Annotated in this window: 63 protein-coding genes and 1 riboswitch (2 of these 64 running past the window's edge); of the genes, 17 read left to right on the top strand and 46 right to left on the bottom strand. The window is 41.2% G+C overall.

The genetic code is table 11. The features are described from left to right. Positions 1 to 766: the 3' portion of an alanine dehydrogenase gene (gene ald, locus ABEQ24_RS02640; protein ID WP_430005339.1), read on the top strand. It extends 365 nt beyond the left edge of the window; the window shows 766 of its 1,131 coding nt (coding positions 366-1,131); the start codon falls outside the window, past its left edge; its stop codon occupies positions 764 to 766. Positions 767 to 824: 58 nt separating this feature from the next. Here ald and ABEQ24_RS02645 read toward each other — a convergent pair whose 3' ends face one another. After that, positions 825 to 1,556, bottom strand: a complete 732-nt coding sequence (locus ABEQ24_RS02645; RefSeq protein ID WP_430005340.1) for a DsbA family oxidoreductase — start codon at positions 1,554 to 1,556, stop codon at positions 825 to 827. A 171-nt stretch (positions 1,557 to 1,727) separates the two neighbouring features. Here ABEQ24_RS02645 and ABEQ24_RS02650 point away from each other — a divergent pair, with 171 nt between their 5' ends. Next, complete coding sequence (locus ABEQ24_RS02650) at positions 1,728 to 2,663, top strand: DMT family transporter (protein ID WP_430005341.1); 936 nt, start codon at positions 1,728 to 1,730, stop codon at positions 2,661 to 2,663. Here ABEQ24_RS02650 and ABEQ24_RS02655 read toward each other — a convergent pair. Both ABEQ24_RS02655 and ABEQ24_RS02660 read right to left on the bottom strand, forming a co-directional pair. Continuing rightward, positions 2,660 to 4,432, bottom strand: coding sequence for an ATP-binding protein (locus ABEQ24_RS02655; RefSeq protein ID WP_430005342.1), 1,773 nt, complete (start codon positions 4,430 to 4,432; stop codon positions 2,660 to 2,662). The two genes, ABEQ24_RS02650 and ABEQ24_RS02655, sit on opposite strands and share 4 nt — an antisense overlap. Before the next feature lie 235 nt (positions 4,433 to 4,667). Beyond that, on the bottom strand, positions 4,668 to 5,264 hold the full coding sequence (locus ABEQ24_RS02660) for a sulfite oxidase-like oxidoreductase (protein ID WP_430005343.1): 597 nt from the start codon (positions 5,262 to 5,264) through the stop codon (positions 4,668 to 4,670). Positions 5,265 to 5,372: 108 nt separating this feature from the next. On the opposite strand from ABEQ24_RS02660, the gene ABEQ24_RS02665 reads away from it, so the two are divergent. Continuing rightward, on the top strand, positions 5,373 to 5,957 hold the full coding sequence (locus ABEQ24_RS02665) for a biotin transporter BioY (protein WP_430005344.1): 585 nt from the start codon (positions 5,373 to 5,375) through the stop codon (positions 5,955 to 5,957). Positions 5,958 to 6,182: 225 nt separating this feature from the next. On the opposite strand, the gene ABEQ24_RS02670 is transcribed toward ABEQ24_RS02665, so the two are convergent. Then, positions 6,183 to 6,530: a hypothetical protein gene (locus ABEQ24_RS02670; protein WP_430005345.1), complete on the bottom strand. Its 348-nt coding sequence runs from the start codon at positions 6,528 to 6,530 to the stop codon at positions 6,183 to 6,185. A 413-nt stretch (positions 6,531 to 6,943) separates the two neighbouring features. Further along, positions 6,944 to 7,477: a DUF6241 domain-containing protein gene (locus tag ABEQ24_RS02675; protein ID WP_430005346.1), complete on the bottom strand. Its 534-nt coding sequence runs from the start codon at positions 7,475 to 7,477 to the stop codon at positions 6,944 to 6,946. A 188-nt stretch (positions 7,478 to 7,665) separates the two neighbouring features. Between ABEQ24_RS02675 and ABEQ24_RS02680 the strand changes: the two genes are divergently transcribed. Next, complete coding sequence (locus ABEQ24_RS02680; protein WP_430005347.1) at positions 7,666 to 7,809, top strand: hypothetical protein; 144 nt, start codon at positions 7,666 to 7,668, stop codon at positions 7,807 to 7,809. 121 nt (positions 7,810 to 7,930) lie between these two features. Here the strand turns inward: ABEQ24_RS02680 and ABEQ24_RS02685 are convergent, their stop codons facing one another. From ABEQ24_RS02685 to ABEQ24_RS02695, 3 genes are all read right to left on the bottom strand, one after another. Then, positions 7,931 to 9,259 carry a Na+/H+ antiporter family protein gene (locus ABEQ24_RS02685; RefSeq protein ID WP_430005348.1) on the bottom strand — a complete coding sequence of 443 codons (1,329 nt, stop codon included), beginning with the start codon at positions 9,257 to 9,259 and terminating at the stop codon, positions 7,931 to 7,933. Positions 9,260 to 9,548: 289 nt separating this feature from the next. Further along, a complete protein-coding gene (locus ABEQ24_RS02690; protein ID WP_430005349.1) occupies positions 9,549 to 11,039 on the bottom strand; it encodes a leucyl aminopeptidase in 1,491 nt (496 codons plus the stop codon). Between the two features lie 15 nt (positions 11,040 to 11,054). Continuing rightward, positions 11,055 to 11,438: a DUF309 domain-containing protein gene (locus ABEQ24_RS02695; RefSeq protein ID WP_430005408.1), complete on the bottom strand. Its 384-nt coding sequence runs from the start codon at positions 11,436 to 11,438 to the stop codon at positions 11,055 to 11,057. A 173-nt stretch (positions 11,439 to 11,611) separates the two neighbouring features. Here ABEQ24_RS02695 and ABEQ24_RS02700 point away from each other — a divergent pair, with 173 nt between their 5' ends. Together ABEQ24_RS02700 and ABEQ24_RS02705 are read left to right on the top strand one after the other, a co-directional pair. Continuing rightward, on the top strand, positions 11,612 to 12,091 hold the full coding sequence (locus tag ABEQ24_RS02700; protein ID WP_430005350.1) for a divergent PAP2 family protein: 480 nt from the start codon (positions 11,612 to 11,614) through the stop codon (positions 12,089 to 12,091). Between the two features lie 13 nt (positions 12,092 to 12,104). Then, the gene (locus ABEQ24_RS02705) at positions 12,105 to 12,920 is read left to right on the top strand and encodes a cobalamin-binding protein (protein WP_430005351.1); all 816 of its coding nucleotides are present in this window, start codon (positions 12,105 to 12,107) and stop codon (positions 12,918 to 12,920) included. Positions 12,921 to 13,062: 142 nt separating this feature from the next. Here ABEQ24_RS02705 and ABEQ24_RS02710 read toward each other — a convergent pair whose 3' ends face one another. From ABEQ24_RS02710 to ABEQ24_RS02730, 5 genes are all read right to left on the bottom strand, one after another. Then, a complete protein-coding gene (locus ABEQ24_RS02710; protein WP_430005352.1) occupies positions 13,063 to 13,761 on the bottom strand; it encodes a 3D domain-containing protein in 699 nt (232 codons plus the stop codon). 140 nt (positions 13,762 to 13,901) lie between these two features. Next, positions 13,902 to 14,201: a YuiB family protein gene (locus ABEQ24_RS02715; protein WP_430005409.1), complete on the bottom strand. Its 300-nt coding sequence runs from the start codon at positions 14,199 to 14,201 to the stop codon at positions 13,902 to 13,904. A gap of 93 nt (positions 14,202 to 14,294) precedes the next feature. After that, positions 14,295 to 14,420 (bottom strand): YuiA family protein, encoded by a 126-nt coding sequence (locus ABEQ24_RS02720; protein WP_170292796.1) that lies wholly within the window; start codon positions 14,418 to 14,420, stop codon positions 14,295 to 14,297. Between the two features lie 163 nt (positions 14,421 to 14,583). Beyond that, a complete protein-coding gene (locus ABEQ24_RS02725) occupies positions 14,584 to 15,066 on the bottom strand; it encodes an NUDIX domain-containing protein (RefSeq protein ID WP_430005353.1) in 483 nt (160 codons plus the stop codon). Positions 15,067 to 15,575: 509 nt separating this feature from the next. Then, on the bottom strand, positions 15,576 to 16,799 hold the full coding sequence (locus ABEQ24_RS02730) for an NAD(P)/FAD-dependent oxidoreductase (RefSeq protein ID WP_430005354.1): 1,224 nt from the start codon (positions 16,797 to 16,799) through the stop codon (positions 15,576 to 15,578). Between the two features lie 390 nt (positions 16,800 to 17,189). Here ABEQ24_RS02730 and yumC point away from each other — a divergent pair, with 390 nt between their 5' ends. Beyond that, positions 17,190 to 18,185, top strand: a complete 996-nt coding sequence (yumC, locus tag ABEQ24_RS02735) for a ferredoxin--NADP reductase 2 (RefSeq protein WP_070876051.1) — start codon at positions 17,190 to 17,192, stop codon at positions 18,183 to 18,185. A 62-nt stretch (positions 18,186 to 18,247) separates the two neighbouring features. Here the strand turns inward: yumC and ABEQ24_RS02740 are convergent, their stop codons facing one another. Beyond that, the gene (locus tag ABEQ24_RS02740) at positions 18,248 to 18,949 is read right to left on the bottom strand and encodes a hypothetical protein (protein ID WP_430005355.1); all 702 of its coding nucleotides are present in this window, start codon (positions 18,947 to 18,949) and stop codon (positions 18,248 to 18,250) included. A gap of 121 nt (positions 18,950 to 19,070) precedes the next feature. On the opposite strand from ABEQ24_RS02740, the gene ABEQ24_RS02745 reads away from it, so the two are divergent. Then, positions 19,071 to 19,589 carry a hypothetical protein gene (locus ABEQ24_RS02745; protein ID WP_430005356.1) on the top strand — a complete coding sequence of 173 codons (519 nt, stop codon included), beginning with the start codon at positions 19,071 to 19,073 and terminating at the stop codon, positions 19,587 to 19,589. A 54-nt stretch (positions 19,590 to 19,643) separates the two neighbouring features. Here ABEQ24_RS02745 and ABEQ24_RS02750 read toward each other — a convergent pair whose 3' ends face one another. From ABEQ24_RS02750 to ABEQ24_RS02760, 3 genes are all read right to left on the bottom strand, one after another. Beyond that, positions 19,644 to 20,006: a HesB/IscA family protein gene (locus ABEQ24_RS02750; protein ID WP_430005357.1), complete on the bottom strand. Its 363-nt coding sequence runs from the start codon at positions 20,004 to 20,006 to the stop codon at positions 19,644 to 19,646. 84 nt (positions 20,007 to 20,090) lie between these two features. Continuing rightward, entirely contained in the window at positions 20,091 to 20,951 is an 861-nt protein-coding gene (gene dapF / locus ABEQ24_RS02755; RefSeq protein ID WP_430005358.1) for a diaminopimelate epimerase, read from the bottom strand. Between the two features lie 138 nt (positions 20,952 to 21,089). Further along, positions 21,090 to 22,310, bottom strand: coding sequence for a NupC/NupG family nucleoside CNT transporter (locus tag ABEQ24_RS02760; RefSeq protein ID WP_430005410.1), 1,221 nt, complete (start codon positions 22,308 to 22,310; stop codon positions 21,090 to 21,092). A gap of 247 nt (positions 22,311 to 22,557) precedes the next feature. On the opposite strand from ABEQ24_RS02760, the gene ABEQ24_RS02765 reads away from it, so the two are divergent. Beyond that, positions 22,558 to 23,256 carry a DUF2225 domain-containing protein gene (locus tag ABEQ24_RS02765; protein ID WP_430005359.1) on the top strand — a complete coding sequence of 233 codons (699 nt, stop codon included), beginning with the start codon at positions 22,558 to 22,560 and terminating at the stop codon, positions 23,254 to 23,256. Between the two features lie 30 nt (positions 23,257 to 23,286). Here the strand turns inward: ABEQ24_RS02765 and ABEQ24_RS02770 are convergent, their stop codons facing one another. Then, positions 23,287 to 23,523, bottom strand: a complete 237-nt coding sequence (locus ABEQ24_RS02770) for a YuzB family protein (protein ID WP_430005360.1) — start codon at positions 23,521 to 23,523, stop codon at positions 23,287 to 23,289. Between the two features lie 289 nt (positions 23,524 to 23,812). Between ABEQ24_RS02770 and ABEQ24_RS02775 the strand changes: the two genes are divergently transcribed. Continuing rightward, a complete protein-coding gene (locus tag ABEQ24_RS02775) occupies positions 23,813 to 24,880 on the top strand; it encodes an NAD(P)/FAD-dependent oxidoreductase (protein WP_430005361.1) in 1,068 nt (355 codons plus the stop codon). A gap of 189 nt (positions 24,881 to 25,069) precedes the next feature. After that, on the top strand, positions 25,070 to 25,816 hold the full coding sequence (locus ABEQ24_RS02780; RefSeq protein WP_430005362.1) for a lipase family protein: 747 nt from the start codon (positions 25,070 to 25,072) through the stop codon (positions 25,814 to 25,816). 49 nt (positions 25,817 to 25,865) lie between these two features. Here ABEQ24_RS02780 and ABEQ24_RS02785 read toward each other — a convergent pair whose 3' ends face one another. After that, positions 25,866 to 26,189, bottom strand: a complete 324-nt coding sequence (locus ABEQ24_RS02785) for a YuzD family protein (RefSeq protein WP_430005363.1) — start codon at positions 26,187 to 26,189, stop codon at positions 25,866 to 25,868. A 201-nt stretch (positions 26,190 to 26,390) separates the two neighbouring features. Between ABEQ24_RS02785 and ABEQ24_RS02790 the strand changes: the two genes are divergently transcribed. Next, entirely contained in the window at positions 26,391 to 26,630 is a 240-nt protein-coding gene (locus tag ABEQ24_RS02790; protein ID WP_430005364.1) for a NifU family protein, read from the top strand. 78 nt (positions 26,631 to 26,708) lie between these two features. Here ABEQ24_RS02790 and ABEQ24_RS02795 read toward each other — a convergent pair whose 3' ends face one another. The 7 genes from ABEQ24_RS02795 to yutH all read right to left on the bottom strand — a co-directional run bounded on the left by ABEQ24_RS02795 (position 26,709) and on the right by yutH (position 34,591). Continuing rightward, complete coding sequence (locus ABEQ24_RS02795; RefSeq protein WP_430005365.1) at positions 26,709 to 28,697, bottom strand: S9 family peptidase; 1,989 nt, start codon at positions 28,695 to 28,697, stop codon at positions 26,709 to 26,711. 136 nt (positions 28,698 to 28,833) lie between these two features. Further along, complete coding sequence (thrB, locus tag ABEQ24_RS02800) at positions 28,834 to 29,769, bottom strand: homoserine kinase (protein ID WP_430005411.1); 936 nt, start codon at positions 29,767 to 29,769, stop codon at positions 28,834 to 28,836. Continuing rightward, positions 29,766 to 30,824, bottom strand: a complete 1,059-nt coding sequence (gene thrC, locus ABEQ24_RS02805) for a threonine synthase (protein ID WP_430005412.1) — start codon at positions 30,822 to 30,824, stop codon at positions 29,766 to 29,768. The genes thrB and thrC overlap by 4 nt, the downstream gene beginning before the upstream one ends. Next, the gene (locus ABEQ24_RS02810; RefSeq protein WP_430005366.1) at positions 30,824 to 32,122 is read right to left on the bottom strand and encodes a homoserine dehydrogenase; all 1,299 of its coding nucleotides are present in this window, start codon (positions 32,120 to 32,122) and stop codon (positions 30,824 to 30,826) included. Before ABEQ24_RS02810 ends, thrC begins: the two co-directional genes overlap by 1 nt. A gap of 219 nt (positions 32,123 to 32,341) precedes the next feature. Beyond that, complete coding sequence (locus ABEQ24_RS02815; RefSeq protein WP_430005367.1) at positions 32,342 to 32,515, bottom strand: hypothetical protein; 174 nt, start codon at positions 32,513 to 32,515, stop codon at positions 32,342 to 32,344. A 51-nt stretch (positions 32,516 to 32,566) separates the two neighbouring features. After that, a complete protein-coding gene (locus tag ABEQ24_RS02820) occupies positions 32,567 to 33,532 on the bottom strand; it encodes a 2-hydroxyacid dehydrogenase (protein ID WP_430005368.1) in 966 nt (321 codons plus the stop codon). Between the two features lie 63 nt (positions 33,533 to 33,595). Beyond that, entirely contained in the window at positions 33,596 to 34,591 is a 996-nt protein-coding gene (gene yutH, locus ABEQ24_RS02825; protein ID WP_430005369.1) for a spore coat putative kinase YutH, read from the bottom strand. Positions 34,592 to 34,762: 171 nt separating this feature from the next. Between yutH and ABEQ24_RS02830 the strand changes: the two genes are divergently transcribed. Next, positions 34,763 to 35,263, top strand: a complete 501-nt coding sequence (locus tag ABEQ24_RS02830; RefSeq protein WP_430005370.1) for a phosphatidylglycerophosphatase A family protein — start codon at positions 34,763 to 34,765, stop codon at positions 35,261 to 35,263. A gap of 610 nt (positions 35,264 to 35,873) precedes the next feature. Here ABEQ24_RS02830 and ABEQ24_RS02835 read toward each other — a convergent pair. Together ABEQ24_RS02835 and ABEQ24_RS02840 are read right to left on the bottom strand one after the other, a co-directional pair. Then, positions 35,874 to 36,644, bottom strand: a complete 771-nt coding sequence (locus ABEQ24_RS02835) for a TIGR01457 family HAD-type hydrolase (protein ID WP_430005371.1) — start codon at positions 36,642 to 36,644, stop codon at positions 35,874 to 35,876. An 82-nt stretch (positions 36,645 to 36,726) separates the two neighbouring features. Continuing rightward, positions 36,727 to 37,164, bottom strand: a complete 438-nt coding sequence (locus ABEQ24_RS02840) for a DUF86 domain-containing protein (protein ID WP_430005372.1) — start codon at positions 37,162 to 37,164, stop codon at positions 36,727 to 36,729. 145 nt (positions 37,165 to 37,309) lie between these two features. On the opposite strand from ABEQ24_RS02840, the gene ABEQ24_RS02845 reads away from it, so the two are divergent. Both ABEQ24_RS02845 and ABEQ24_RS02850 read left to right on the top strand, forming a co-directional pair. Beyond that, positions 37,310 to 37,576 carry a DUF3055 domain-containing protein gene (locus ABEQ24_RS02845; RefSeq protein WP_070877938.1) on the top strand — a complete coding sequence of 89 codons (267 nt, stop codon included), beginning with the start codon at positions 37,310 to 37,312 and terminating at the stop codon, positions 37,574 to 37,576. A gap of 203 nt (positions 37,577 to 37,779) precedes the next feature. Further along, positions 37,780 to 38,067: a cytosolic protein gene (locus ABEQ24_RS02850; protein ID WP_430005373.1), complete on the top strand. Its 288-nt coding sequence runs from the start codon at positions 37,780 to 37,782 to the stop codon at positions 38,065 to 38,067. Between the two features lie 24 nt (positions 38,068 to 38,091). Here ABEQ24_RS02850 and ABEQ24_RS02855 read toward each other — a convergent pair whose 3' ends face one another. Then, positions 38,092 to 38,367 (bottom strand): YutD family protein, encoded by a 276-nt coding sequence (locus tag ABEQ24_RS02855; protein WP_070877943.1) that lies wholly within the window; start codon positions 38,365 to 38,367, stop codon positions 38,092 to 38,094. Between the two features lie 113 nt (positions 38,368 to 38,480). Here ABEQ24_RS02855 and ABEQ24_RS02860 point away from each other — a divergent pair, with 113 nt between their 5' ends. Further along, positions 38,481 to 39,110 carry a YhcN/YlaJ family sporulation lipoprotein gene (locus tag ABEQ24_RS02860; protein ID WP_430005374.1) on the top strand — a complete coding sequence of 210 codons (630 nt, stop codon included), beginning with the start codon at positions 38,481 to 38,483 and terminating at the stop codon, positions 39,108 to 39,110. A 136-nt stretch (positions 39,111 to 39,246) separates the two neighbouring features. Here ABEQ24_RS02860 and lipA read toward each other — a convergent pair whose 3' ends face one another. Next, complete coding sequence (gene lipA, locus ABEQ24_RS02865; protein WP_430005375.1) at positions 39,247 to 40,143, bottom strand: lipoyl synthase; 897 nt, start codon at positions 40,141 to 40,143, stop codon at positions 39,247 to 39,249. Positions 40,144 to 40,413: 270 nt separating this feature from the next. Here lipA and ABEQ24_RS02870 point away from each other — a divergent pair, with 270 nt between their 5' ends. Continuing rightward, the gene (locus tag ABEQ24_RS02870) at positions 40,414 to 41,361 is read left to right on the top strand and encodes a M23 family metallopeptidase (protein WP_430005413.1); all 948 of its coding nucleotides are present in this window, start codon (positions 40,414 to 40,416) and stop codon (positions 41,359 to 41,361) included. Positions 41,362 to 41,399: 38 nt separating this feature from the next. Here the strand turns inward: ABEQ24_RS02870 and ABEQ24_RS02875 are convergent, their stop codons facing one another. The 16 genes from ABEQ24_RS02875 to ABEQ24_RS02950 all read right to left on the bottom strand — a co-directional run. Next, positions 41,400 to 41,504, bottom strand: coding sequence for a methionine/alanine import family NSS transporter small subunit (locus tag ABEQ24_RS02875; protein ID WP_430005376.1), 105 nt, complete (start codon positions 41,502 to 41,504; stop codon positions 41,400 to 41,402). Next, positions 41,504 to 43,009, bottom strand: coding sequence for a sodium-dependent transporter (locus ABEQ24_RS02880; RefSeq protein WP_430005377.1), 1,506 nt, complete (start codon positions 43,007 to 43,009; stop codon positions 41,504 to 41,506). The genes ABEQ24_RS02875 and ABEQ24_RS02880 overlap by 1 nt, the downstream gene beginning before the upstream one ends. Before the next feature lie 209 nt (positions 43,010 to 43,218). Beyond that, a complete protein-coding gene (locus tag ABEQ24_RS02885) occupies positions 43,219 to 44,781 on the bottom strand; it encodes a Na+/H+ antiporter NhaC family protein (protein WP_430005378.1) in 1,563 nt (520 codons plus the stop codon). A 138-nt stretch (positions 44,782 to 44,919) separates the two neighbouring features. After that, positions 44,920 to 45,102, bottom strand: a riboswitch (Lysine riboswitch). Positions 45,103 to 45,176: 74 nt separating this feature from the next. Continuing rightward, a complete protein-coding gene (gene yunB, locus ABEQ24_RS02890) occupies positions 45,177 to 45,944 on the bottom strand; it encodes a sporulation protein YunB (RefSeq protein WP_430005379.1) in 768 nt (255 codons plus the stop codon). A gap of 129 nt (positions 45,945 to 46,073) precedes the next feature. Further along, complete coding sequence (locus ABEQ24_RS02895; protein WP_070874699.1) at positions 46,074 to 46,376, bottom strand: YunC family protein; 303 nt, start codon at positions 46,374 to 46,376, stop codon at positions 46,074 to 46,076. Positions 46,377 to 46,437: 61 nt separating this feature from the next. After that, entirely contained in the window at positions 46,438 to 47,841 is a 1,404-nt protein-coding gene (locus ABEQ24_RS02900; RefSeq protein ID WP_430005380.1) for a bifunctional metallophosphatase/5'-nucleotidase, read from the bottom strand. A gap of 15 nt (positions 47,842 to 47,856) precedes the next feature. Continuing rightward, positions 47,857 to 48,681 carry a sulfite exporter TauE/SafE family protein gene (locus ABEQ24_RS02905; protein ID WP_430005381.1) on the bottom strand — a complete coding sequence of 275 codons (825 nt, stop codon included), beginning with the start codon at positions 48,679 to 48,681 and terminating at the stop codon, positions 47,857 to 47,859. A gap of 20 nt (positions 48,682 to 48,701) precedes the next feature. Next, positions 48,702 to 49,559: a DUF72 domain-containing protein gene (locus ABEQ24_RS02910; protein WP_430005382.1), complete on the bottom strand. Its 858-nt coding sequence runs from the start codon at positions 49,557 to 49,559 to the stop codon at positions 48,702 to 48,704. 665 nt (positions 49,560 to 50,224) lie between these two features. Next, positions 50,225 to 51,622 carry a Fe-S cluster assembly protein SufB gene (sufB, locus tag ABEQ24_RS02915; protein WP_191557610.1) on the bottom strand — a complete coding sequence of 466 codons (1,398 nt, stop codon included), beginning with the start codon at positions 51,620 to 51,622 and terminating at the stop codon, positions 50,225 to 50,227. 201 nt (positions 51,623 to 51,823) lie between these two features. Then, positions 51,824 to 52,249, bottom strand: coding sequence for a Fe-S cluster assembly sulfur transfer protein SufU (gene sufU, locus ABEQ24_RS02920; RefSeq protein WP_430005383.1), 426 nt, complete (start codon positions 52,247 to 52,249; stop codon positions 51,824 to 51,826). Next, entirely contained in the window at positions 52,239 to 53,459 is a 1,221-nt protein-coding gene (locus ABEQ24_RS02925; RefSeq protein ID WP_430005384.1) for a cysteine desulfurase, read from the bottom strand. The genes sufU and ABEQ24_RS02925 overlap by 11 nt, the downstream gene beginning before the upstream one ends. Next, on the bottom strand, positions 53,459 to 54,763 hold the full coding sequence (sufD, locus tag ABEQ24_RS02930; protein WP_430005385.1) for a Fe-S cluster assembly protein SufD: 1,305 nt from the start codon (positions 54,761 to 54,763) through the stop codon (positions 53,459 to 53,461). The genes ABEQ24_RS02925 and sufD overlap by 1 nt, the downstream gene beginning before the upstream one ends. Before the next feature lie 17 nt (positions 54,764 to 54,780). Further along, the gene (gene sufC / locus ABEQ24_RS02935) at positions 54,781 to 55,566 is read right to left on the bottom strand and encodes a Fe-S cluster assembly ATPase SufC (protein WP_223438037.1); all 786 of its coding nucleotides are present in this window, start codon (positions 55,564 to 55,566) and stop codon (positions 54,781 to 54,783) included. A 179-nt stretch (positions 55,567 to 55,745) separates the two neighbouring features. Then, a complete protein-coding gene (locus tag ABEQ24_RS02940; RefSeq protein ID WP_430005386.1) occupies positions 55,746 to 55,913 on the bottom strand; it encodes a hypothetical protein in 168 nt (55 codons plus the stop codon). Between the two features lie 197 nt (positions 55,914 to 56,110). Then, on the bottom strand, positions 56,111 to 56,479 hold the full coding sequence (locus ABEQ24_RS02945) for a carboxymuconolactone decarboxylase family protein (protein WP_430005387.1): 369 nt from the start codon (positions 56,477 to 56,479) through the stop codon (positions 56,111 to 56,113). A 170-nt stretch (positions 56,480 to 56,649) separates the two neighbouring features. Further along, positions 56,650 to 56,679, bottom strand: partial view of a MetQ/NlpA family ABC transporter substrate-binding protein gene (locus tag ABEQ24_RS02950; RefSeq protein WP_430005388.1) — the 3' portion only. It continues 804 nt past the right edge of the window; only the last 30 of its 834 coding nucleotides appear in the window; the start codon falls outside the window, past its right edge; its stop codon occupies positions 56,650 to 56,652.

Consider the following 56,679-nt stretch of genomic DNA (forward strand, 5'->3'; position numbering starts at 1 on the left):
ACGCACACTTCCATTGCTCACTCCAATGAGTGAAGTTGCTGGCCGCATGGCTGCACAAATCGGCGCGCAATTCCTTGAAAAACCAAAGGGAGGCAAAGGCATTCTGCTTGCAGGCGTTCCTGGCGTAAGCCGCGGCAAGGTAACAATCATCGGCGGCGGTGTAGTTGGAACAAACGCTGCGAAAATGGCAATCGGCTTAGGCGCAGACGTTACAATCATTGATTTAAGCGCAGATCGTCTTCGTGAATTAGATGACATTTTCGGCAATCAAATTAAGACATTAATGTCTAACCCAATCAATATTGCAAATGCAGCTGCAGAAGCTGATCTATTGATCTGTGCTGTTCTGATACCGGGTGCAAAAGCTCCGACTCTAGTATCTGAAGCAATGGTTCAATCAATGAAACCAGGCTCAGTTATTGTTGACGTTGCGATTGACCAAGGCGGAATTGTTGAGACAGTTGACCACATTACGACTCACGATAATCCAACTTATGAAAAGCATGGCGTTGTTCACTATGCTGTTGCAAACATGCCTGGCGCTGTTCCAAGAACATCAACACTTGCCCTTACGAACGTAACAGTGCCATACGCACTTCAAATTGCAAATAAAGGCGTCAACAAGGCTATTGCTGAGAACCTTGCACTTAAAGCCGGCGTCAACGTTGCAAAAGGCGATATCACGTATGAAGCAGTAGCGCGCGATCTTGGTTATACGTTCGTTCCTGTTGATGTAGCTCTTGATAAAGAAATCGCTGTAAACTAAGTGGATCAATTATAGAAATAGCCTGGAGGCTGCCTCCAGGCTATTTTTTACATATTAACTACTCTTTGTTATTCGGTGCAGCACAGCTTCCGTCTGCACAAAAAGCGTCATCACCGAGGCCACCAGTGAGATCCTGCAATTTAGGCGCAGGATTTTCCTCTTCCCAAACCTTCTTTAGTGCACTTGTAAAAGTTTCTGCCCGCTGCGCCCCTGAAATCGCATATTTTTGATTAATGACTAAATAAGGGACCCCGCCTATGCCGTATTGCTGTGCAATTTCTTCATCATTTCGCACCTCAGAAGCGTATGCCGTTTTATCACCAAGGACTTCTAAAGCTTCTTTGCGCTCAAGCCCTGATGCCTCTGCCAAATCTGCAAGTGTATCTTGATCTCCCAAATTTTTATTATCGGTAAAGTAGGCGTAAAGTAAGTTTTCTGTTAAATCCCCTTCTTTACCCTGAGTTTTAGCGAACTTAGCAAGACGGTGAGCGTCGAACGTATTAGTTGGCTTCATTTCGTCAAAGCGGAATTTCAGACCCGCGCTTTTCGCCTGCTGGGCGATTCCGGCATTCGCTTCCTTCGCCTGTTCAATCGTCATGCCGTATTTGGATGCCAATGCCTCATCAATCGTTTTCCCGCTGTTCAAAGGAGCATTTTGGTCCAGTTCAAAGCTTTTATATTCAACTTCCACTTGATCTTTATGCAGAAAACCGGCAAGCGCTTCTTCTAGTCTGCGTTTTCCTATATAGCAAAATGGACAGACAAAGTCAGACCATACTTCAATTTTCATAAGAACACCTCATTCATTCATAGAATGCTTCTATAGTAGCATAACCTGTCAAAAAAAAAGCAAACACTGCTCATGTATCACCTTGTAATTAGAAAAAATGAACTTGAACTGATCAAAACCACTAAAAAAGTGGTAAGGTGAACATAAGAATTCAGAAACGGGGAATGAAAGATGAAGAAAGAACAGGTGCTTCCTTACCTCGGCGCTGTATTAAATGCCTCAATAGTCGGACTTACCTTCTTATTTACAAAGCTCGCCCTTGAAGATGCTTCACCGGCTGATACCCTTTCATACCGGTTTACACTTGGCTTTCTAGTTCTGATGCTTCTGCAGTTTTTTGTGCCTGTAAAAATGCCGTCATTTAGGAATAACGGAAAATCTCTTGTATTTTTGCTTCTGCTTGCTTTATTTTATCCAACGATGTTTTTCAGCTTCCAGGCTTTCGGACTCCTTCATACAACATCTGCAGAAGGCGGCATCCTGATGGCTTTTGCGCCGATCTTAACTGCAATGCTTGCTTCTGTCTTTTTAAAAGAGAGAACAAGTTTGATTCAAGTTCTGTTTATATCCATGTCCATATTCGGTGTCGTTTTTATTTTCTTGATGAAAGGGTCAAGCATCGAATTTAACAGCATGCTTGGTTTTCTTTTCTTATTTATTGCCTGTTTGTCGATCGCAGGCTACACCGTGCTTGCAAGATTTCTGTCGGTTTCTTATTCACCCCTGCAGCTCAGCTTTATAATGGTAACTTTCGGGTTTATCTTTTTTAATCTATATGCCGTTATTCAGCATTTGGCTGCAGGTGATTTTGTTCAGTATGTTTCCCTGTGGACAAATGTGCCGTTTTTATTATTCACGTTCTATTTAGGAGTTTTTGCAACTCTATTGACTTCATTTCTGTCAAACTACATTCTTTCGAAAATTCCAGCTTCTCAGATGAGTGTGTTTGCTAATTTATCAACCGTTATTTCAATTGCTGCAGGAGCCGTTATTTTAAACGAAAACATTTATTTCTATCACTGGATAGGCGCTTTTTTCATTATAGCCGGGGTTATCGGAACAAATGCATTTAAACAAAAACAAGTTAAAACAGAAGATGCAAACTAGATGGATTCTGCGGGAAGGATGAGATGAACAGTCGTTCCCCGTCCTTCCTCGCTTTCAAATAGAATCTCTCCTGAGTGCTCTTCCCGGATAATTTTATAGCAAACCGTTAATCCAAGACCCGTCCCCTTATCCTTCGTCGTATAAAAAGGTTCTCCCAGTTTCTCCATTCGTTCTTGACTTAACCCGATTCCCTCATCAGAAATTGAGATGCGGATGCCGCCATCCTCTACATGCTCAATTGAGGTATGAACGGTTCCTCCCTCAGGCATGGATTCTATTGCATTTTTTATCAAATTAATAAAAACCTGTTTTAAGTGATTTTTATTCCCTTTGACTTTAAATACTCCGTTCGCTTCTGGTGTAAGCCTAAGACTGATGTTATTTTGAAGAGCGCTGCTTTTCATCAGCGTCATGACGTCCTCAATGACTGTCTTCAAGTCCACAGATAAGCTTGTTTGCACCTGCGGTTTTGCAATCAGGAGCAGTTCGCCCACTACCTCGTTGATTCTGTCAATTTCCTCTGACATGACTCTTAAATGTTCTCTGTTCTGCTTCAAATGCTCATCTTCCTGCAGTATTTGCACAAATCCCTTGATGGATGTCAGCGGATTTCGGATCTCATGCGCAATACTCGCAGCTAATTCTCCAATGACATTCATTTTTTCTGTTATTAATATAACTTCTGCATCCCGTTTCTTTTGTGTCACATCATTTCCGATGCAAAGAATGTACGTTTCCCCTTCTAATCTTACAGGGATCTTTGTCACTTCAATCCACCTTGTATTCCCGGCTGAATCAATTGCAAGCTCCGGCTCCGCCCACTTTTCTGTTTTCCAGGCAAGAATCCGAAGCTCTTCATCACGGATTTTCTTGATTTGATCCGGCTGATCATTAAAGTCAGAATCAATCTTTCCTATTAATTCATGTACTTCTTTGCCGTATAAAGCGGACATCGCCTTATTGGCCAGCACAAACTTTAGCTCATGGTTCTTCACATAAATATAACTTGGATTTAAATCCATCACTTTATGAAGAAAATCCTTCTGATCTCTTAAATCTCTGTTCATCAATTGAATTCTTTTTGAATGCATATTGAAATAGGCCATAAAGATAATCAAAGTCGAGAGAACCGACCCAAAGCTGGATAAAAAAAGAGGAATTACTTGATAGCCAGCGAGTACACCATTAAAAAAGACGAATAAAATCGATGTGCAGAAAAAAAGACTGAAAGAACGCAAGTCTTTATTTACTAGATTCTTAGACAAAATGATAAGCAGCATGATGTTAATAAATATAAAAAAAACATTTATGTAGTACGTCCAGTTTAAAGGTCCAAAAACCGGATAGTAATGATTCGGGAAAAAGCTGTCTTCTACCACAGTTAATCCTGATATTCCATAAGAAGCTAAATTAATGAAAAAAACAGCAAGGCTCCAAATGAAGATGATGATGAATGTTTTGATGTTAACAATCCGGAGCCACTTCTTTTTCCCAGCTCCGTTTTCCTGATTAATCATTAAGTACATAAAGTAAAATAAAATCGGCATGATCATAATTGATCCGAAGCGGCATATTTTAAACAGCATTTCTGCCGTTTCCTCAGAAAATAAATCCATTCCATATAAGAGAGCAACATCTATCTGCCAAATAAAAAGCATGATTAAGAAATAAACGATTGCTCTTGAAAGAATCGTTTTCTCATTCATATATATAATCATCCCAAGCAGCAGCGGGATAAGAGAAACCAGGCCAAGCACGGTAAAATACATGATAAGTCACTCCGAACATTCGTATGAAATTGCCAGCCCTCTCATTATAGACGATGAAAGGAAATTCCGCCTAATCGTTTTTTTATCTTTAAAAGGTGTTTTCGCATAAATGGTTGTTTTGTGATGATAAATGCTGTCCGTTGCTTTTTTACTACAATCCACTAAAAACTTCAACATGCGTCAAAGTGCCTCAAAATATAATAAAAAGACACCTGAATTGAACAGGCGCCTTTCGCTAATCCCATGTAAACCGTTCTTCCTTCCAAGGATTTCCTTTCATATGATATCCGTTTCTCTCCCAGAATCCTGGGTGATTATGTTCTGTAAATTGAATCGCGCGTATCCATTTTGCACTTTTCCAGAAGTACAAATGAGGAAAAACGGCTCTAAACGGAAACCCATGCTCAGGCGTCAGCGGTTCACCATTATGAGAGTGGGCTAGCAGACTTGTTTCCATAAGAAAGTCATCAAGGGGCAAATTTGTTGTCCAGCCTTCCTCTGCATGGAGAATGCAATAGTTTGCGTTCTCATGCAGCCCCAAATCGTGCACAAGTCCCCCTGTGCTGATTCCTCTCCATACATTATCAAGCTTTGTCCAGCCTGTTACACAATGAATATCATTTCCCTGATCGATTTGCGGCATGCTCATCAGATCTTCATATGTAAATCTCTTAGGATGATCCAGCAAGCCAAATACCTGCAGATCCCATTTGCCTATGTCCTCGTAATAAGGAACATTTCCTGCATGAAGAACCGGAAATGTTGTTGTGACATGCTGATTTGGCGGGACCCGATTTGGATCTCCCTTGCTTTTGACCTTACCGAAATACATGTTGACGCCTCCTCTTTGTCAACTGCGAAAAAAATAAAGTTGACATATATAGCGGGATTCAGTACTCTTTTTATAGAAAGATACATAGCATCTATGGGGGATGAGAGAATGAAAAACAAATTAAAAGCTTATGATTTAGCACTCGTTGGGATGTTTGCTGCTTTAATGGCAATTGGAGCAAACTTAACTTCGTTTTTAACGGTTGGAACGGTTCCTTTATCCATGCAGCCCTTTTTCTGTATTTTAGCAGGTTTGCTGCTTGGAAGCAGGTTAGGCGCTTTATCCATGATTGTTTATGCGCTGGCAGGAATAGCAGGAGCACCTGTCTTCGCGCAGTTCAGCGGCGGCATCGGCGTGATTTTCGGCAGCACCGGAGGGTTTATTTTATCCTATATCGCAGCTGCATATGCAGCAGGCAAAATTGTTGAAGCAAGCAAAAAACCAACACTGCAAGTTTTCTTCCTTTCTTCTTTTGCAGGAATTGCCCTTATCTATATCATTGGAACGACTTATATGTACGCAGCTCTTAATTATTGGCTGAACGTGGATATGAGCTATACAGGCGCATGGCTTGTCATGACGTGGTTTATGGTCAAAGATGTAATCTTTACTGCCATTGGCGCCGTAATTGCTCCGCGCATATATAAAGCTGTAAACAAAGCAACAGGTCTTAGAAAGCATCGCGTTGCTTAATCCTTGATTATCAATAATAAGAATATGTGGAAAAAAATTAACGGATTCTAAACCTGTAATCACACCGTATACAGCACCGGGAATAGCATTAGAATTAGCAGGCTAATTCTAATGCTATTCCCGTTTTTTTTGCATAATAAAACTCAGTTCATTATGAAACTGAGTTAATAGACTATTCTATTATAGTCCGATTGTTGAATAAGCTTATACCTGACACCCCAAAAATCAATATCCCTGAATCTCGATCGGCAGATTGTCTTCAACTGTAATCGTAATGGCAACGTCAATCGGACCACGAAAACTGGAATGTATAAAAAACTCAACTCCCCCAGGGTCATTTGTAAACTCATTTTTATGAGGTCCAATATTTGTGATCCAGACTGCAGCTTCCTCAAGGATGAAATGAAAGTTCTGCCTTGGTTCAGTTTGTATACTCTGTGTTGTACCAAATTTAACTTCACCTGCGCTAATATGTACAACTGATTTAGCTGTTATTACACCTGGCCAATTGAAATTCTGACGCCATTTGCCTTGTGTAATGCCACGTCGTACAAAACGTACAGATCTAGCCATATAATACTCCTTCCAAAAAATGATTAAAAATTCATCATTAAGCATTCTTTTTAGATTTATATTTAAATCATTAGATTTTTATACTACGAAATAGGCGGTAAACAGAAGAACTTCAGTATCCACTAATTCCGTTAAACTCCCCTTTAATGGAATATCCATTATTTATCCTTACAAATACCATCTATTTGTTTTTCTATTTGTTGTGTTCAATAATCCTATGGCAATAAAACCTGGAGCCAATTTGCACTATAATTTTATAATGGACACTGCCTATTTCTGCTCAGAAACGGTTGTAAACCCTATAATAACAACAAAAAAAGCAGGTGAAATTCATATGCGAATCAACCTGCTAGTTAATGTGCTATTTACGGTTTTTCCACCACAAACGGAACCCCTTAAGGAAAACTCATGTGTTATTTGATCTTACTCTTATTTTCTTCAAGGTATTTCAATTCTTCTTCTTTAGACAGCAATCCCGTTGCTTTCCCTATCGTTCCGCCCTGAAGGCTCCAGATTGCATTGTGGTCCCTGTCAGCTTCTGAATAATCATTTTCAAGCCATCTGCTGAGTATATCCAAATATAAATCTGATTGATCAAACGCTTTTTTGTCACTTTCAATTTGTTTAATTAAGTACAGAATTCTCTCTTCCGTAATTTCAAAGTGGACCCACTTATCTTCAGCCTGCACTTTTTGATGAGACATCCCGTGCAGGTATTTCTGCAATTGATCTTCTGTAATCGTAGCTCCTCCTGTTGGAAATGGATTGTTGCTCAAATCAATCTCAGCAAGCTTTCCTGAACTTTCGGTAATCGTTTTATTTACTTCTTCTGAACTTTGAACAGGTGTGTGAATCATTTCAGTGAAAATATAAAAAATAATGCCCCCACAGCATAGCAATAAAAAAATGGCACCTGTAAGAAACTTATGCCGCTTCATCCATTTCATGAGCTGCACCCCTATCATTTTTATACTAATTAGTTCTATTCGTCTATTTATATCTCCTTCTCCAGCAAATATCCTTGCATAACTAGACAAAATTCGATAAAATCTTACAGTGTCATAGATTTCATGTATAAAAGATTCCTAATTTGGAAAATACTTAGTATGAAATCTTATGAAAGAGGTGAGCTTTCATGACAGTATTGCAAATGAAGCGTTATTTTTTAAATGAAAAAGAGCGCGAAACATACGAGAATACTCTTTTAAAAAAACAGCCGGAACTTCGGGAGAGAATCCTTGAAATGGATGACGAAGAGTTAATGGAGAGATTGAAATAACAAAAGCAAATGCTGTCACCATAGAAAATCTCTGCTGTCTTATTATCAAGCAGAGAAATACATCAAAAAAGGCCGCCCTGCTATTTTTGCAGGAGGCCTTTTCTGTTTTTCTATTTTTCTATTAAAGGACAATTGCCGCAATCCATCCAAAAACCAGAAGCGGCAAGTTGTAATGCAGGAAGGTCGGGACAACTGTATCCCATATATGATTATGCTCTCCATCTGCATTTAAGCCTGAAGTTGGTCCTAATGTGCTGTCAGATGCAGGTGAGCCAGCATCACCCAGAGCTCCTGCAGTACCGACAAGGGCAATGGTTGCCATTGGACTGAATCCAAGCTCCAGGCAGAGCGGTACAAAAATCGTTGCTATGATTGGAACCGTTGAGAAGGATGATCCAATCCCCATGGTGACTAATAAACCGACAAGCAGCATTAAGATTGCTGCAAGAGATTGATTTCCTCCAACTAAATCAGCCGACGTTTTGACGAGAGTTTCAATGTGGCCAGTTTCTTGCATAACAGATGCAAAGCCTGCTGCAGCAAGCATGACAAATCCGATAAATGCCATCATTCGCATTCCCGACGTTAAAAGCTGATCTGCCTCGTTCCATTTCATTGAACCTGTAGCATAAAGCACTGTAATTCCTGCCAAAGCTCCAAAAATCATGCCTTCAACCTCAAGTTTCTGAGAAAGAAACAATTGAACACTTAATGAAACGATGATGGCAAGAACAGCAAATCCGACAGTTTTTTTCGTATAAACAGCAGGAGCCTGTCCGGCAATCTCTTTTGTTTCATATGTGCGCTTTTTTCTGTAAGTAACGAATGCAATGATTAAACCGACAACCATACCTGCTGATGGTATCAGCATCGCCTGCGGAATATCCTTAAGGCTTACATTCAATCCGCCTGCTGCCATGTTCTTTTGAAGAATATCGTGGAAGATCGCTCCAAATCCGACCGGCAGCAGCATATATGGTGTGATTAATCCAAATGCAATCACCGTGGCTATTAATCGGCGATCAACCTCCAGCTGATTAAACACCTTTAAAAGAGGCGGAATTAATACTGGTATAAATGCGATATGAACAGGCACCACATTTTGCGAGAAAATCGAAATGATCAAAATAACCATTAATATAAGGACTTTAGAAAGAGATTTCTTTCTCCCTTCCCCTTCTTTGCCAACAAGCTTAACAGCCCCTTCCACCATCGCATCAGGCAGACCCGTTTTGGAAAGGGCAACTGCAAATGCGCCAAGCAGGGCATAGCTTAATGCGACTGTGGCGTTTCCGCCAAGACCGCCAGTAAATGTTTCAATTGTTGTTTTCAAATCCAGTCCGCCTGTTAAACCGCCTGCGAGCGCGCCTGCAACTAATGCAAAAACGACATTTACCCGCAGCAAACTTAAAACAAGCATGACCAAAACAGCTAAAATAACTGCATTCATCTATAAAACCTCCGGAATCTTTTTACTTTAGTATGCTAATGTATTAGAGAGATAAAATTCAATAAAATTAAAATACCATACTTTCTTTTTTAGTGTCAATGTAAAATTTTATTATATTAGCAGACTAAAGGATAGTGAGAGAAATCAGGAGAATGATGAATAGAAACGAACCTCTACTGGGCTGAATTTGAATGGAAGACCAAATTCATTTTCCGGAGCTGAGACTACGACCGCGGTCAACAAAAAGAACAGCAAAAAAGACACTGATTGATCAGTGTCTTTCCCGTCATTAAACCTCAAATCGTTCCACGAAAGCTGCAAGCGTTCTGGCCATGACGCCAGTGCCTCCTGAAGGTCCAAGATCATCAGCATGATTAGATGTAGCTGTTCCTGCGATGTCTAAATGGACCCAAGGCGTTCCTTCTGTGAATTCACCAATAAACGTTCCTGCCATAATGGCATGACCTTCACGCCCCGGGGAATTATTCAGATCCGCCATTTTACTGCCGCGCACTTTTTCAATGTCTTTTTTAGTAATCGGCAGCCGCCAGATTGGCTCGCCGCATTCAAAGGATGCTTCCAGCACTTGCTCAAATAATGCTTCATCGTTCGTCATTGCACCTGTTGTATGTGTTCCGAGTGCAATGATGACTCCGCCTGTCAATGTCGCAACATCCACTAAGTAATTTGCGCCATGATGCTTGGCATATGTAATCCCGTCTGCAAGAACTAAACGGCCCTCTGCATCTGTATTCAGTACTTCAATTGTTTTTCCGCTAAGCGAGACAATGACATCATCCGGCTTGAAAGCATTGCCGCTGATCATGTTGTCAGTTGAAGGAATGACAGCCAGTACGTTTTGTTCAGGCTTCAGTTTTCCGATGATCTCCATTGCACCTAAAACAGCCGCGGCTCCGCCCATATCTGATTTCATGCCGACAATGCCGTCTTTAGGCTTAATTGAGTAGCCTCCAGTATCAAAGGTAATTCCTTTTCCAACGAGTCCAATGACATCTGTCCATTCCTCTTTGCCCTGGTATTTAAGGACGATCATTTTCGGCGGTTCATCAGAACCCTTATTAACGGCAAGAAGAGCTCCCATTCCAAGCTTCTCCATCTCTTCTTTCTCTAGCACTTCATATTCAAAGCCGTATTTTTGGGCAATATCCACCGAATATTTAGCAAGTTCGGTCGCCGTCAATATGTTGCCCGGCATGTTGACAAGGGTTCTTGCTGAATTTGTCCCTTCACCGAATGCTGAACCTACAGTCAGACTTGAACGTATTTCAGCTTCGTCCTCGCTTGAGATGATTGTCACTTGGTTGAGGTTTCGTTCAGGCTCATTTGATTTTTGCTTATAGTCTTGTATTTTATATGTAGAAAGCGGAAGAACTTCTGCTAATGCATGTGCAGCTTCGATTCCTTGAACATGTTCACTTGTGAATGAATCAAGAACGATTGAAAACGACTGAATTTTTGCCTTTTGAAGCGTTTTGAAAAGCTTCGCAAAAGTTTCTTTGGCAGCATCAAAATCGTATTCCTTTTCCTTGCCGAGGCCAGCAAAATAAATTCGTTTTGTTGCGATTTTGCCTAGAGTATGTACTTTTGATATTTCTTTCTTTCTGGACGAAATATCGCCGTCTTTTACAAGCGATGAAAGCTGTCCCTCTAGCTTCTGATCAAGTTCTGCTAAAGGACCTTCAAATGCGCTGTTTTTTTGAAACAATCCAAAGATGATTGTTTCTTCGTTCCATTTAATTGTTGACTGAATATGAAACATGAAAACACACCTCCATTAATAATTAGGTTTCCCCGGGTCTTCTTCAAGGTATAGAAATAAAGCAGGCAATTTAGGCAGCAGCGCAGCTTCCTTAAAAGAAACAGACTGAATGCCTGCAGGAATAATCTTTAGGCATTCCTCAATGAATGCATTTACGTTTTCAAGGTCCACTCCCCAATGGAATGGGCGGTAAGACTGTATGTATGAGTGTCCGGCTTGCATCATGAGCCTTGCACCTTTAATGTTGCCATATTCATAATGATAAATAGCAACGGTCATTTGCAGCAGGCCTTTTAAAAATAAATTATCCTTCTCCGTCAGCCAGATTAATTCAAGCAAATCATGGCAAGTATAATAATCGCCTTCATTAAAATGGATAAAAAACTGATAATATTCCATTGGGTAAAGAGTCACGTGGCATGCACTCCTCTCTGACCTTATTGTATCAAAGGATAAAAAGTTTTTATACTATTTGAACAAATGACAGAGGATAAGGGCATGAATGCATGGAACTATACCATACAGTCAATAACAGCACATTAATTTTTCGAACCGAAAGGATGTCCGACTTCATGGAGATACTGCTGAATTTCCCGCTATTAGCTTCTCTTGCAGCCATTTTCTTTGCGCAATTTGTAAAAGTCCCGATTACATATATTGCGACCCGTAAAATAGACTGGTCTCTTATTTTAAGCACAGGGGGGATGCCAAGCTCCCATTCTGCTGCTGTAACGGCACTTGCAACAGGAGTCGCTCTTGATAATGGGCTCGCTTCATCCCTCTTTGCGGTTTCAGCCGTTTTTGCCATCATCACAATGTTTGATGCTACAGGAGTAAGAAGACATGCCGGAGAGCAGGCAACAGTTCTTAATAAACTCGTAACTGACTTTAATACATTTGTAGGCGAGGCAAAATCATGGCCGCAGCAGGAAGAAGCAGAAAAGCAGAAGAAATTGAAAGAACTTCTCGGGCATCAGCCTATTGAGGTATTTTTCGGAGGCTTGACAGGAATCTTATTAGCACTGTTTCTGCACTACCTATTCATTTTGTAAAGGAGGAATTGCATTGCGGCTCATATCTATTTGTCCAAGCAACACAGAGCTTGCCGCCTATTTAAATCTCACTGGCGATCTAATTGCAGTTGACGATTACTCTGACTGGCCCGAGCAAGTGAATGAACTGCCGCGGCTTGGACCTGACCTGTCCATTAATATGGATCTGGTTGAACAATTGAAGCCTGACCTTGTACTCGCTTCATTGAGTGTGCCTGGTATGGAAAAAAACGTGGATGAACTTATAAAAAGAAAGATTCCTCACCTTGTTTTAAACCCTCAGTCTTTTGAGGATATAGGAAATGATTTAATGGCTGTAGGCATTGCTGCAGGCAAGGAAAAAGAAGCTGCCGCAGTTGTTTCTCGTTATCATCACATTTTAAATGACTATAAAGAAAAAGCCTCAAAGCTCGATCATTATCCTGATGTTTATTTTGAATGGTGGCCTAATCCCATTTTCACGCCTGGTCAAGTAAACTGGCTGACTGAAATGTGTGAACTGGCAGGCGGGCGCAACAGTTTCCGTGATGTGGAGCTTGCAAGTGTCCAAACCAGCTGGGATGACATTATCCGCCGAAATCCTGATCATATTTGTCTCGCTTGGGTCGGCGTTAAGCAAAGCAGGATGAAAGTCCAGCATGTTTTAAAGCGTGAATCAGCAGAAAAGCTTGCTGCTGTCAGAGAGAATCGCATTCACCTGCTTGAGGAACAGCTTTATTGCAGACCCTCGCCAAGGCTTTTAAATGGACTTGCGAAACTTGCATCCATCCTTCATCCTGATCATTTTCCGCAGCCTGAAGAAAAAGATTCTCTAACTTCTATTACATAGAAAAAGCTCAGGGTTAAAACCTGGGCTTTTTCCGTGACTGAAAATAACGCATTCCGGGAAAGTGGCTAATCCTGAAAATACACTCTAGTTATCCAGCAAGTATGTACCAGAGCAAAATTTACATGAAACCCTCCATCCATCATTAACTTTTTGTTTTGGGTTTCATGTATTTTTGGCGAAATGCCTGCATCGACTTATTTTCATTCAATTTCGTCAGTTCATTTTCGGTTAATCGTCCGTTGCCTTTTTGGACGATATAGATGTCTAGCGTTTTTTTGCCCCAAAACTGAAACACTTCTTCAACAGTATCGTAATAAAGATCCAGTTCATTCCCCTTTATCGCACCGCCCTTGTCGGCCACTACACCAAATCCGTAACCTGGAATAAACAGAATGGTCCCTACCGGAAACACACTTAAATCAGCTGCTATGGTTGAATACAAATCTCTTTTCACTTTCACTCCGGAATACGTAATGCCATATTCGGGATGTTCAGGTTTTTTGCCTGTTGATTCATAGCCTGCTGTATATCCTGTTGCTGTTACTTCCTGCTTAGGGTATTGAGACCAGTCAATTTCATTTTCAAGCGATAGTTGATCTATCGAGCTTCCGCTTGAAGAAATCGCGGCTGCGACCGTCTTTTCACTGTGCAGAGATTTAGGGATGAGTCCGGTCAGTTTATAAGGATGCCCTTCACTTTCCAATATGCCCTTGCTCCACCCATTAAAAACAGGCAGATCCTTTGCCTCTGCACCTGAAAAAGCTTTTAAAGTGGTACCGAGCGCCACTAGCAATAATAGTGTCATTAGTAGACGCCTTGACCAGGTTTTCGTCCTATCCATTTACGATGTGTTCACTCCTCTCACATCCATAATCGTCTCCAAATGAGAAACGAAATATTCAAGATAGGAACGAATCCATATATTACAAGTTTTCTTTTATCAAAAATAAAAAGACCTGCACACGATGTACAGATCACATTTTAAAACATTTGATATCCTCTTTTGCGGAGCATGTTAATCACAATTCCAGATACAACTGCTCCGATAAAACCGCACACAAGAATTAGAATATCTGCTAAAGCCAAAGACAGAATACGCTCTCCAAGGGATGAAAAAGAGGATCCAGGTGAGATGAAATACTCTGTGAATCTCACATTATCTACAATCAATATACAGACAATCGGATAGATAATAGCCATGATCCAAGACATGCGAAGCAGCATATTAAGCAAGAAACCGATTCCAAAAAATAAAACAAAGAATAAAAGCATCGAAATCATCAATACAGGTAAAAACAAGTTATCGCCTCCAGTACACCTATTTAAGTGTACTGAACAAGCGATATTCAGTCAATCGGAAAAACATTGAACGTTTTATGAAGACTTCTTTCCAGTTCCGTTGCAGCAATCGCACGTCTCTGAACCGCCAAGAAGCAATTGAAAATAACCTTTACCTGAACAATATGGACATTCTTTCTTATCGATAGCAGATGTATTCATCATCTATTCTCCCCTTTGTCAAGTATCTCTTTTTAGATATTGAAAATACTATAACAGGTTCTTTGTAAAGGATAAAGGGAGAAAATCTCACGGGATTCCTGATGTAAGCGAATACATCAAGCTCATCCTTCTTTTCTCTCAATTTTTCTTATTATTTTGAAAATTATAAAAATATACGATATGACGTGTATCCAAACTGATTTCCAGGGTTCAGACCTTCAATTTTATAAAGCATTTTCTCAAATGCTTCTTCTGCAAATGACTGAAGCAGAAGCGATGCATTCTCGTCCTCCTTAAGTATTTGCGGCGGAAAAAATGCTGCTTCAAACAGTTCATCTTCCTGTACAATAACGGCAGAAGAATTCGCCTTCAATTTAAAAATAACCATATTATCACTGATCGTATTTTGAATGACACCTGACCGAATGGCGATCACGCCCTGTACTTCTGCAGCAATTCCCGTTTCCTCAAGGATCTCCCTCACAATTGCTTCATCAAGCGTTTCCCCCTCATTCACAAAACCTGCAGGAAAAGACCACTTCCCTTTCAATCCGCCGTATTTCTTTTTTACGACAAGCCAGTCCCCGTTTTCGTTCTCTACTACACCTGAAACAGCAATCCATACATTCCCCCGTTTATTTGCCATACAAATCTCCCCCTTTTAACTTTTTATATCTTACTCCATTTTTTAACAATAAAAGCGCAACCTCCCTTTTAGCGCAGGCATGACAGGTAAAGATCCGACGGGAAAGTCCTGATCCCGCTTTTTTATGTGAAAAACAGGTGTTTAGGAATCTGGATGGTGAAAGATGATCGCTGCTCTGAAGCGGGAAAAGGGAGATATTTTCATTTTTGAGAGGCATCCTTGCATTCTTTCCCTCCAATACTATGTTTCGGTTTTGCGGGGTACGAATCCTGCACTTCCTTACCCTCCCAAACTGTTAGTCAGTTTTGCAGGGGACGATTCGAGCGCTTGATTACCCTCATATTGTAATTCGGTTTTGCAAGGTACGATTTACTCAATTCCCCACCCTCTAATACCTATACTTGGTTTTGCAGGGCGTTCCAAAATGCCATAAAGCATAACGCATATAAATTCTGACACTAAAAAAAGACAAAAGCACAAGGCTTCTGTCTTTTATTTTACTCTACTTCTTAGAAAAATTTGAATTTACCTTTTTTAACGACTAATCCAGCTCCGCCAACCATTAGAAGAGCACGATTATCAATCATTTTCTTCATGAATGAAGCTTTTGTTCCCATTACTTTCTTGCCAAATACCATACCTACAGCATCATCTTCGCCAAGTGAAGCAACTGTACCTTTGATGTCTGGCTTGAATTCTTCCATTTCACCTTGGTCGCGAACGGCAACTGCAATGTTTTTAGCAGCTGTAATACCTTGCTGCATCGCAATTTGAGCCGTTGGAGGATATGGACGGTTGATTTCTTCGTTGATTACTAGAGAACAGTCGCCAATGATGAAAACATCTTCATGGTGAGGAGCTCTTAGGTACGAATCAACTTTTACACGTCCGCGCATATTTTCAAAGCCAGCTTCTTCAACGATGCTGTTTCCGCGCACACCTGCTGCCCATACAACAGTATCAGCTTTGATTTCTTCCATTACGTCGTCTTTTGCAACAATAATGCCATCTTCTACACATTCTTTAATCGCCGTTCCGATCTTGAATTCTACACCTTTACGCTCTAAATGGTTAACAGCGTATTCTACAAGCTCTGGATCAAATCCAGGAAGAGCTGTTGGAGCAGCTTCTACACAGATAATGCGTACTTTCTTATGATCAATATCGTACTCGCGGCAAAGCTCAGGAACGCGGTTAGCAAGTTCTCCAAGGAACTCGATTCCAGTGAAGCCAGCCCCGCCCACAACGATAGCAAGACGCTGGTCGCGTTTTACTTCTTCTGTGTTGTAAGTAGCAAATTGATATTCGATATGCTCGCGCAATTGACGCGCAGCATTGATGTTCGTAATACCGAAAGCGTACTCTTTCAAGCCTTTGATTCCAAATGTTTCTGGATGAGATCCAAGAGAAATCACAAGGTAGTCATACTCAAGCTCGCCATTTGCAAGAACGATTTTCTTTTCATCTTTGTTAATCGAAACAACTGTTTCTTTCACAAATTTCACACGGCTGTTGTCAATAACATCTTTTACTTGGTATCTTGCTTTATCATGATGCAAAGTACCAGCTGATGCCTCATGCAGCCATGTTGTTTCATAGTGATAATCATTTTTGTTAACCAATGTAAGATCTGCTTCGTTCACACCGATCATTTTTTGAAGACGTGTAACTGCCATTAATCCGCCGTAACCTGCACCTAAAACTACTATTTTGGGCTTTCTCAACCGAATCACATCCACCTTTTTTTCTGAATTTGTTGTAAAGAATGAAATAAATTCTATACTGATTATCTTCCGCTGCTTCACAACATTTTATTTTGTTTTGCCTAAAAAAGTATGTGAAAATGTTCACTTAACTTTTCAAAATAATACCTTAAACTTCGTAAGTAGTAACATAGAATATAAATAATGCCTATATTACATAATAGCATCTGCGATTTATTTTTCAAGACCAAAATGAAGGATTACAAACGTTAAGAATTTTACAAAAATAAAAACATTCTCTATAATAATCATATTCTTATACAAGGCACATCTCTTTAATCAATCACCAGGTGAAATTGTTAAAGAGGTATGATATGTTATAATTAAGAATTATTATCAATTACAAGCGAGGGGATATTTGTGAAGGAAGACACAAAAGTATACGACATAACAATTATTGGCGGCGGACCTGTTGGTTTGTTCACAGCTTTTTACGGCGGCATGCGTCAGGCTTCAGTTAAAATTATCGAAAGCTTGCCTCAGCTGGGCGGACAGCTTTCTGCCTTATATCCTGAAAAATACATATATGATGTTGCAGGATTTCCTAAAGTGCGCGCACAGGAACTAGTTAACAATCTAAAAGAACAAATGGCTAAATTCGAGCCGACTGTCTGCTTAGAGCAAGCGGTAGATACAGTTGAAAAACAAGCTGACGGCGTCTTCAAATTAACAACAGATCAGGAAATCCATTATTCTAAAACGATTATTATCACTGCAGGAAATGGAGCGTTCCAGCCCCGTAAAATTGAACTTGAAGAAGCTGCTTCATTTGAAAAAGCAAACCTTCATTACTTCATTGATGATTTAAATCAGTTTGCCGGTCAGAGAGTTCTTATTTGCGGCGGGGGAGATTCTGCCGTTGACTGGGCGCTTATGCTTGAACCTATTGCCGAAAAAGTAACACTTGTGCACAGACGAGATAAGTTCCGTGCTCATGAGCATAGTGTTGAAAACTTAAATAACTCAAAAGTTCAAGTTCTTACACCATTTGTACCGAAAGAATTAACAGGAACAGAAAATATTGAGCAAGTTGTATTAGAAGAAGTGAAAGGCGATCGCAAAGAAGTCATTGATGTGGATTCTGTCATCGTGAACTTTGGATTCGTCTCATCTCTTGGCCCAATCAAGAACTGGGGTCTTGAAATTGAGAAAAATTCGATTGTCGTTAACAGCAAAATGGAAACAAACGTTGAAGGCATATATGCTGCAGGAGACATTTGTACGTATGAAGGAAAAGTAAAACTGATCGCAAGCGGATTTGGAGAAGCTCCAACAGCGGTTAACAACGCTAAAGCTTATATGGATCCAAAAGCAAGAGTTCAGCCGCTTCACAGCACAAGTTTGTTTGAAAAATAAAGAGATGATTCTCCTGAACAAAAGAGGAAAAGCGGTCTGCTTTTCCTCTTTTTGATGCCCTTTTAACTCTGCCAGTAATTACTGTAAGGGTTATAATACACCGGCTGATTCCATTGCTGATATCTCTGTCCGCCAAACGGCATGCCGCTTTGATCAATGCTTCCCGGCATTTGGCCAAACGGACTTCCCTGGCCGGACTGCATGCCTCCTCCTTGATCCATTCCAGGCATTTGGCCAAATGGATTTCCCTGGCCGGACTGCATGCCTCCTCCTTGATCCACTCCAGGCATTTGGCCAAACGGACTTCCCTGGCCGGACTGCATGCTTCCTCCTTGATCCATTCCAGGCATTTGGCCAAATGGACTTTCCTGGCCGGACTGCATGCCTCCTTCTTGATCCATTCCAGGCATTTGCGGAGTTTCCGGCTGCTCCTGCTCCTCTTCTTGCGGCTGCTCCTGCTCCTCTTCTTCAGTTTGTCCTTCCTCTTCTTGAGGAGCCTCTTCTTCTTCCATTTTTGGGGGTTTAGGCAGCACTTCTACGGATTTGATATTATTCACATTCACCTGACTTGTGGTAAGTGCGGGAAAAGACAAGATAAATACCGCTCCTGAAGGTTTATCTAAGTAGAATACAAATGCCTCTTTTTCCGTACCGTTTGTAAAGGTCAATTTCACCCATTTATACAAGCCCTCATTTAATTCATCTGTTGATGACAGACGAAATTGATTATACATCTGATATGGATATGGATAGTAATTCATCATTCAAGCTCCCTTCTCTATTCACACATCAATACTATATGCCCGGTATTTGTCCTTTGTTTTGATGGAAAATGTAACCTTTTATTCTTTCTTAACGACTATGCTCTTCAAAGGGGGAAAAGAGATGAAATGGAAAATCATTCTTTGCATGTTGATGATTTCAGGCATTTTTTTGGTAAATGAAGAAAAAGGGTATGCTTGCTCTTGTGCACAGCCGCCGTCTGTTCAATCTGAATTAGAAAACAAAACGGCTGTTTTTTCAGGAAAAGTATTAAAAACAACTGAAAACAGCAAGAAAAAAGCGTTAATAGAAGTCGATCAAATTTGGAAAGGCCCTTCTCAATCACAGCTAATAATAGAAACAGAAAGAGATTCAGCAGGCTGCGGTTTTGATTTTATTGAAGGCCAGTCTTACCTTATTTATGCATACGGAGAAAAGAATACCCTTGAGACAGGATTATGTGAGCGAACAGCTTTAGCTGCAGACGCTTTGGATGACATAAGGGTTCTCGGTGCAGGAAAAGAACCTGAAAAGCAAGTAAATTTAGAGCATCAGCTTGATTTCACTAATTTAGTGCGGGTTTTCGTTTTTGCTGTGTCTTTCTTCCTTATTTTCATAATAATTTATAAAAGAAAAAAATAAAAAAAGACACTTCACTAGCCTTTCAGGCTAATGAAATGTCTTTTTCAGTTATAATCAGCACTCTTCAGGAGTACCCGTATTCGTAGCCGTTCTAAAAGATGAACCGCATCCGCATGACGCAATGGCATTCGGATTATCAATCGTGAAGCCTCCGCCCATAAGGGACTCTTTAAAATCAATTTTTGTCCCTTTTAAGATAAGGGAGCTTTCCTTATCAACAAGCACTTTGATGCCATGCACTTCAAATTGAGTGTCGTCATCATTAGGTTCTTGTTCAAAACCCATGCCGTACGATAAACCGCTGCAGCCGCCGCCTTTTACGCCAACACGAAGAAAAGACTGCTCTTCTTCGTTTTCTTTCATCATATCTTTTATCTGATAAGCTGCCGCTTCAGTAATTATTACAAATTCATTCATTTCTTGTTCCTCCTTTGCCAATCGTCCAAAGGCTATACAGTAAGTATACCCCTTCTAATTGGAACTCTCAAATGAAACACATTTCTATTTGTCATAGAAGTAAACACCTGAACAAATAACCTCTGCTGGACCTGTCATTAAAACATTCCCCTCTTCTGTCCAGTTGATCAGAAGATCTCCTCCAGCAAGGTGGACAGTTGTATCCAGCCCTCTTTTCGTATGCCCATTTAGAACAGAAGAGACAACGGCTGCACAAGCACCTGTCCCGCATGCTTGAGTAACTCCGGAACCTCTTTCCCACACTCTGAAATGAAGTTCATTTTCCGCTGCGACTTCCACAAACTCAACATTGATGCCTTCAGGAAAAAGGGGATCCTTCTCAACTCTTGGTCCAAGTGTTAACACTGGTGCTGATTCAATGCTGTCCACATAAAAAATGAGATGCGGATTGCCCATTGAAACAGCTGTAGCTTGATAGACACTGCCGTCAAATTCAAGCCGTTCGTTTATGACTTTTTCATCTGAAGTGCCAGCCATAGGAATATCAGCCCGATGAAGCATAGGCTGCCCCATATTGATTGTTACTCTGCTGACTTCGCCATCTTCCACTTCAAGCTTTGCATGGACCAGCCCTGAGAGTGTTTCGATTGAAAACTCTTTCTTTTCTATCAGTTTATTCTCAAATGCATATTTCGCAACGCAGCGAAGACCATTTCCGCAATTTTTCCCTTCTGATCCATCACTGTTGAAAATTCTCATCTTTACTGGCGCTTTCTCAGATGGACAAATCAAGATCATTCCGTCTGAACCGATGCCGGTAAATACATTTGATACTTCCTTTGCAAGCTGAGGAAGCATTGATTCTTCCAATTGTTCTTTAAACATATTTACATATATATAATTGTTTCCGAGTGCATGCATTTTCGTAAATTGGAATTGTTTCATACTGTTCTCCCTCTTTTTTCTTTTTATAAGTATAAAATGCTGGAAACAGGATAACAATAGAAATATCCCCCGTTTGTTATAGATAATAAAAGCTCCCTGCTTTGGTGCAGGGAGCTTTTATTTGTGATCCTATTATTATTAAAACATAAACATCCCTGCAATTGCCGCACTTAAAAGGTTGGCAAGTGTTCCTGCAGCTATTGCTTTAAATCCAAGCCGTGCAATATCCTGACGGCGGTTTGGTGCCATACCGCCAAGTCCTCCAAGCAAAATGGCAATAGATGACAGGTTGGCAAATCCGCAGAGTGCAAAGCTTATGATAGCTACTGTTTTATCTGACAGTGCATCAAGCTGAGGTGCAAAATTTGAATAGGCAACAAACTCATTCAACACCAGCTTTTGACCGATAAAGCTTCCTGCTTTCACAGCTTCTTCCCATGGAACTCCGATGATAAAGGCAAGAGGTGCAAAAACAAACCCAAGAATGTATTCAAGTGTTAAGTTAGAAGCTCCAAAAATCCCTCCGATAAAACCAAGGATTCCGTTTAATAGTGCGATCAGCGCGATAAAAGCTAAAAGCATCGCACCCACATTCAAGGCAAGCTGAAGTCCTACAGATGCTCCCTTTGCCGCAGCATCAATGACATTTGCCGTATCCTCATCGCTTTCCATCTTAACGCCTTCCATCGTTTCAGGCATTTCCGTTTCAGGAATAAGCATTTTTGCCATAATAAGCCCTGCAGGCGCAGCCATGAAACTTGCAGCAAGCAAGTATTCAAGAGGAACTCCAAGGGCAGCATAGCCGAACAGGACAGAGCCCGCAACAGAAGCAAGCCCCCCTGTCATGACAGCGAACAATTCTGATTTTGTCATTTTTGCTATGTAAGGTTTAATGACCAAAGGAGCTTCTGTTTGCCCTACAAAGATATTAGCAGCAGCAGAGAGCGATTCTGCTTTACTTGTCCCTAATAATTTCGATAAACCGCCGCCTAAAATTCTGATAATCCACTGCATAACCCCAATATGATATAAAACAGAAATTAACGAAGAAAAGAAAATAATGATTGTCAGAACATTAAATGCAAAGATGAAGCCTGTTGGCTGTGATGGATCTCCAAGTGAACCAAATAGAAATCCAATCCCTTCACTGGCATAACCTACCAGGTTCTGTACGGATTCAGTCAGCCCTTTAAAAGCTCTTGTTCCAGGCTCCCATTTTAATACCAGAAAAGCAAATAAAAGCTGAATGGCAAGGCCGCCGAGAATCGTGCGGACTTTAATATGGCTTTTTCGTTCTGATAGGAGAAAAGCGATGGCAAAAAGGACGGCAATTCCCATTAGTCCCCATAAAAAATTGATCATTTCTTCACCTCGGGCAATCGTTTTTGATGTGTCTAAAATAACAGGCGATAGCGGGTATGTCTATATCATTGAGACAAATAATGATATTTTCCGACAAATTAACTAGTTGCACAAACTTAGGTTGCATCTGAATGGATTCTGTTATTCAAAAAAGGCTATTTACCAATTTATAATACTTTGTACCTATATATGTGGTATGATTTCATTACAATTTACCCTGTTTTACTGATGGGAGGAGCACTATATGAATAAGCTTGATTTCCTATACGATAAAAATATAGATTGTCCGATTTGCAAACATACATATGCAACAAAAAAAGTAAAAAGAGGTTTCATCCGGGCCGTCAGTCATGACACTGACTTTTGTTCTTACTATAGTAAAAAGGAATTCAGCCCTCTTCTTTACTATGTAAATGTGTGTCCTGTCTGCGGTTTTTCAATGTCAGAAGAATTCTCTCCTGATTTTCCTTTTAGAACAGAGGAAATCATTAACGAGAAGATACGGTCAAACTGGGGGAGCATGAATTTCTGCAAAAAAAGAAGTATTAATGAGGCCATTCATACATATAAACTTGCTATTTATTCAGGAGTATTGAAAAAAGAGAAACACGTCTCAATGGGCGGACTTTATTTAAGGCTTGCCTGGATCTACCGCACAGAGCAGATGGAGCTTCAAGAGAATCGTTTTCTTAAATTAGCCCTTGAAGAATATATCGCTTCTTATATCAATGATGATTTCTATGGCACACACTTAACAGAAATGAAAGTACTCTATTTAATAGGTGAACTGAGCAGAAGATCAAATGATAAAGCGCAGGCCGCACTCTACTTTTCAAAAGTGATTGAAAAACAAAAAAACACAAAGGAAAAAGTGATTGTTGAAATGGCAAAAGACAGATGGCGCGAAATGAGGGAAATGAAGCAAAAGTGGACGATACAGTAAAAAAACGCGTACTTGAGTGTACGCGTTTTTTTAGAACATAGGATTCTCATCCAAGTAATCATATATGTTTTTAACTAACTCTTCAGATGATTCCCCAGTTACAACCTCACCGTTTACAAGGGCATAAAGAGAAGCATAGCATTTTCCGCAATATCCAAGACATCCGTATTCAATAATGTCCAGATTTGGATCCTTTTCTAACTTTTCCAAAGCAGCTTGTGAACCGTTCGCTAAATTGCTTATACAAAATTCTATTATTGGTTTCAACTTCATCACCTCATACCTGCAATCCTATGCTACCTCTTTCTATGTACTATCGTCAATAATTAACGTTTTATGTTATACTTTTTTCATAAATACCAACACATTTTTACGAAAGTGATTTACTAATGAGCGGGTTAACAGATTAATAGATGACTTTTTCATAATATATTGTGGTTTATCATCAAATTCGTTATACTTTTAGATGGCATATTGCAAAGGTTTTCTTAATTACTGAATTAACCTATAGATACGAATATTACTCACCTTAAGAGGAGAAAAAGGGGAATCTGCAATGAAGAACTTAGTTATTCTTGGCGGTGGATACGGCGGCATGCGCGTCCTTCACCGGCTTCTTCCAGGTCAGCTGCCTGAAGATGTGCAAATTACACTCATAGATAAAAATCCCTATCATTGTTTAAAAACGGAATATTACGCACTTGCTGCGGGAACGATTTCAGACCATCATATCCGCGTAGATTTTCCTGAGCATGAGCGTCTGCACTTAATATTCGGGGAAATCACTTCGGTCGATCTTGAAGAAAAAAAGGTTCATCTGAAGAATCAGGAACCGATTTCATATGATGATCTTATTATCGGGTTAGGCTGCGAGGACAAGTATCATAATGTTCCAGGTGCAAAAGAGTTTACCCACAGCATCCAGACAATCGATCAATCAAGAGAAACGTATCAGCTCCTTAATAACTTAAGCGGCGGTGCTTCTGTTGCAATCGTTGGCGCAGGACTCAGCGGAGTTGAGCTTGCGAGTGAACTCAGAGAAAGCCGCAAAGATCTTAAAATTACACTTTATGACCGGGGCAAAAACATTCTTTCCAGTTTTCCAGAACGTTTGAGCAAATATGTTCAAGGCTGGTTTGAAGATCATGGCGTAACCATTATCAACAGTGCCAACGTAACTAAAGTAGAACAAAACGTTCTATATAATCATGATGAGCCTGTTTCTTATGATGCCATCGTATGGACTGCAGGCATTCAGCCGAATAAAGTTGTCAGAGAACTTCCCGCTGACAAAGATCCACAGGGACGTGTCGTTCTGACAAAACAGCATCACCTTCCGCATCATGAAGATGCATTCGTTGTTGGAGACTGCGCAAGCCTTCCCCATGCACCAAGTGCCCAGCTTGCCGAAGCTCAAGCTGAACAAATTGTTCAAGTTCTGCTTAAAAAGTGGAATGGCGAAGAACTGCCTCAGGATTTCCCTGCCTTTAAGCTTAAAGGTGTACTTGGGTCACTTGGAAAGAAACATGGTTTCGGCCTTGTGAATGACCGGCCGCTAATTGGACGAGTTCCGCGTTTGCTTAAGTCAGGAATTCTATGGATGTATAAGTATCATAATGGATAAATCAAAAGGGACTCTCCAATAAGTTCCTAAAAAAAAGCAGGAAGGAAAAATAACCATTTTTCCTTCCTGCTTTTTTTATTGTTCTTTTTTGACTGAAAGCCGTCAGCGATTTGCCATACAGGCACTTCTTTCCGTTCCATGCGTAGGATAATGCATAAGCCTATTGCTGCGAGGTGCGGAAGGATGTATATGCCAAAACGGAAACCTTTTTACGATAAAGATCTTGCGGAATTTCTCCTCCATATGTGTGTATATTCATACCGCCAGTATTTAAACAACGGTCCGGTGGAACCCGTTCCTGGATTCAAGCTGGTAAAAGCTTTCAAATCCAGCGCGAACGGCGTCATGGAATGGTTCGGATTTATCCTCGAATCAGACGATGCGGTTGTGATTGCGTTCCGGGGTACGCAATCGGATGCAGACTGGGTCGCCGATGCCACCATCCGCCAGACTTCCTATCCCTATATCCAAAACGGCGGCCTCGTGCATCAGGGATTTCAGTCGATCTATTCCAAGTGCCGGGACGAAATCTTCCAAACGTATTCAGCCCTCTCAAAAAAGAAAAATCTCTTTATTACCGGGCATAGTCTTGGAGGAGCACTAGCTGTTCTTCACGCTGCCGATGCAGCGGTTAACGCCCGATTCCGGTCTATCGTCATGTATAACTATGGGGCTCCAAGAGTAGGAGACGGGCAGTTTGCGGAAATCTATGACCGGCTTGTTCCGAACAGCATCCGCTTCGTCAACACCACCGATCTGGTGCCGAAACTGCCTCCTGTATTTGTTTATAATCCTATGACGAAGCTGAAATACTTATACAAGCATGTTCAAACTCCGTATTCTTTTACAATTGAAGCAGGCTCCATAGCGGGCAATCATATGCCGGACACCTATTTTCTTGGAATCGAAGGATTATCCAGACTGGTCTACGTGTAAAGCAGGTTTAAAACATGACGAGTCATTAAAATGAACAATTATAGAAATATTACGCAGAAACATACCCATGCTTCTCCATTTCAGCATAAATGGTTTTCAGTTTCGGATTGCCTTCCCCTACTACTACTCCATCGATGACAACTAACGGATAAAAATACTCGTCATTTGCGATTTTCTCTGCAAAACCCTTTTTCTCTGGATTGTCTTGCGGCGCAAACACATCGACATATTCTATTTTGAACTGCTGCTGCGGGAATTTTCTTGAAATTGCTGCTTCGAGCCATTCATATGTTTCTATTGATGAGGGGAGATTCACACAGCTTGGACAAAGTACTTCAGCTCCATATACGCACACTTCCACTTGTTTTTTCATCGTATTCCCCCTTTTCTTATGTTTCATTGTAAGGGAGTAAGCGTTTTTTTTCCATGAAAACTTATCTGTTGAAAGTATCCGTTTTTATTCGGCGCGGAATATGTTAAAATAATGGCATTAACAGATATTACATCAATCATATGAATAGATTTTCAGCGGTTTTTTGAATATAATAGCAGGATAAGGAAGGAGTCGATTATAATGACCACAGAAACACAAATGGTAGAACAAGTACAGGAAGTATTAGATAAATTACGTCCATTCTTGCTTCGTGACGGCGGAGATTGTGAGCTTGTTGATATAGAAGACGGCATAGTAAAATTACGCCTTTTAGGAGCTTGCGGCAGCTGCCCAAGTTCAACTATTACACTTAAAGCTGGAATCGAACGCGCACTTCTTGAAGAAGTTCCGGGAGTTGTGGAAGTAGAACAAGTTTTCTGATAAGAAAAGCGCAAAACTTTATACGTTCTTATCTTAAAATGAAAAGATGGTGAGCCCGCTCACCATCTTTTTTTGTGCTTATAGATACTCGTCGAACCATCCTTTGATATGATTCAGCCTGTCAATCCGAAGCTTAGGATGCCCGCTTCTGGATAATTCATGGTTTGCTTCTGGAAAGCGCACAAATTTTGTTTCTTTTTTCAGGCGCTTTAATGCGATATAAAGCTGCTCAGCCTGCTCCACAGGACAGCGATAGTCTTTTTCACTATGAAGGATCAAAAGAGGCGTTTCTACGTTTGTGACATATTTTAACGGCGAATGGTGCCAGAGTTTATCAAAATCATTGATCAGATCTCCGCCGATTTCCCACTCTGTAAAGTAGTAGCCGATATCACTCACTCCGTAGAAGCTGATCCAGTTGCTGATTGAACGCTGCGTGACAGCAGCTTTAAACCTGTTTGTATGACCTACAATCCAGTTCGTCATAAAACCGCCATAGCTGCCTCCTGTTACACCTAGCCGATCTTTATCAATATAATCATAGGTTTCAAGTGCATAATCGACTGCACTCATTAAATCGGTATAGTCGCTTCCGCCATAATCACCGCGAACCTGATCTACAAAATGCTGTCCATATCCATGGCTTCCGCGGGGATTTGTATAAAGGACGGCTTTCCCGCTTGAAGCAAGCATTTGAAACTCATGGAAATAGGTATTGGCATACATGGCGTGGGGTCCGCCGTGAATTTCAAGAACGAGGGGGTATTTCTCGCCATCCTTAAATCCAGCCGGCTTCATGATCCAGCCATGCAGCTCAAGTCCGTCTTCCGCCTTCCACTTTATTGCCTCAGGAACAGCAAGTTCGATTTTTTGCAAGAATTCTTCATTCACATTTGTAAGCTGGCGATTTTCTCCTGTACTAAAATCAAAGAAATACAAATCACTTGGATGATCGGGACGGCTGATGCCAAGAACTGCGGTATGACTGCCAGTATGAACCGATAATCCGTAGACATGCTCCTGTTCAAACCTTACCGGAAGGGTTTGTCCTTCAAGTGAGCCATAATAGACACCCGTATTGCCCTGATCGGTTAAAATAAAATAAAATCCCTGGCTGTCCTCTGTCCAAATAAGGCCAGGATACACACTGCCTGAGATAAAATCGGCTACAACGGCATCACTGATGTGAACGTCCCAATCAGCTGAATAGCAAGTCAACTCTTCCGATTTCATGCCGTACAGCCAAATTTTCGAGAAAGTTGCACTTTGGAATTCTTTTTCATGACCCAGAAAAGATAAATAGCTTCCATCCGGCGACCATGATAGATTGCCAAAGTATCCGCTGCTGTTTGTCAGCTGCTGCTGCTCGTTCGTTTCTAAAGATAGAATAAAAACGTCTGATATTAACGTTTGATCGGGATCATCCGTCATATTCGAAGTAAACCCAATCGATTTCCCGTCCGGGGACCAGGCTCCGTCATTATAATCAAACTCCCTTGAGCCGATCAGCTCAAGCTCCCCTGTATTTACATCTATAATGGCAAGCTGCCTTTTACGGTTCTTTACAAAACCTGCTGCATCAGACTTATACCTCATATCTTCCACGACAAGCGGCTCCGGCTGCTTTTTCTCATCCTTATCCTCTTTGTCTAATTTGTCTGATGGCGCTAAAGAAATGGCTGCAAGGATTTTCGTCCCATCCGGACTCCAGGCAGGCTGAGAGACAGATAAATGTTCTTTTGTGAGGGCTTTAGCCTCGCCGCCTGCTGCGGACATGAGGAAAAGCTGATTTTTCCCATTGCGGTCTGATAGAAATGCCAGACTGCTTCCATCAGGAGACCATCTAGGGGAGGTGTTTTTACCTTCACCGTATGTCCATTGACTGGAAGTATTCTTTTCCAAATTGATTAAAAATAGATTCGATATGTATTGATGTTTTTCTTCATGAATGGATGTTTGAACGTAAACGGCTTTTGTGCCGCACGGTGAAACATGAGGATCATTGACGGATTTCAGCTTGTATAAGTCTTCGGCTGTCATCCCTCTTTTTTGCTTAATACTTTCCATTTTGATCAACACCAAACTTTCCCTGTGATTTTTTCCAGCATTCTATTTATTTCGACAAGCTAAATAAATTTCCTCCTAAAGCAGATGAAAATAGATCATGATCCCAAAACAAAAAGCATCCTCAAATGAGAATGCTCTATCCAATCGAATCCCGAACTTGTCCAGTGCTGGCTTCATAATAAACATTTGATCCCTCTAAGACTGGTGAAAGCTCATCAACTTCACATTTAGGAAATTGAGCTTTTAGCAGTTTAGCGAGTGTTTTCCCTTTCCCTTTAGCCGTAAATGCCAGGACAGTCGGCCCCGCACCGCTGAGTGCTGCGCCGTATGCACCTGCATCCACAGCCGCTTCCTGTACTTTTAAAAGCTCCTTAATCAAAGTTCCGCGGTAAGGCTGGTGAAATAAATCCTTTTTCATCATTTTTCCTGCAAGACGCCAGTTATTTGAAAGAACAGCTGCTACTAAAACATTGCTGACTGCACTTGCTTCTACTGCCCCGGTGTATTCCAAGTATCCGGGAAGCACGTCCCGGGCATCTTTAGTATACAGCTTGTATGGCGGGACAACCGCCACTAGATCAATGTCTACCTCATGAGCAGCCACCAATTCTGTTTCTTGCTCCTGATGGAGTCCCACAACTAATCCTCCGTATAAGGATGCTCCTGCATTATCCGGATGACCTTCAATAATACTGGCCAAATGCAGCTTTTCTTTCATGCTTAACTGCAAGCCGCATAATTCATTTGCAAGCTCCACACCGGCCACGATAGCAGCAGCACTGCTTCCAAGCCCCCTTGCCATCGGAATACCGCTCCAAACTTCAACTGAACAGGCGGGCAGTGCAGATTCATAAGAAGATGCCACTCTTTTCGCCACTTGATAAATGAGGTTTTCTTCATCTCTTGGAATATCGAGCATTTCCTCATTTAACGGAATAAATGACCATTTTGCAGCAGGAATGACGCTCAGTTCCAGATAACGATTAACAGCAAGACCGACGGAATCAAAGCCAGGTCCCAGGTTTGCCGTACTTCCGGGAACTTTTATCTTTAACATGTCGCCTTCTTTCACCATGCACCAACTCCTTTAAGCTGCTCCATAACGGCAAGTTCATCGTTTGGAAGCACGATTGGTTTAATTTCTGAGAGATCAACAGCCACGTTTGGATCTTTTAATCCATTTCCTGTTAAGACAGCAACTGCTTTAGCTCCCTTTTTATAAACGCCTTTCTTCGCACTCTTTATTAACCCTGCAATGGAAGCGCATGAAGCAGGTTCTGCAAAAATGCCTTCAGTCTTAGCCAAAAGCTGATAAGCCTCAATAATTTCCGCGTCTGTTACTTCATCAATAAATCCGCCTGATTGCTCAGCTGCATTGACCGCTTTGTCCCAGCTTGCCGGGTTGCCGATCCGAATGGCAGTCGCAATTGTTTCAGGGTTTTCAATCACTTGATTGCGCACAATCGCAGCAGCTCCTTCTGCTTCAAAGCCTTGCATTTGCGGGAGGCCGGTCTGATGAATGCTGTCATATTCCAAAAAGCCCTTCCAATAAGCAGAAATGTTGCCAGCATTGCCTACAGGGATTGCCAGAATATCAGGAGCTGCACCCAATGCGTCGCACAGCTCAAATGCAGCTGTTTTCTGCCCTTCAAGGCGGTAAGGGTTCACAGAGTTTACAAGAGTAATAGGAAGCTTCTCAGACATACTGCGGACCATTGTCAGCGCCTGATCAAAATTTCCCTTGATCGCAATGATTTCTGCTCCGTACATCACTGCCTGGGCAAGTTTTCCAAACGCAATTTTCCCGTCAGGAATGACAATAATGCATCGCATTTTCGCTCTGGCTGCATATGCGGCTGCTGCAGCGGATGTATTTCCAGTTGATGCACAGATTACTGTATCACTGCCTTCTTCTTTCGCTTTTGCAACAGCCATCACCATGCCCCTGTCTTTAAAAGAACCCGTTGGATTGGCGCCTTCTGTTTTCGCATATAGCTCAAGTCCAAGCTTCTCTGACAGTGTCGGAAGAAAAACGAGAGGGGTATTCCCCTCGTTCAGCGTAAGTAAAGGTGTTTGATCATTTACTGGCAAGTAATTCCGGTATTTATTTAAGAGACCTTTCCACATCATGAGTAACCGTTCCCTTCTACGCGATATGAGCTTTTTATGCCATGAACGACTTCGAAATCAAGCAGGTTTGCCAAAATCTCATCAAAGTCTTTGTTTGATGCCTGATGGGTAACAATCACAATTTCTGCCAGATTGCTGTTTTTAAGCGGAAGCTGCAGAATTTTCTCAAAGCTGACACCGCGTTCTGAGAATAAAGATGTGATTGTTGAAAACGCTCCGACTTGGTCTTTTACATGAATGCGGAGGAAATGCTGAGCATAGATTTCATCGCTCTGCTTCAATGCTTTTTCAAATTGAGGAAGTACAGCACTTCGTCCATTTACCCCAAGTCTCATATTTTTCATGACGCCTACTAAATCAGATACGACAGCTGTAGCAGTCGGCAAGCTTCCCGCGCCGGGACCGTAGAACATCGTCTCTCCTACAGCCTCCCCGTACACATAAACAGCGTTATATTCGTTATTAACCGATGCCAATGGATGATAATCAGGCAGCAGGGTCGGCTGTACACTTACTTCGACTTTATTGTGGTTGCGGTTGGCGATGCCGATCAGCTTCATTGTATATCCAAGTCTTTTGCTGTAGCTGATGTCCTCATCTGTTACTTCACTGATGCCTTTCACACTTACATCCTCTAAATCTACGTGCATTGAAAAGCCAAGACGGGCGAGAATTGCCATTTTACGGGCAGCATCCAGTCCTTCTACGTCAGCAGTAGGGTCTGATTCTGCGTACCCAAGATCCTGGGCCTCTTTCAGAACTTCTTCATATGGACTTCCATGTTTGCTCATTTTTGTTAAGATGAAATTTGTTGTCCCGTTCACAATTCCCATCATTTTGTTAATCCGGTCTGAAGCAAGTCCATCTACTAAACTTCTTAAAATCGGAATTCCCCCGGCAACACTTGCTTCATAGAATAAGTCACACCCATTTTCTGTTGCCGCATCTAATAGCTCTGTGCCATATACGGCCATTAGATCTTTATTTGCAGTGACTACATGTTTTTTCGCCTTAAGAGCCTGAAGAATATATTCCTTTGTATGCAGAACACCGCCCATTACTTCAATAATGACATCTATTTCAGGATCATGAATCACTTCATCAGCATTTCTTGTAAGAAGCTCTTTACCGAATTCAACCTGTCTTTTTTTATCAACATCCTGTACGAGGACCTTTTTCACTTTAACGGGACAGCCTACCTGGTGCATCAATTTATCCTGGTGATCGTTAATAATTTTCACTACACCGCTTCCGACTGTTCCCAGTCCCAATAAACCAACTTGAATTGCTTTCATGAATTTATCCACTCCCTTGATGTCCTTCTAAGAAATACATTTGTTTATGTATGATAGACATTTTCTATTATTGTCATTATAAACAGTGTGCTATTGCTAATCAATAGAGAATTTTCAGTATTTTGCATGTAATCGCTTTCTTTGGTGATTATACTAGGTTTATATTTTTTGGAAAATATAAAATAAAAAGGCGCGCGGGGCAATCGCACGCCTTTTTATTTATTCCCGGTCAAGCTGTATATCATTTTCGCTTTCAACGGTTACATCAAAATGACCTTTTCGTTCAAGCTTTTCTTTCTCAAGCATGGCTTCTTCCTCGGTTGGAAAGATAGGTCCGTCAAAGACCCTCTCCATCGTTTCTCTGTCCGTATATTGCACTAAAAAACTGTTCATCATCAAACCTCCCGTTTTAGATGACTATACCCTGATCTTTGCAGAAGTAATCTAAGTTAAGGGGGTGACTGGAGGTTTCCCTGATAAAACCGACAGGATGTTCTGAACACAGCAATCGATCATGCCGTATCGTGTTTCAGCCGTTGCACTGCCTATATGAGGGAGAGCTACTGCATTTGGCAGCTTTAACAGCGGGTGATCGGCGCTGATTGGTTCTTTCTCAAACACATCAAGCCCCGCTCCAGCAATTTCACCTGTTTCAAGTGCTTTTATCAAATCATTCTCCACAACTGTGCCGCCCCGTGAAGAATTAATAAAAAGAGCTGTAGATTTCATTTTTCTGAAGCTTTCAGCATTGAACATATGCTTCGTTTCATTCGTAAGCGGCGTCATGCAGACGACAAAATCCGACTGGGAGAGCAGTTCATCAAAACTTGTATAAGCCGCATCCAGGTTATTTTCAGCATCGTGATCTCTTGACCGATTATGGTAGAGGATTTTCATATCGAACCCTTTGGCGCGTTTTGCAACAGCCTGCCCTATTTTCCCCATGCCAACGATGCCGATTGTTTTATGATGAACATCTGCACCCGCAAGCAAAAGCGGGCTCCAGCTTGTCCATTTACCGTCCTTTACATAGTCTGCTGCTTCAATGACCCGCCTGGCTGCAGCAAGGATAAGGGCAAATGTGAGGTCTGCCGTTGTATCCGTTAAGACATCAGGCGTATTCGTAATGATGACCTTTTTTTCCTTGGCATATGGAAGATTAATATTGTCGTATCCAACGGCAAGGTTTGCAATCACTTTTACGTTCTCTGCTTTATTAAGAAGCTCCTCATCAACTTGATCAGAGAGCATCGTTAAAAGCGCATCTGCTTCTTTAGCTTTTTCAAGCAGCAGACCGCGGGGACATGGAACATCTTCCTTATCCCACATTTCCACTTCACCCAGTTCCTTAAGCGCTTTCAATCTTTCTTCAGGACATTTTCTTGTTATGAATATTTTTGGCGTTTTCATCCTCTCACCCTTTTTCATTTTCTTTTATCTTATCACATAAGGTGTGAGAGGAATGAACCGGACTCAAAGCCAATGTATAGCAGGCAAATAGATTTTTTTCGTCCGCATGGACAGTAATTGCGCATAGGATTTCAGGAATCCCTCATACTTGGAGGAATTCTTCAGCATTTCTGTAAGCTTCGCTTCATAATAGGGTTTATCCGTTTCAGATGATAAATAATAATCTTCAATGCATTCAAAATAATGAATCGGCAGCAGCAGTCGGCTGTAAATTAGTCTCCATGAAAAAGAAGAGAGCGGTGTTGTCCTGTCATAATCCTCTAAAAGTAAAAATCCGTCCTGACGCAGCGTATCAGGCTGATCAAAAAATTGGTTTCTTAAATATTCGGCAATATCCCTGCTGCAATGATCAAACACCCAATCTGTGGGGATTTTTACAAGTCCCGATGATCTCCAAGTATCCGAATAGAATCTGTGATGGCAGACTGTTGCTGAATCAATAGGCTGAGGCTCATCATCAAGTTCTGTGTCCACTAAGTATTGAATGGCATTTTCGGCAAGGCCCATATAATATGGAAAAGATTCAGCGAACATTTTTTCAAACGAATCAAGCGGCTGTGAACTGACTTTTCCGCGCCAAAACCCTTCAAGCTGATCTGTCCGCTTTTCCCACAGCACCTTCCATTGGCCGATTCTGCTTATTTTTGTAATCTGATAAGGATAGCTTCTTGCTTTTTGGTGAAACCGTGCAAGCTCTCTCCCTACCTGATACACACGCTCGCTTTGAACATATGAGGTTTTCAATATTCCATATTTCCTTTTTTCCCATTCTATATATAAATTCCCTTGCTTTGTTAACAAAAAAACCGCCACAAACGGGTCTCCGCGTTCAAGCAGAAATTGGCTCATATTATACAGTTCATAAAGCTCTTCATCGTCTATATGTGACAGCGGGACAATCAAGTAGACGTGCTGATGATATGAGAAAGCATCATAATTTCCTACTCTGAATGTCTCTGCCACTCTAAGTCCATATTGTTCCCGTATCAATTTTTCCACGAGTTTTTCCCCCATATATAGAAAAAAGTCCTTACCCTATCCTAATCGGAAGTTAACTCATTTATGTATATTTTGAATCGTAAGTTAAACACTTTTTAATGATTGACATTTTCATTACACATTCAGAAGACCGTTTGCGTAAAATAGTAAAAAGAAGATTGGGTGAAATGGATGAAAGAAAAAGAGAAGATGGACATTGTTGAAAAAACCGCAAGACAATGGATACAGGACCGCGGAGTAAAATTAGAAGATATCGCAGAACTCGTATACTTTCTGCAAGTCAAATATCATCCTTCATTAACGATCGATCAATGTTTGGAGAATATAGACCGGGTACTATCAAAAAGAGAAGTGCAAAACGCCGTATTAACCGGCATACAATTAGATATTCTGGCAGAGAAAAAAATGCTTGAGGAACCCCTTCAAGCCATCATTGAAAGTGATGAAAGCCTGTATGGGGTAGATGAAATCATCGCACTGTCCATCGTCAACATCTATGGATCAATCGGTTTTACCAACTACGGCTACATCGACAAAGAAAAACCCGGAATACTTAAATTCCTGAACGACAAATCAACCGGAATGGTCCACACCTATCTCGATGATATCATCGGAGCCATTGCTGCTGCAGCATCAAGCAGGCTGGCGCATCGCGCTAAAAATACGGAATAACACAGAAAAGCGGAATCGCCCGTTTAGCGCAGGCAGACAGATAAGGTTCCGGCTGAAAAGGCGCTTTTTGCCTTTACAGACGGAGCCGTTCTGGCCGAGGAGCTGGGCGATGGAGCTGGACAACACGAAATCGGAGCCGACTGGTCAAGCCGAGGAGTCATTACCGAATTGATGGGGTTTTCAATTTAATTGATGGGGTTTTCAATATAATTGGAGGGGTTTCCGATTTAATTCATGGGGTTTCACAATTAATTGGCGGAGCCATTCTCGCTGAGGGGCTGGGCGATGGAGCTGGACAACACGAAATCGGAGCCGACTGGTCAAGCCGAGGAGTCATTACCGAATTGATGGGGTTTTCAATTTAATTGATGGGGTATTCAATTTAATTGGAGGGGTTTCCGATTTAATTCATGGGGTTTCACAATTAATTGGCGGAGCCATTCTCGCTGAGGGGCTGGGCGATGGAGGTGGACAACACAAAATCGAGCCGACTAGTCAGACTTAGGCAGACAAAAAAAAATCCGAACTGAAACGAAATTCAAGCTGGAATTTCACATAACAGTTCGGATTTTACTTTGGCTGAAAACCTTTTGTCCCAGCCTCCGCTTCTTTATATCTTGTCAAACCACTCTTCTAATGAATCAACCGTATATGTCGGCTTTTCATCATAATTAAGCAAATGCTCGCGAAGAGTAACTCCAGTATGGACAAGCAAAGTATCCAAACCTGTATTCATGCCGGCTTTAATATCGGTGTCATAGTTATCCCCGACCATTAATGTATCCTCTGGATCTGTACCCAATACTTTTAAAGCCTGTTCCATAATGATGCTTTCCGGCTTGCCGATAAAAATTGGCTGGACCGCAGTTGATACGGCAATCACCGCTGTTAATGAACCGTTTCCCGGCAGCAACCCCCGTTCAGTAGGGATGGCAATATCCCCATTCGTTGAAATAAATGTTGCCCCATTGCGGACAGCGATACAGCCCAAAGCTAACTTTTCATAGTTAATGTCTCTGTCTATTCCCGTTACGACAAAATCAGGATTTTCATCAACAAGCTTAAATCCCCGTTCAATCAATGCCTGCTGGATGCCTTCTTCACCAATCACATAAACAGCTGCATCAGATTTTTTTTCATAAATGAAGTTTGCCGTTGCCTGGCTTGTAGTAAATACTTTATCCTCGTTCGCTGGGATGTCAAATAAATTCAATTTTTCCGCTACTTGCTCAGGAGTTCTTGATGAATTATTTGTCACAAATAAATACGGTATTTCTTTTTTTATTAATAATTTAACGAAATCGCTTGCTTCTTCAATACGTTCTTTGCCGCGATACATCGTTCCATCAAGGTCAATTAAATAGCCTTTGTACTTTTTCATCTATCTCACTCCTTGCTTTATGTAAAAAAATGAGACGCCTTCTTAAAAAGAAAGCGTCCATTCATTATAATACGTTTATTCTTTAATGTCTAAAAGCGGAAACCGGCCCAAGTTCATTTTCCAGATAAGCCCTTACGCGGGAAGGAAAACCGCGAAGCACGTCTGACTGTTTTTGCAGGCTTGCTGTAAGAGCAGTGTGATCAATGGACAGATACTCCTGAACGAGCTGTTTGCGGTAACCGATTACCTCTTTCAGTCCGTCTGCTTCATCCTGATCAACCACTTTTTCATCAAGCATAATATCGATAATATCCTCATAGCTCCCAGGGTCTCTCATAATAAATCCGTCAATAATGGCATTTCCGGTATCCAATATCGCTTCAATCATCATTTGCGCCAGACGTTCAAGCGCTTTCACTTCTATGTCTGTTTTCCATTCAGTGTGCTCACCAAATAAAGTTAAGTTCTTTTCAAAATAAACCAAGGTTTCTTCAATTTTCTCACGATCTACAAAATACATCTTTTGACAACTCCCAACATTCATACTCAATACTTGTATTTTATCACAATTTCAATGATATCAATATTTCCCTGCAGCTGGTTTCGGTAAAGAGGAACGTTTGCTATGATAGAGGAAAATGATATGGAATAAAGGGGAAATGATGATGTCTGAACGATTTTATTTATATGATGATACTGTCGAAACAAAAACACGCTTTGTCAGCTTTATGGGAGAAAACAGCCGCTTTGATCTAGCGATTGTTAAATCTGACCGCTATTATGGCAAACACCTTGTTTTGAATTTATTGAGCAGCCGTTTTGCCATTATCGGGGAAGATGACCTGAATGAACCGGGATATATTGAGCATGCCTTCAGTCTTGAGGAAGATGAAGCAAATGAGCTGAGAGAATTTTTGTATGAAATGGTGTAAGGATAATAAATAGTCATCGGTCGTACACTAAAAAAAAAAGCGGAATCGCCCGTTTAGCTCCGACAGACGGATCCGTTCTGGCCGAGGAGCCTGAGCGATGGAGCTGGACACCAAGAAAAGTGCCAAGGAGTGGGGCGATTCCGCTTGCCATCAATTCACTAAACTTTATACTTTCTTATCTCTCGAAAAAAGCAGGTGTGACAATGGATGATAAAGAAAAACGGGAGTACACGGATTTTTCAAATGTTGAAGATATGAGAAATCTGGTGCTGCCTGAAATTTTCCCTGAGGGGCCATACGGTGCGCCTCGCGGCAAGGATGAGCCTGTGGAAAACAAGAGTTCAGATTGGAAAGAAGGCATGCGTTATTACAGTGCTTTTAACTATGAATTCAAATCTCTGCATCAGAATTTGCCAAGGCAGTACCCAGGAGCACATCCTCCCCACGACGATCCTGAGAAAAACGAAGAATCTCCTTATACGTCAAAATAATAAGCCGCGGATCTCTTCCGCGGCTTATTTCTTTATTCTTTTTAAAACAAAATGGGCACAGCCGAAGTTGCAGTACTCAAATATGTACTCATCAAGTGTGCTGATTTTTGTGTCATAGGAAGCTTTTTGATTTTGATCGTCAAAAAAGCCCTTAAGTCTAAGCTGATTATAACCCCAGTCACCGACAATGTAATCATATTTATTCAGTATTTCTGAGTAACGCGCTTTAAAGGCCTCTTCATTAAAGCCATTTTTTTCGTCCTTAATGAGCTCAAAGCTATGATTTTGGACTGTTATCACTACTATCACCTCGCATGAAAGCTGTCTAAATACTATCATAATCGATTTCCCCATCAATTGCTAAGAAAGATTGTGTTTGTTTTGGTCAACCTAAGGTTACGGAGGTGTTTGCGATGAAGAAAATCGCGTTAACGGCATCCTTAATAGGTATGATCATCATGACCGGATGCCAGAATACTGCAAGTGAAAATGAATTATTTGAGGAAAACGGCAATACCGTAAATGTAAAAAACGAAAATGGCATTAAAAACGGAAAAGACACTAACTCCGGTTTTGGCTATGTTCGTCATGTAAAAAACAATTTAGCTCAGGAAAATGATTACGACAAGGTGCCTCAAGTTGATTACGAAAAGACGGCTAATGCCATTTCCAGCTTAATCGTTCAGCTCCCGAATATACAGGATGTGGCTACACTTGTTACCGATGAAGAAGTTCTGATCGCTTATCAGTCGGATACGAAAAATCGAAATGAAACAGCGGATCAAGTGAAAAAAACGGCGATTTCCGTCGTTCCCAGATACTACCACGTTTACCTGTCCGATGATCCCCAGATGATTAAACAAGTTGAAGGATACTCCGGCCTTGATCCAGAAAGCAGAGATATTGATCAAATTATCAATAACACAATAAAAGAAATGCTGAAATCACCTCAAGGCCGCAAACTGAACAAAGGTGAAAACGCAAATGGAGAAGGATACGGCGAAACAAACGAAAACCTTGACGAGGACATGAAGGATAAATAAAAAGCTTCTTCAGACACTGAAGGAGAAACGGGAGGTATTTTCATTTTTTGGAGAGGTTATCCGCGGCATTCCTGCTTCATTACCCTCCAATACCACTATAAAAAAGTACCCGCATCAAAGATGCGGGTACTTTTCATTATGCCTGTGCCTGTCTTGCTTTAGTTGCTGCATTAACCTGCTCATCTGCATGATAGGACGAACGAACGAGCGGGCCAGCTTCACAGTGGCTGAAGCCTTTGCTCATCGCAATTTCCCGAAGTTCTGCAAATTCTTCCGGTGTGTAATATTTCATAACTTTAAGATGCTTTTTCGAAGGCTGCAAATATTGGCCGATGGTCATAATGTCGACATTGTTTGAACGCAGATCATCCATTGTTTCGATGATTTCTTCTTTTGTTTCGCCAAGACCAATCATTAAGCTTGATTTGGTCGGAATTTCAGGCTGCATTTCTTTTGCGCGGCGCAGGAATTCAAGGGAACGGTCATATTTTGCACGTGCGCGAACTCTTGGAGTCAAACGTTTTACGGTTTCAATATTGTGGTTTAATATATCCGGTTTTGCATCCATCAGTGTCTTTAAGTTTTCTTCCACTCCGCCCATATCAGATGGCAGAACCTCAATTGAAGTAAATGGACTCTTGCGGCGTACGGCACGGACTGTCTCGGCAAATACGTTTGCTCCCCCGTCACGCAAATCATCCCTTGCAACCGCTGTAATAACAGCATGTTTTAAGTTCATCAATGCTACTGAATCTGCAACGCGTTCCGGCTCTTGTAAATCAAGTTCAGTCGGCAAACCTGTTTTCACCGCACAGAAACGGCATGCACGAGTGCACACTGCGCCAAGTATCATAAATGTTGCAGTACGTCTTACTGCCCAGCATTCATGAATATTGGGACATTTCGCTTCTTCACAAACGGTGTGAAGATTTTTTTCGCGCATCATTTTTTTTAACCCTGTGTAATTTTCATTGGTGTTTAATTTTATTTTTAGCCAATCCGGCTTTCTCAGGTATTCTTCTTTCTTAGCCATCTGAATCATCTCCAGTATGTATTGTAAGTATCCCTCTGATTATGCGAAGTTCAGCATAAAAGGAAATTGTAAAATGAAATAGGTACATTAGTCACTTTAACATAACAGAGCGAGATAGGACAAGGGAAAGAGAACGATGCAATTTCTAACATTTTCTACATATGAATTTTCTTTATTACACCAAACTAAGGTTATGAAATTGGTTTAAAGGAGACCGGTAATGTGAGAAAAATATGGATCCTGTTTATTCTTTGTTTTATCTGCACGTCCGTGCCTAATCAGGTGCTCGGTGCAGATAAAAGCATTGAACAAATTAATCAAGAACGAATGAATTTATTTAAAAAAGCTGAAACCATTACTCAAATTCCCTGGTACGTACTGGCCTCTGTTGATCAATATGAGCGTAATGTAAGAAGAACCAGGAATGATATTCCTAAAGCAAAAGGCGTTATTGGCATTTATATTAAACCGGAAATATGGACCGGGCTGCAAAACCCAGACCGGTCTGACACCAACCCGGCAAGCATCTCTTTATTTGGCGGGATTGGCATTGATGGAAATGGCGACGGCAAAGCGGAGCCTGACAATGACGAAGATGTGCTGTTTACGTTTGCAGCCTATTTGCTGTCTTATGGCATTGATTTTGAAAACATTAAAATTGGACTTTGGGATTACTATCAGCGTGATAAAACAATTGGATTGATTTCAGGACACATGAAGCTTTTTCAAAAATATGGAAGACTTGATCTTGATCAGCATTCTTTCCCAGTCCCTATCCGCTTCAATTACAGCTATAAAAATACTTGGGGAGATGCACGCGGCTGGGGAGGCCGAAGAATACATGAAGGCACAGACATCTTTGCCAATTACGGTGTTCCCGTTAGTTCTACTTGCTATGGAATTATTGAAATGAAAGGCTGGAACAGGTTTGGCGGGTGGAGGCTTGGAATTCGGGACAGTTCCAATACGTACCATTACTTTGCCCACCTAAATGGATTTGCAGATGGTCTTCAGGTAGGACAGATTGTAGAGCCTGGGCAGTTAATCGGCTCAGTCGGAAGCTCAGGATATGGACCTCCTGGAACCTCTGGAAAATTTCCTCCGCATCTTCATTATGGCATGTACAAAGATAATGGCAGAACAGAATGGTCATATGACCCTTATCCCCAGTTAAAAGTATGGGAACGTGCAGAATACAGGAAGAGAAAAAGAAAATAAATAAACGGGTCAGCAATATATGCTGACCCGCATTTTCATTATGATCTTTTAGCTTTAATAACTGCATTAGCTATACTTGCAGCCAAACCGCCCCAAATAACAACTATGCCGACAATCATCATTGTAATTGCTCCGCCGCTCATTAGCGTGATACCTCCTTATCAGCTGGAAGCTCAATTGTATCCTTTTTCCATGAAATGAATGAGAATAGAATACCTACAATTAGTGCTCCTGCTGCAACCAGCCAACCTGAATATAAAAGGAACTCACTTGAATAGGATCCTCCGCCATACGGCTCAGCTCTAAGCTTATCAATCATCATGTAGCCAAGAACGATTGGAGTAATGACTCCTAAGCATACTTTCCACCATGCTCCTAATTGAATATCTGAAATCTGGTTGGCATGTTTTTGAAGATCTGCTGCCTTTCTAAGAATCCAGATAACAACAATTACTTCAACAAAACCGGCAAGTGTAACACCAAAGCTGTTGATAAACTCATCTGCTACGTCCAAGAAGTTAATTCCGCCTCTTGTAGCAAATAAAAGAGAAATGATTGCTGATATTCCTCCGCCGATAAATACGGCTTTTGTTCTGGAAACTTTAAATTTATCTTGTACACCTGCTACAAACGTTTCAACAATTGAAATGAGGGATGTTAATCCTGCAAGTGTCAGCGATGCGAAGAACAAGAAACCAAAAAGACCATTAAATGCCGGGAATTCATTAATAATTTGCGGGAATACGATAAATGCTAAACCGATTCCTTTTGAAACAACTTCGTTAACAGGAACACCCTGCTGCATTGCCATAAAACCAAGTGCACTGAATACCCCAATCCCTGCAAGGAGTTCAAATGCCGAGTTGCCGAATCCTGTAATAAATGCATTATTCGTGATATCTGATTTTTTTGGAAGATAGCTTGAATAAGTAACCATAATGGCAAATGCAATGGATAAACTGAAGAAAATCTGTCCATATGCAGCGATCCATACTTTTCCGTTAAAAATCATATCCCAATTCGGTTTGAAAAATGCTTCAAGACCCTGTGCTGCACCTTCTAAAGTTAATGCACGGATAACAATAATTAAGAATAAGACCACTAAAGTAGGAATAAAAATTTTATTTGCAAGTTCGATTCCTTTTTTAACACCTGCAAATAACACACCTAGTGTAACGACCCAAACAATTAATAACGGCAAAAGCACGCCTGGTGCAAATCCGCCAAATTCTCCTGGTGCTGCAGCCTGAAGATAATCGCTGAAAAGGAATGTCTGTGTATCTTTCCCCCAGCTTAAATTTAATGAAAATCCGCTGTATGAAATTGCCCAAGCGATGATGACCGAGTAATACGTTGAAATGACAAATGCGATGCCGACCTGCCACCAGCCGAGCCACTCAAATTTTTTGCTTAGTCTTGCATACGTTAATGGTGCGGAACCGCGGTATTTATGACCCAGTGTAAATTCCATTACAAGCAGCGGAATCCCGGCAGTCAATAGTGCGAATAGATAAGGAATAAAGAAAGATCCCCCTCCATTTTCATAAGCAACTCCAGGAAAGCGCCAGATGTTTCCTAAACCGATTGCCGATCCAACAGCTGCTAAAATAAAGCCTGCCCTTGTTCCCCACTGTGGACGATTATCCATGTGTAAAGCCCCCTTTTGCTGTTTCTTCCCGAATTTGGAAGAATTATAATTTTTACTATTTTCTGATATTTCAGTATAACTATACATAGTATAATCGGACATTATGCCTAAGTCAAAATGATTTTTAAAAATAATTATTTTAAGATGATTTACCTGTCATATTTTCTTACAATAAAAGGCAGAGTCCCGGAGAACTCTGCCTTTTTAACCTATATCGAAGGAATCTCTTCCTTTTTTTTGAAGATAAGGATGAAAACAACTAAGAGGACAACTACTGCCAAAAGTCCCAGAAGCATACTTCCTGAAAATCCCAATACTAGATATCCGGCCGTCGCTATAATTCCTCCGGTAATAGCATAAGGCATCTGTGTGATAACATGATCGATATGATGGCTTCCTGCCCCTGTTGAGGATAAAATTGTTGTATCGGATATAGGAGAGCAGTGATCCCCAAGCACAGCCCCTGCAAGAACAGCTGCCATCGCAGGCAGAAGCATGGAAATATCTGTCGCTGCTGTAATTTCACCTGCGATCGGAAGCATTATTCCGAAAGTGCCCCATGAAGTTCCGGTTGCAAATGCCATAAAACCTGCAAGAAGAAAGAGAATTACAGGAAGGAGTGCTGTGTTCATATTCGATTGCTCCACAAGCCCTGCCAGATATTCACCGGTTTTCAGCTGACCGATTAAGTCTACAATCATCCATGCCAAGCTTAAGATATAGATTGCAGGCAGCATGGATTTGATGCCTTCAAGAAACCCCTTCGGCAAGTAAGAAGCACTGATTCCTTTACTGAAATAAAGAACAAGAGTTACGAGCAGACCGAATAATCCGCCTAAGACTAGTGATTTGGCTACATCGGTATATTCAAACATTGTCAAAAGGGTAAGAGAAACTCCTTCTTCCCCCTGTACACCCTGATATCCTGTCCACATCATGGCACTTACCGTTCCGATAATTAAGGCGATAATCGGCCATACAAGATTTGCAATCGTCCCTTTATCGCTTGCAGGCAAGTCTTCTTTAATATCTCCAAGCGGTTCTTTTTCCGGGTCAAAGACAACACCTGTTTCAATCGCACGTTCTTCGTGCTGCTTCATGCTTCCTAAATTAATATTAAAGTAAGCTGTTGCAAAAACTAAAGCCAAAGCTGCAAATACATAGTAATTCATCGGAACCATCGTCATGAATGCTGAAAGTGGTGTATATTCGCTGACGCCATGCGTCGCAAGAATCGTTCCGATCATAGCAATAATATAGGCTCCCCAGCTTGAGACCGGTGAAACGACACATACAGGGGCAGATGTTGAATCAATAATGTAAGCAAGCTTGGCGCGGGATACTCTTTGACGGTCGGTAATTGGACGGCTTACCTGGCCGACTGCAAGTGCGTTAAAATAATCATCAATAAAAATTAAGACACCTAAAAGGGCAGCTGTAAATTGAGCGCCTGCTCTTGTTTTGACACGTTTTTGAGCCCATTCTCCAAAGGCTCTGCTGCCTCCGGAAATCGAAATAAGCGCTGTTACAACACCTAAAATTAAAAGAAAAAGCAGAATAAAGACATTCCAGGTGTTTAATGCTCCATCTGAAATAAAGATAGCTTTAAATGCTTCATACACTTTCGCAAGTGTTTCTAAAACAGAGAAATTTGTAAGAATAAGTGCAGCGGAAAGAATTCCAACACCGAGTGAAAGCAGAACTCTCCTTGTTAAAATAACCATCAGAATCGCGATGATTGGGGGTAGAATCGAATAAATAGTGCCTGACATGGTATATTGCCTCCTAAACATATTTTTTAGGCTACCGGCACGAGGAAGGAATAAAAAAGTGCAAATAAAAAAGAGTAGCGATAGAAAATAACTATCATTACTCTTCCCGCATTACGGTGTAATGTTATGTTATCCTCCACGATAAGTAGCCCTCCATTATAGATATCATCCATAATGACAGTGTTACCCTTATTCAAGGTAACCCCAGCTATGCAACTGCTGACACGTTTGCATAACTTCGGCAAAAAAGCCTTTTGTATAGTGGTCTCAGTTGTCATCCTCACACTACCTACTCTTCTTTTTCGCGCCTCTACCTCATCATGAGACAAGGTGAAGTATTCAGTTTACAATTATGGATTATAACAATAAACTATGAAACTTTCAAGCTGCTGTTGTTATCTTCCAGACGATTCCGCCGGCACATCGATTGCGGGAGGAGAACCCGCCCCGCCGCCATTATAATAACTTGGAACCTGCCCCTGTACAGCTTTAATTGCAATTGGTATGGTGTTTCTGACTGTAGCTGTTTGAGTGGAAAAGGGAATGACCACTTCTACATTCACTTCAATTTCAACAGCAATCTCTATTAGAGCATTATTAATTCCATACTGCTGAATCGTTTCTTTTACGTCAGTCTGTACTTCGCCCACTACATAGAAGCGAACCGGCACTCTCGGTCCCAAGTTCCCGATGAGGGCATTATTTGTAGCTTGCCCCAATGGGATGGAATAAATAATTCCCTCTCCCTGTTCATCTTTTGATATGTGTTCTCCTTCAGGAAGCTCGAGTTCATCAATATTTCCTTTCGAAGCCTCTCTCAAGTTCGTTTGAATTTTATCTGTCGTTTTAGCAAGCACGGTTCTGACAAACTTCGCGTTGAAATCGATCGTCGTCACATTCCCCTTTTCATCTGTATCAACAACAAACATTTCTTCCACATCAACGTCTTCTTTTATATCTTTATTAATTGCATTTTGAATAACGAGTGTTGCAATCCGTTTTGTTTCCGTTTCTGCGACGGTCATTAATGTCGGTTCAATTCCTTTATTGACGATCCATAGTCCAGCGGATGTAGAAAAAATAAAAAAGACAAGCGACAGCAGGAATACATATCTGAAAGGAAGCGGTCCCTTTTTATGAGGGCGTTTGCGGAATTTGGCCAAAATAAATCCCCCCTTTACATGATATGTTTATGCAGGCAAGGGGGGATGTACGCATTCTTTTTCATCTATGATTTTGAAAAGATATTTAAATAGCGTTAACAATAATATGGCGCTTTTGTTTGTCTGACATTACAGCATTCTTAATAGTGCATCTCTGCCGCTCATACCGACGTGTATGCCGCGATTTTCAGCTTCAAATGTAATGGATTCAAGAGGTGCATCAAGCAGCTGTTCAATGGTACGGACGCCGACTGCACGCCCAGCAATAATTCCGCGGTCTTTTAATTTTTCATTGAGCAAAGCTACATCAAGCGCGCCGCACATAATGTATCCCTTCTCACTTGTAACAGCCATAAAATTGGTTTTGGGCAATGCTACCGTAATAGCTGTAAACTGATTGTTTTCAATAATAATTGGTGTCATTGATACCATCGTCATTTCACACTCCCTTCCTTCTACAATTTATGAAGAAAGCAGACATGAAGTGTGAAAATTAGGCATACTTGGACGTATGTCCCTGTTTGAGTTTCCAGGCCAGCAGATCCCTCAGCATTTCAGGCATATAATACGTTTTCTTTTCAGCGTGGCCAATAGATGGATACAGGACACCAAGTGTAAACATATCCACTGTAGCTACAGCATAAATTCGCTCTGGCTCTATAGGCGCCCCTAATACCAGAATTTCTTTTACATGGTGCAGACCGTCTTCTAATGGCTCTGTAAAAACCTCAATTCCGTCAAAAACCATTCGGCCCATAACATGGCCTCGGAAACCAAGACCCTTTAATTTCAGCTGCTCCATCCTTTCTGAGCGCGCTTCTAAAATAACTTCTTTTAGGACGTCTCCTTTTAAATAAACAGTGCATGGATTAATAGGATGCGGACAAATACGGTGTAAATCCTTTTTGGTGACAGGGCCTTTATTAAGAGGTTCAAGCAGTATTCCTGCATTCACCATGCTCACTTCTCCCTTGCACCATTCTTTAATTGCAGCTGCTAATAGATCAGGGAATTCTGATGGACCAAACCAGTCCAGCGATAAATCCTCTTCTAAAACGGTGACCGTTTCTGAGAGAATCTCATCACTTTTTTTCGCTTCATTTAGTAGAAACTGCTTTGTTTCTTCACAATCAGGCTCTGAAAGAATGTTAATAACTTCAGCTTCCTTTGCGATTAAGGTGCGGGAATTATCCACAGTGAGAGAAATATGTCCGACCAATCCACAGTTTTTACCTGCACCTGTTAATAAAGCTCCATGCAGCAGTTTCCCGTTTTCAAAGATATGATGCGTATGCGCTCCGAGTATGACATCAATTTCCGGAAACTCTTTTGCCACGATTTCATCATCATTTATTCCTAAATGTGAAAGCAAAATGATGATATCTGCTTCATCTTTTACCATCTCAATTGTTTCTGTCAGACTTTGAAACGGATCTTTTATTTTCCAGCCAAGCAAGTGATAAAATTTTTCGTAAAAAACACTTACTCCCAGTAATACTGCCTTAGTGCCATCAGAGAGAGTCATGATTTCATAAGGCTTCACCCAGCTAGGGCGTTCTCCGAGTTCTGTGTATAAGTTTGAAAGAATAACTGGAAAACGAGCTTGTGTGTATAAAGTGTCAAGTGCCTCATGGGGAAGAGTGATCCCCTCATTGTTGCCGATTGTAACAGCATCATAATCAAGAGCATTAAGAAGTTCGACATTTGCCTTCCCCTGTGTTGCTTCTGTTATGGGATGAACACGGTCGATATGATCGCCCACATCTACTAAAATCATTTCTTCCCCGTTTGCAGCATGCTCTTTTTTCTTTCTTTTTAAATAATGAGCAACTTTTGGCCAGTTTTCAAAATAACTGTGTAAATCGTTTGTGTGATATAGATGAATGGTCTCTGCCATTTACATTCTCCTCAATTAAAAAATACCTTCATAAATCAGTTTTAATCCGGCAGCGATCAGAACGAACCGCAGCAGGTTAATTACAGCTTTGCCAGAAAGCTTTGTCGCAATCATGGCACCTGCCTTTCCGCCAGCCCAGGCACCGGGTATTAAAGCTAAAGCAAAAAGCCAGTTCACATTTCCAAGAGCAATATGCATAACAGAGCTTGATATACCTGATAAAAAAATGATGAACATCGACGTAGCAACTGCAATATGCGGAGGAAATAAGAAAAGCAGCACCATTGCAGGCACCATTAAAGCTCCGCCGCCAATTCCGAGCAACCCTGAGATAAATCCAACTCCAAATGAAATGAAGACCGCAGGGACCGGCTTGTAAAAATAAGCAGTTTCTTTGCCGTTTTCAGAAGGATAATAGCGAATCACATCCCCCTGTCCCGGTTCTCTGTATTTAGGCTTCCATTTATCCCTCATCATAAGCAGCAATGAGACAAATATCATGAATAGCCCAAAATAAAGGGAGAAGGAATCCAAATTTAAATATTTATTAAGATAAGCGCCAATTATACCTCCAGGCCCGCTTCCGATAAAAAAAATCAAGCCGCTTTTATAATCCACTTTTTTAACCTTCATATAAGCAAGTGTTGAGGATAAACCAGTAAAAATGACGACAAGCAAAGAAGTTCCGACTGCCGTCTGAGGGGTTACATTTTCAAAAATCGTAAAATAGGCAGAGGAAAAAAGCATTGCAGGCACAACAATAATTCCTCCGCCAAGACCAACAAGGCTCCCGATCGTGCCGGCAATCAAACCGATCAGGACAAGAAAAGCCCATTCCATCTGCTCCAACTCATTTCCGTTTATTCTCCGCTGAATAAATCCAGCTGTCTGGGTGCTAAGTCTTCAAACTCTATATTTAAAAGCTTTTGCATCTGTTTTGCATTGTCTGCTGCATCTCCGCCTGAATTATTATTAAAGAGAAGATAAACATCTTTAGTTGAATCTTTCAATTGATCAATATTCTCACGCCAAGCCTGCAATTCCTGCTGATTGTACCGGTATAGATACCTGACCTCACGCCAGTCTTCACCATTTGCAGGCCTTGTCCAGCCATGCACATTTCTGCCGTGCATCCGGATTAACGTTTTATTTTCATCTGTCGCCCTCACTACAGCAGGAATGGACCCGCCACCAGCCTGAGGCTCGTCACAAATGCTGTGAATCCATTTTTCCTGTTCCATAAAAGCGAGGGTCTTTTCATATGTATCAGGTACAAACCATGATTGATGCCTGAATTCTAAGGCAGCAGGAACAGAGCCCATTTGCTCTTTGCACCACCTCAAATAACTGACATTCTCTTTTTTGCATTCAAACCATGGCGGGAATTGAAATAAAACCATCGCAAGTTTGCCTGCAGCCTGATATGGTTCGATAGAATGATGGAAAGCCCGGAACATCTCTTCTTTAGAATCAAAAGGAATATCTCCCCGCTGATGTCCTGTCATACCCTGATACGCTTTTACAATAAATTGAAAGCTGTCTGGCGTATCCTTCACCCATTTTTCTGCGTTGCGCTGAGGCTGAACAGCATAGAAGCTTGCATCCACTTCAACGATCGGAAAATGTCCAGAGTATTCCTTCAGTTTGTCTCCAGACGAAATCCCATTAGGATAAAGCGAATCATGATCTCCCCAGCCTGTAAGTCCAATGTATATCAATCTGCGTTCAGCCTCCTTACTCGAATTTGTCGGTTCTTTTATGATACTACATGGATGAGATATTTTCATTCTGCATGGCCTGTGCAGATAAGAAAAGCACAAACGTTTTGGGCAGGGGATCCCTCGGCTTACTGAGATTACCTGTAGTGTGTATTCAATCTTTTATTAGAGCACTTCACATATTTGGGTGCTGCTATAAAGTGGTGCAAACCGGGTTTTGGAGCACTTCACATTTGCGAGCGTTGCTACAAAGTGGTGCAAACCGGGTTTTGGAGCACTTCACATTTGCGAGCGTTGCTATAAAGTGCTCCATTCCGCTTTTTGGAGCACTTCACTGATTCGGATTTTGCTATTAAGTGCTCCATTCCGCTTTTTGGAGCACTTCACTGATTTGGATTTTGCTATTAAGTGCTCCAATCCGCTTTTTGGAGCACTTCACTGATTCGGATTTTGCTATTAAGTGCTCCATTCCGCTTTTTGGAGCACTTCACTGATTTGGACACTGCAATAAAGTGCTGCAACCCTCGGTTTAAAGCACTTCATATCTAAAGAAGGTCTCTAAAGTGTTCTTATCTGCTTTTTAAAAAACATCAAATGTGTTCCAACCCACATATTATCCCCTATACAAAAAAGCTCACCACGATGGTGAGCTTCTCCTCATTCTATTAACCGATAGAGCCTTCCATTTCGAACTTGATTAAACGGTTCATTTCAACCGCATATTCCATTGGAAGTTCTTTTGTAAATGGCTCAATGAATCCCATTACGATCATTTCAGTTGCTTCTTCTTCTGAAATACCGCGGCTCATGAGATAGAATAATTGTTCTTCAGATACTTTTGAAACCTTAGCTTCATGCTCTAAAGAGATGTTATCATTGAAGATTTCGTTATATGGAATTGTATCAGATGTAGACTGATTATCCATGATTAACGTATCGCACTCTATGTTTGAACGTGCTCCTTCAGCTTTGCGGCCAAAGTGAACGATTCCGCGGTATGTTACTTTACCGCCTTGTTTAGAGATTGATTTTGAAACGATTGTTGAAGACGTATTTGGTGCTAAGTGAATCATTTTCGCACCTGCGTCCTGATGCTGGCCTTTGCCTGCTAATGCAATGGATAATGTCATACCGCGAGCGCCTTCACCCTTAAGGATGACAGCAGGGTATTTCATTGTTAATTTAGATCCAATGTTTCCATCGATCCATTCCATTGTTGCGTTCTTTTCACAAACTGCACGTTTTGTAACAAGGTTGAATACGTTGTTCGCCCAGTTTTGAATAGTTGTGTAACGGCAGTAGCCGCCATCTTTAACGATAATTTCAACTACAGCACTGTGAAGTGAATTTGTCGTGTAAACCGGAGCTGTACAGCCTTCTACATAGTGCACATGTGCGCCTTCATCGACAATAATCAGCGTACGTTCGAACTGACCCATGTTCTCAGAGTTAATGCGGAAGTATGCCTGAAGCGGTGTATCCACTTTGATGCCTTTTGGCACATAGATGAATGATCCGCCAGACCATACAGCTGAGTTTAATGCTGAGAACTTGTTGTCTGTCGGAGGAATCACTTTACCGAAATGCTCTCTGAAAATATCTTCGTTTTCTTTAAGAGCTGTATCTGTATCTTTAAAGACGATGCCAAGATCTTCAAGATCTTCTTTCATATTGTGGTATACAACCTCAGATTCGTACTGAGCTGATACACCGGCCAAATACTTTTGTTCTGCTTCAGGAATTCCAAGTTTGTCAAACGTGCGTTTGATTTCCTCAGGTACTTCATCCCAAGAGCGCTCTGATTTTTCAGATGGTTTTACGTAGTACGTAATTTCATCAAAGTTAAGTGCAGCCATATCGCCGCCCCATTGAGGCATTGGCATGTTATAGAAATGCTCCAGTGATTTCAGACGGAAATCAAGCATCCATTGCGGCTCGCTTTTCATGCGAGAAATTTCTTCAACAATTTCTTTAGTTAATCCGCGCTTTGAACGGAAAATCGAAACGTCTTTATCAGCAAAACCATACTTGTAATCGCCGATTTCTGGCATTTTTTTAGCCATCCGTTTTCACTCCAATCATAGTGGAATGAGGTATGCCCTCATTCTTTTTCTTGAGAAGGTACGAAGGATAGAGATTCCGCATCTGTATCCAGCTGCAGCGCCTAACTCCTCGGTCAGTACAGATCTGCCAATGAAGTCAAAACCGGACTTCACTGTCAGATCCTTCACTGCCTGTCGGAGCTGAACAAGTCGCTTTCGCTTTTAGTTTTGGACCCCTTTTTCCATCGCCTTCCAAGCAAGTGTTGCACATTTGATTCGTGCAGGGAATTTAGCAACACCCTGCAATGCTTCAATATCCTCAAGCTCAACGTCATCATCGTAATCTTTTCCTTGCATCATGTCTGAAAAGATTTTAGAAAGCTTTAAAGCTGTTTCGACCGATTGACCTTTAATCGCCTGAGTCATCATTGATGCCGATGACATTGAAATCGAACAGCCTTCACCGTCAAACTTAGCATCTTTAATGCTGCCGTCTTCAATCTGCAGCGTTAAACGAATGCGGTCGCCGCATGTAGGGTTATTCATATCTATAGTTAAACTATCTTCGAGAACACCTTTGTTCCGCGGGTTTTTATAGTGATCCATGATGACCTGGCGGTACAGAGTGTCCAGATTATTAAAAGACATTCGTGAAGTACTCCTTTGTTTTTATGATTCCTGCAACAAGTTTATCAACTTCTTCTTCTGTGTTGTACAGGTAAAAACTTGCACGAGCTGTTGAGGAAACATTCAGCCATTTCATTAAAGGCTGTGCGCAGTGATGGCCGGCACGGACTGCTATGCCTTCAGCATCCAGTACTGTTGCAACATCATGCGGATGCACATCTTCAATATTGAATGTCACAAGACCTGCACGCTTTTTAGGACCGTAAATTGTGATGCCTTCAACTTCTGACAGTCTCTCAAGTGCGTAATCAGCAAGCTTATGCTCATATGCTTCAATATTATCAAGACCGATTTCGGAAAGAAAATCAATAGCAGCTCCAAGCCCGATTGCACCTGCAATAATAGGCGTTCCGGCTTCAAACTTCCATGGAAGCTCTTTCCATGTGGATTCGTATAATCCGACGAAGTCAATCATTTCGCCGCCAAACTCAACAGGCTCCATGTTTTCAAGAAGCGCTTTTTTGCCATAAAGTACACCGACACCGGTCGGACCGCACATTTTATGGGCTGAAAAAGCAAAGAAATCACAATTTAAATCTTGAACATCAATTTTCATATGCGGAGCACTTTGCGCACCGTCAACAACCATGATCGCACCTTTGCTGTGGGCTAACTCAGCAATTTCTTTTATAGGATTTATTGTTCCCAATACATTTGAAACTTGCATGACAGAAACAATTTTAGCCGAATCTGTAATCGTTTCACGGGCATCTTCAAGGGAAATCGTTCCATCCTCCTGCAAAGGAATATATTTAAGTGTCGCACCAGTCGCTTTGGCAAGCTGCTGCCAAGGTATGACGTTTGCATGGTGTTCCATATGTGTAATGACTATCTCATCACCAGCTTGAAGATTTGCACGTCCATAGCTTGCTGCTACTGTATTCAATGCAGTAGTAGCACCGCGTGTGAAAATGATTTCTTCTGCAGAATGAGCATTAATGAATTTTCTAACCTTTTCGCGTGCTCCTTCGTAGCCATCAGTAGCCTTTGTGCCCAATGTGTGAACACCGCGATGTACGTTGGAATTGTATTCTCTATAGTAGCGGTCAAGCGCTTCAATAACTGGCAGCGGCTTCTGAGAAGTCGCTGCACTGTCAAGATAAACAAGATTCTGTCCATTTACTTGCTGATCCAATATCGGGAAGAGTGAACGGATATCTTGGATATTCATTACTTAACTTTCCTTTCAATGACCTCAACAAGCTGTTTCTTTACGCCTTCAATTGGCAGAACCTTAACGACAGGCGCAAGGAAACCGTGAATGACAAGACGCTCAGCTTCAACTTTAGGAATTCCGCGGCTCATCAAGTAATACAATTGAAGCGGATCAACACGTCCAACAGAAGCAGCATGTCCGGCAGTTACATCGTCCTCATCAATTAATAGAATCGGATTTGCATCTCCGCGCGCTTTTTCACTGAGCATAAGAACTCTTGATTCCTGCTCTGCATTTGATTTAGAAGCACCATGTTCGATTTTGCCGATACCGTTGAAGACAGATGAAGCACTGTCTTTCATTACGCCGTGCTTTAAGATGTAGCCTTCGGAATTTTTGCCGAAGTGAATGACTTTTGTTGTGAAGTTTTGAATTTGACTTCCGCGTCCGACAACAACAGATTTAGTGTCTCCATAAGAGCCGTCACCCATCAGGTTTGTTGTGTTTTCAGAAATCGTGTTGCCGTCATTCATCAAACCAAGTGCCCATTCAATGCGTGCATCGCGTGCAGCAGTTCCGCGGCGGTTTACATACGAGGTAACACCTTTATTCAAATGATCAACAGCCCCGTATGTAACTTTTGCATTATTGTTTGCAAATACTTCCGTTACAATATTGAAAATCGATCCTTCCGTCTCAGTCGTTGAAATATAGTTTTCAACATACGTGACCGAACTGTTGTCGTCTGCTACAACAATAACATGGTTGAAAAGAGTTGTTTCCGGGTTTTCATGAACATACACAGCCTGAAGTGGTGCTGCTACCTCAACGTTTTTAGGAACATATACAAATACTCCGCCGTTCATAAGAGCTGCATGTAGTGCTGTTAAACGATGCTCATCTACTTTTACACCGTCAGTCATGAAATACTTTTGCACAAGCTCAGAATGCTCGCGTGCAGCGGTATGAATATCCGTGAAGATAACACCTTTGTCTTTCAATTCCTGAGACAGAGAAGTATAAGCAGGTGTTGTATCCAATTGGATATATAGATTTTTGTTCTCATCTTCAAGATCAATTAAAGCTTTTACTTCATCGCTTAAATCATTAAGGGACGCTAAAGGATTGCTTTTAACTGAATGTGTCTGAAATTGTGTGAAATTCCATTTATCAATTTTCGTTTTATCCGGTCTAGGCATCGAAAGGTCTTCAGCTTTTGCAAGAGCTTGTAAGCGCAGTTCTTTAAGCCATTCCGGTTCACCGAGTTCATTTGAGAAACCCGTGACATAGTCGTGGTTGAATTTCGTCTCTACTGTCATCTTAATCCCCCTAACGCTTACGCTTCTTGACCAACAGTTTCGTCTTCGATGCCAAGCTCTTGTTTAATCCAGTCATAGCCTTCTGATTCTAAACGCTGTGAAAGCTCAGGACCTCCTGATTTCACGATGCGGCCCTGCATCATTACGTGTACATGATCAGGTGTGATGTAGTTTAACAGGCGCTGATAGTGAGTGATGATCAGGCAGCCGAAATCTTCATTTCGCATTTGGTTAATGCCTTTTGAAACAACTTTTAATGCATCGATATCAAGACCTGAATCGATTTCATCCAGAATTGCAATTTTAGGTTCGATCATCATTAATTGAAGAATTTCATTGCGTTTTTTCTCTCCGCCTGAGAACCCTTCATTCAGGTAACGCTGTGCCATATCTGGATCCATTTCAAGGAATTCCATGTTAGAGTCCATTTTGCGGATGAATTTCATTAAAGAAATTTCCTGTCCTTCTTCTTTGCGTGCATTAATAGAAGAACGAAGGAAGTCAGCATTTGTTACTCCGCTGATTTCGCTTGGGTATTGCATCGCTAAAAACAGACCTGCACGTGCGCGCTCATCTACTTCCATCTCAAGAACATCTTCACCGTCAAGAGTGATGCTTCCTTTTGTCACTTCATATTTAGGATGCCCCATGATCGCAGATGATAGTGTAGATTTACCAGTACCATTTGGTCCCATGATTGCATGGAATTCTCCGCCTTTTATTTCAAGGTTAACACCTTTTAAAATTTCTTTTCCGTCGATTTCAACGTGTAAATCTTTAATAACTAAAGTAGAACCTGCCATAAATAACTATACCTCCAATAATCTATAAGATCTCAATTTAATCATTCTCATTTTATTCTCATTCTAATTTTATAACAAATGAAATGTGAATACAACTTTTTCGGACGCTTCTTAATAGGACCGGTTTATTTATAACTCAAAAGGAATCAGCCAGTGACTGATTCCTTAGGATTGGTATATTAATTCATTTTACGATCTAATTCTGCAAATAGCTGTTTGCTCTGCTGATAATCTTTTTCACGATTCTTTTCTACTTCCATACGCTTTTCATGGTTTCTGCTGTACACTGCATATCCCATTTTATGAGACTGCATTAAGGCTTTTTCCATTTCAGTTGTGTAATTCAAATCAAGCTTTTGCTGACTTGCGTAGATAATGAATCATCCTTTCAAGGTTTATCAATTAATACTATTACATGATAACACCTGAGCAAAACAGCCTCAAACATCATAAAGATGGATATGAAAGGATCATGGTCCCTCATAAAGGATTTCAGCATTCAAGAATCAGATCTTATAAAAATGCTCCGATATACTCGAGTATGCTATTGCTTAAGCTGATTTAATTCTGTGATGCATTCCTGGACCAAAGTGACCGATTGGCTCATGGCCGCACCGCCGCCAAAAGCTGCAGACACTCCGACCGTTTCTAAGATTTCCTGTTCGCTTGCTCCCTGATCTAAGCACCCTTTTGTATGATAAATAATGCAATATTCATCTTGTGAATAGATGCTGATGCCCAGCGCAATTAACTGCTTTTCTTTTTGAGAAAGTGTTCCTTCTTTAAAACATTCTTGAGTGAATTCATTATAGAGATGTGCAAGCTCAGGCATCTTCTCTGTAAATACACCGAGACCTTCTTTGTAATTATGCAAAGCGGCTTCACTGCTGTTTCTCGCTTCAAAATGCTGCATCTTTTTTCAGCTCCATTCCTGATAGTAATCATCGTTAGTATGTAAAAAATGATGGAGATGTATGCGTTAAAAGAGTTTTTCGGGAAGCTTTTATTCCTAATTTCTACTATATTATAATAACTTTTACAGACAAAAAAAGAGAGCACCATGTTCCGATGCTCTCTTGCCATTTATTTTCCGTCTACAGGTACAACTGCACC

The organism is Metabacillus idriensis, assembly GCF_050483325.1.
Classification (GTDB): Bacteria; Bacillota; Bacilli; order Bacillales; family Bacillaceae; genus Bacillus_P; species Bacillus_P idriensis_A.

Coding starts and splice junctions, on each gene's coding strand:
- ABEQ24_RS02670 (WP_430005345.1), bottom strand. CDS start 6,530: ATGGCTAGATCTGTACGTTTTGTACGACGTGGCATTACACAAGGCAAA.
- sufB (WP_191557610.1), bottom strand. CDS start 51,622: ATGGCTAAAAAAATGCCAGAAATCGGCGATTACAAGTATGGTTTTGCT.
- ABEQ24_RS02925 (WP_430005384.1), bottom strand. CDS start 53,459: ATGAATATCCAAGATATCCGTTCACTCTTCCCGATATTGGATCAGCAA.
- sufD (WP_430005385.1), bottom strand. CDS start 54,763: ATGACAGTAGAGACGAAATTCAACCACGACTATGTCACGGGTTTCTCA.
- ABEQ24_RS02775 (WP_430005361.1), top strand. CDS start 23,813: ATGAAGAACTTAGTTATTCTTGGCGGTGGATACGGCGGCATGCGCGTC.
- ABEQ24_RS02645 (WP_430005340.1), bottom strand. CDS start 1,556: ATGAAAATTGAAGTATGGTCTGACTTTGTCTGTCCATTTTGCTATATA.
- ABEQ24_RS02745 (WP_430005356.1), top strand. CDS start 19,071: ATGAAATGGAAAATCATTCTTTGCATGTTGATGATTTCAGGCATTTTT.
- ABEQ24_RS02685 (WP_430005348.1), bottom strand. CDS start 9,259: ATGAATGCAGTTATTTTAGCTGTTTTGGTCATGCTTGTTTTAAGTTTG.
- ABEQ24_RS02835 (WP_430005371.1), bottom strand. CDS start 36,644: ATGAAAAAGTACAAAGGCTATTTAATTGACCTTGATGGAACGATGTAT.
- ABEQ24_RS02905 (WP_430005381.1), bottom strand. CDS start 48,681: ATGGAATGGGCTTTTCTTGTCCTGATCGGTTTGATTGCCGGCACGATC.
- ABEQ24_RS02850 (WP_430005373.1), top strand. CDS start 37,780: ATGGATGATAAAGAAAAACGGGAGTACACGGATTTTTCAAATGTTGAA.
- ABEQ24_RS02715 (WP_430005409.1), bottom strand. CDS start 14,201: ATGATTTCGATGCTTTTATTCTTTGTTTTATTTTTTGGAATCGGTTTC.
- ABEQ24_RS02725 (WP_430005353.1), bottom strand. CDS start 15,066: ATGGCAAATAAACGGGGGAATGTATGGATTGCTGTTTCAGGTGTAGTA.
- ABEQ24_RS02945 (WP_430005387.1), bottom strand. CDS start 56,479: ATGCAGCATTTTGAAGCGAGAAACAGCAGTGAAGCCGCTTTGCATAAT.
- sufU (WP_430005383.1), bottom strand. CDS start 52,249: ATGTCTTTTAATAATCTGGACACTCTGTACCGCCAGGTCATCATGGAT.
- ABEQ24_RS02790 (WP_430005364.1), top strand. CDS start 26,391: ATGACCACAGAAACACAAATGGTAGAACAAGTACAGGAAGTATTAGAT.
- dapF (WP_430005358.1), bottom strand. CDS start 20,951: ATGAAACAATTCCAATTTACGAAAATGCATGCACTCGGAAACAATTAT.
- ABEQ24_RS02665 (WP_430005344.1), top strand. CDS start 5,373: ATGAAAAACAAATTAAAAGCTTATGATTTAGCACTCGTTGGGATGTTT.
- ABEQ24_RS02845 (WP_070877938.1), top strand. CDS start 37,310: ATGTCTGAACGATTTTATTTATATGATGATACTGTCGAAACAAAAACA.
- ABEQ24_RS02875 (WP_430005376.1), bottom strand. CDS start 41,504: ATGAGCGGCGGAGCAATTACAATGATGATTGTCGGCATAGTTGTTATT.
- ABEQ24_RS02740 (WP_430005355.1), bottom strand. CDS start 18,949: ATGATGAATTACTATCCATATCCATATCAGATGTATAATCAATTTCGT.
- ABEQ24_RS02680 (WP_430005347.1), top strand. CDS start 7,666: ATGACAGTATTGCAAATGAAGCGTTATTTTTTAAATGAAAAAGAGCGC.
- ABEQ24_RS02785 (WP_430005363.1), bottom strand. CDS start 26,189: ATGAAAAAACAAGTGGAAGTGTGCGTATATGGAGCTGAAGTACTTTGT.
- ABEQ24_RS02820 (WP_430005368.1), bottom strand. CDS start 33,532: ATGAAAACGCCAAAAATATTCATAACAAGAAAATGTCCTGAAGAAAGA.
- lipA (WP_430005375.1), bottom strand. CDS start 40,143: ATGGCTAAGAAAGAAGAATACCTGAGAAAGCCGGATTGGCTAAAAATA.
- ABEQ24_RS02830 (WP_430005370.1), top strand. CDS start 34,763: ATGAAAGAAAAAGAGAAGATGGACATTGTTGAAAAAACCGCAAGACAA.
- ABEQ24_RS02840 (WP_430005372.1), bottom strand. CDS start 37,164: ATGTATTTTGTAGATCGTGAGAAAATTGAAGAAACCTTGGTTTATTTT.
- ABEQ24_RS02690 (WP_430005349.1), bottom strand. CDS start 11,039: ATGTTTCATATTCAGTCAACAATTAAATGGAACGAAGAAACAATCATC.
- ABEQ24_RS02810 (WP_430005366.1), bottom strand. CDS start 32,122: ATGAAAGCAATTCAAGTTGGTTTATTGGGACTGGGAACAGTCGGAAGC.
- ABEQ24_RS02795 (WP_430005365.1), bottom strand. CDS start 28,697: ATGGAAAGTATTAAGCAAAAAAGAGGGATGACAGCCGAAGACTTATAC.
- ABEQ24_RS02750 (WP_430005357.1), bottom strand. CDS start 20,006: ATGAATGAATTTGTAATAATTACTGAAGCGGCAGCTTATCAGATAAAA.
- ABEQ24_RS02900 (WP_430005380.1), bottom strand. CDS start 47,841: ATGGCAGAGACCATTCATCTATATCACACAAACGATTTACACAGTTAT.
- ABEQ24_RS02710 (WP_430005352.1), bottom strand. CDS start 13,761: ATGGATAGGACGAAAACCTGGTCAAGGCGTCTACTAATGACACTATTA.
- ABEQ24_RS02650 (WP_430005341.1), top strand. CDS start 1,728: ATGAAGAAAGAACAGGTGCTTCCTTACCTCGGCGCTGTATTAAATGCC.
- ABEQ24_RS02700 (WP_430005350.1), top strand. CDS start 11,612: ATGGAGATACTGCTGAATTTCCCGCTATTAGCTTCTCTTGCAGCCATT.
- ABEQ24_RS02880 (WP_430005377.1), bottom strand. CDS start 43,009: ATGGATAATCGTCCACAGTGGGGAACAAGGGCAGGCTTTATTTTAGCA.
- ABEQ24_RS02655 (WP_430005342.1), bottom strand. CDS start 4,432: ATGTATTTTACCGTGCTTGGCCTGGTTTCTCTTATCCCGCTGCTGCTT.
- ABEQ24_RS02660 (WP_430005343.1), bottom strand. CDS start 5,264: ATGTATTTCGGTAAGGTCAAAAGCAAGGGAGATCCAAATCGGGTCCCG.
- ABEQ24_RS02765 (WP_430005359.1), top strand. CDS start 22,558: ATGAATAAGCTTGATTTCCTATACGATAAAAATATAGATTGTCCGATT.
- ABEQ24_RS02885 (WP_430005378.1), bottom strand. CDS start 44,781: ATGTCAGGCACTATTTATTCGATTCTACCCCCAATCATCGCGATTCTG.
- ABEQ24_RS02675 (WP_430005346.1), bottom strand. CDS start 7,477: ATGAAATGGATGAAGCGGCATAAGTTTCTTACAGGTGCCATTTTTTTA.
- ABEQ24_RS02695 (WP_430005408.1), bottom strand. CDS start 11,438: ATGGAATATTATCAGTTTTTTATCCATTTTAATGAAGGCGATTATTAT.
- ABEQ24_RS02860 (WP_430005374.1), top strand. CDS start 38,481: ATGAAGAAAATCGCGTTAACGGCATCCTTAATAGGTATGATCATCATG.
- ABEQ24_RS02780 (WP_430005362.1), top strand. CDS start 25,070: ATGCCAAAACGGAAACCTTTTTACGATAAAGATCTTGCGGAATTTCTC.
- ABEQ24_RS02815 (WP_430005367.1), bottom strand. CDS start 32,515: ATGAACAGTTTTTTAGTGCAATATACGGACAGAGAAACGATGGAGAGG.
- ABEQ24_RS02895 (WP_070874699.1), bottom strand. CDS start 46,376: ATGGTATCAATGACACCAATTATTATTGAAAACAATCAGTTTACAGCT.
- sufC (WP_223438037.1), bottom strand. CDS start 55,566: ATGGCAGGTTCTACTTTAGTTATTAAAGATTTACACGTTGAAATCGAC.
- ABEQ24_RS02720 (WP_170292796.1), bottom strand. CDS start 14,420: ATGAATACATCTGCTATCGATAAGAAAGAATGTCCATATTGTTCAGGT.
- thrC (WP_430005412.1), bottom strand. CDS start 30,824: ATGTGGAAAGGTCTCTTAAATAAATACCGGAATTACTTGCCAGTAAAT.